Genomic DNA, 57671 nt, shown 5'->3' with positions numbered 1-57671 from the left:
AGAAAGCTGGTTTTCCACAAGGTGCAGTAAATTTACTGTGTGGTAAAGGGTCAGAAGTTGGAACCCATCTGGTTAAACACCAAGATACGAACCAGATTGTATTTACTGGCTCTGTACCAACAGGCCAACGCATTTTGAAAGATGCGGCTGAACGCGCGACACCTTCTGTAATGGAGTTAGGTGGTAAGTCTGCTGCAATCGCTTTTGCAGATGTTGATTTAGAGCAGTTACTACGTAGCGTTAAAGTTGGAATTTTTTATAACTCAGGGCAAGTCTGCTCAGCAATGTCTCGGTTATTAGTACATCGTAGTCGTTATGAAGAAGTTAAGGCTGCTGTCGTTAATCTGGCAGAAAGCCTGACGGTGGGTATTGGCGAAAATAATGCGGAACTTACACCTGTTGTCTCTAAAGATCAGCAGCAACAAATTCTTGCCATGATTGATAAAGCGCGTGAAGAAGGTGCAAAAGTTCTAACGGGCGGTAAAGCAGCAGATCTAGAAGGTTACTTCGTCCTGCCAACGATTATTGAAGCAAAAGATGGCATGTCGATTGCTCAAGAAGAAGTTTTTGGTCCTGTCATGGTGATCATGCCTTTTGATGATGAAGACCAAGCAGTTGCAATCGCAAATGGTACGGACTTTGGCCTTGTAGCTGGTGTATTTGGTGAAAATCTGAATCAAACACTTCGAGTAGCAAATCGTCTTATTGCAGGCCAAGTATTTGTTAATGAATGGTTTGCTGGCGGAATCGAAACACCATTTGGTGGTGTGGGCTTATCTGGTTTTGGTCGCGAAAAAGGGCAGGAAGCCATCTACAGTTATGTTCAAACTCGCAATATCGGTATTCGTTTGAAGCATAGCGTGTAATTTGTAAGAAATAAGGAAATAGACAAGATGAGAAAGTGGTTATGTATTGTCTGTGGCTGGATCTATGATGAAGCTAAAGGCTGGCCTGATGATGGGATAGCACCAGGAACGAAATGGGAAGATATCCCTGATGACTGGATGTGTCCAGAGTGTCAAGTGGGTAAAGCTGATTTTGAAATGCTCGATATCACAGATGTTGAAGAGGACGAAATTCCTCAAGTGGCAGTAGCTGCAGTGATTGAACCTGTTGTGATTATTGGTAGCGGTCATGCCGGCTATCAAGTGGCTTCAACTTTACGTGCACAATCTCCAGACTTGTCTATTACTGTATTTACTGCTGATGATGGTGCCTTATATAGCAAACCAGCTTTATCTAATGCTTTAGCATTAGGTAAAGACGGTGAAAGTTTAGTCCGTGAGACCGCTCTTAGTTGGGAACAACGCTTAAATATTCGTGTTTATCCACATACAAAAGTGACTCATATTGATCGGGCTAATAAAAAGCTTCAAACCACAATTGGTGATTATCCTTACGGTAGACTTGTACTTGCTACAGGCGCAACGCCAGTTATCATTCCTATTGATGGTGATTCTACGGCAACATTAAGCGTAAATGATCTAGCGGATTATCGCCGTTTCCGTCAGCAATTATCAGATAAACAACACGTCACAATTCTTGGGGATGGTCTCATTGGTTGTGAGTTCGCTAATGATTTAGCTGCACATGGCGTCAAAGTTACAGTTGTTGGGCTAGGTAAATGGGCGATGGAACGTCTTATTCCAGAACCTTTAGGACATGCTCTACAAAATGCGCTAAGTGAGTTAGGCGTAGAGTGGAAATTACAAAATAGTATCCGTTCTATTCAATCTGCAGATGGGCGTTACCAATTAACTCTCCAAGATGGTCAATCCGTTGAAACTGACTTGGTATTAAGTGCAGTCGGTTTGAGGCCAAATATTGCATTAGCTCAAGCAGCCGGTCTAGAGACAGCACGCGGTATCTGTACGGGACTTGATCATTGTAGTAGTGATCCTGCAATTTTTGCTTTGGGAGATTGTGCAGAGGTGAATGGTCAATGGGCACCTTATATCAATCCTATCACTCAAGCATTACCAGCTTTAGTTAATAATCTTTTAGGTCATTCAATTGCTGCGGATCTGAAATCAACACCAGTTTTAGTAAAAACACCAATTTTGCCATTATCAGTCTTACCTGCAATGGGGACCGGTGAATGGAGAGTGGAACAACATGACGGAGAGTTTGCTGCTGGTTTCTACAATGAACAAGGCAAGTTAACAGGCTTCGCGTTACTCGGGTGTCAATTACAACATCATCGTACTGAGTGGCTTGAAAAACTAAATTCGTGTCCAACCGCAGTTTAAGTTAAGGGAATAACAAAATGATTGCTTTACCAAATGATGATAGTACTTGCGGCTGGTATGCGGCATTGCCGCCAGCGGGTCCTGCTAAAAAGTTAATCGGTCCACAAAAAGCAGACTATGCCATTATTGGAGCGGGTTTCGCAGGATTAGCCGCAGCTCGTAGATTGGCAGAACTCAAGCCAAATGCCCGTATTATTCTAGTGGATGCTCAGCGTGTGGCTGAAGGTGCCTCAGGTCGTAATTCAGGGTTTGTAATTGATTTACCCCATAAATTTGCATTATCACATCCAGATCCTTCGCATAAGCAAAAGTTGTTAAGTCTAAACCGATCTGCAATTGCACAATTACAAGGTTTAGTAGAGCGCCATAATATTGATTGTCAGTGGTCGGCAGCAGGTAAATATCAAGGTGCAGTAGGTGAAAGAGGTGAAGCTCATCTCAATCATTTTGAACATCTGATGAAAGATTTAGGTGAACCATATCGTTGGGTTGAAAAGGCCGAGCTGAAAAAAATATTAGGGACAGATTTTTATAGTCGTGCAATTTTCACCCCAGGTTCTTACTTAATGCAACCAGCAGCCTTAGTAAGAGGTATGGGGGATAATCTACCAGCTAATGTTGAATTATTAGAGCAATCACCAATCCGTGATTTAAAAAGAAAGAATAATCAATGGGTATTAGAAGGTGATCAAGGCCTGATCACCACGCCTAAAGTACTTCTAGCAACAAGTATTTTTACGCGTGAATTTGGATATTTGAAAAATCGCTTATTACCCGTCATGACCTTCGCAAGTTGGACACGCCCTCTGACAGACCAAGAAATGAATATTTATCTTGGTGAGTTGGATTGGGGACTAACACCAGCAGATCATGCTGGAACTACATTACGTATGACGGCAGATCGTCGTATTTTGATCCGTAATACTTATAAACATGTACCGAAATACGGTGCCAATGTCAGCGATGATAATCGTCACTGGATACAGGCAGATCATCGTAAAGCCTTTTTAGCACGTTATCCAGAGTTAGCCGATGTGCCATTTACGCATACTTGGGGCGGTGTTTACGCGATTTCTCGTAACTTTACGAATTTCTTTGGTGAATTAGAAGATGGTGTTTATGCAAGTGCTTGTGACAATGGTGTTGGAGCAGCTTGGGGAACAATTTCAGGAACACTTTTAGCTGATTTGGTTGTAGGCGCAGACTCTCAAGCACTAAGTGATATTCAATTTGTGACGGGTATGCCAAGTCTAAATCCACCTGAACCATTTTTAGGTCTTGGAGTGAAGACTCGTATTCGATTTGAAAAGTGGCGTAGTCGTAGTGAATTGTAAGGTAAAAGATGATGAGTGAAGTTCGTTTAGTTGATAGTAAACAATTGATTTTCAACCTACGCGGTGAAACTCCTGATGGGATGGCATATGTTGCTAGAGCGTTAGGTGCAGATGTTTCACCGAATATGGGAATCGGATTTGCACGTTGGGAAGGGGCTGAAGTTAGCTGGAAATTACTTTATGACGAAGTCATTTTTGTAATTGAAGGCTGTTTTGAACTTACTGCTAATGGTCAAAAATATGAAGTTCGGCCGGGACAAATGTTATGGATTCCTGAGGGAACTGACTTAATTTATGGTGGTCATGCATTGTTTGGTTATGTAGTACATCCTGGCAATTGGAAAGAAATACACGGGATTGAATAAAACTATCCATCCACTTTTAAACAGAGCTCAAAGTGGATGGACTTTTTCATGAGTACTTAGGTTCAACGGCAATCTAAATAAAAGTTAATAAATTATTAATTTCAGGAACCTTTCTTGAATAGGAAATTGCGTCTGAAAAAAACAAGTAGAGAGTAGGATTAGCTCTTTGCAAATATTGATTTAACAAGGAATTGTATATGAGAAAAGTGTTTTTGAAGCTTGGATTGAGCTTAGCGTCTATAAGTTTGGCATGCCCTGCATTGGCAGGTTTAACTTTAGGAGATGCCAATAGTGAAACAGGGGCTTTAACTATTTCAGGTGCTTTACGCGCTAATTATCAAGATAAGAATTATGGTGAAGATGCATCTGATCATAAAATTCAATTTGATGCAGCAATTTTAAGATTAGGTTATGAATCACCAGACTGGTTCGGAAAAGTCGAATATCGCTGCTATCAATACGATACATTTTGCGACTTTTCAACTTTGGTATATGGATATGCGGGATATCATTTAAATTCAACGGATAATATCACTGTGGGTGTACAACCGATTCCATTTGGACCAGGTCGTTTTTGGGATACTAGCTTTTATGCTGGTATTAACAACACCATGGGTTTACAGGACGCTTCAAATTTAGGGGCAAATTATCACTTTGAATTACCGTCTGCCACTAAAATTGATTTAGCATATTTTGCAACTGATGGCGGTAATTATCATGGAGAAAGCAAAGATTCTGCTAGATATACTGCCAATGTAGTCAAATCTTCTGATCCATTAAAAACGAATCTTAATGAAAAAAATATGTGGATGGCAAGGGTAGATCAAGATCTTAAATTTCTAAGTACAGATGATCTGAAAATATCAGTAGGAGGAAGTTACTGGTACTCAGATATTGAAAATAAGAAAACCTCAGCTGATGGCTCAAGAAATACATGGGCACTATTTAATCGCATTAATTATAAAAATTTAAATGTTGTCGTCACTGGTGGAAGACAATCAATTAACAATAAGGATGCTTTAAGTCCAGATCGCTCTACTTTTGGATCTTTTGACGGAGAATATGATCTTGCTAACAAAGGTTATTTCTACACAGTCGATACAAGTTACGTATTTAAAAATGTACGTGATTCGCTGAATGTTACGCCGTACATCGTTTTTAGTGGTTTTAATAAGAAAGAAGATAGCTTTGATAACTCACAACGCAATATTGTTGGGGTCGCTTGGGACTATAAAAATGTTTCTTTATATACCGAATATTTAATGAGTAAAAATGATCCGTTTGTTGGAGGAACGGGTAGCTCCCTAGCAGCAGGTGATGATGGAAAGTGGAATAAGTTATTAAATCTAATGCTGGTTTATAACTTTTAAACGATATCAAAAAAACTTAATAATTTACAGTTCAGGAAGTTTTTTAACTTCCTGAACTTGTTAAGGATAACAAAAAATGTCTTCACCATACCTCAGTACTTTTATTCTATTTTTTTCGTTACTCAATCCTTTCCTCATGAGTATCTATATGATCGGTTTAATACGACATACAGAAACGAAAGTTTTTAATAAAGCTTTAATTCAAGGCAGTCTTATTGCGTATGTTGTTTTTCTACTCTTTGCTTGGGGTGGAGAAGCAATTTTTAATAAATATTTAAATGTAAGATTTGAATCATTTCTTATTTTTGGAGGGCTAATTTTTCTAGTAATAGGATATCGGTATGTATTCCAGGGGGCCGATACGATTGGAGAAATGAGAGGGGCTCCTGAACATTTGGCTGGAACTATTGCAATGCCATTTATGATTGGACCTGGCACGATTAGTGCTGCTGTAGTCACTGGAATGCATATGTCAATTTTAGAGGCAGCTGCAATTATAGCTTTAGTACTACTTTTAACGTGTAGTGTATTAATTCTTATGAAGTTTTCACATGATCACCTACGTTATAAACATGCAAAGTATATAGATCGTTATTTTGATATCGTAGGTCGTCTTGCTGCTTTAATAATTGGAACTATAGCAGTCGACATGATAGTAACTGGTGTTTTAAGACTAATTTAAAAAGAGAGATAAAGCCAAAGTTCATCTTTGGCTTATTTATTTTAGATTGCTAATTTCGGGTGGTGAATTTGTTTCTTACGAGTAGAGAGCCAACAAATTAATGAGCCAAATGTTACGGTAATTGCGCCATACCAAAAATTATTAGATAACGTGGAATGTAAGACTATGACTGAAAATGCAGAAGAGAGCATAGGAGAAAAATAAGATAGGATGACTAAAAGTGGCATATTCCCTTTGATGATTCCAACATTCCAAGCCAGATAGCCCATCGCAAAAAAGAATGCATTGATCAGGATAAAAGAATAGCTTGTGAAATGAGTGACATGAGGAAAATTAAACCCTTGTGTAAAAAAGGTCAGAATCCATAAAGCGATTGCTGTCAGAATAAAGTATAAAGAAACAGCATTAGTACCATTACTATGTTTTTTGGTATATATACAATAAAAAGCCCAAAGTATTGAAGCCAAAAAAATTAGAATATAGCTAAGTGGATTTTTATAAAAGTTATCAATAAAGTTAAGATTTGGATGATAGTTAATCATAACTATTCCTGAAAAACTAATTAATATACCAAAAATAGTTAAAAAGTTTACTTTTTCTTCTTTTAGTACCGCTAGCATTAAAATAATCAAGGTTGGCCATAAGCTAAAAATGATATTCATTTCAATCGACTTTTCAACTGATTTTGCTAATGTGATCGAAAAAGCAAAACATAATTCAAAGATTACAAAAAGTGAGCTAGAGATAATCAGAAATTTAGCAGACGTTTTTTTAAAGTCAGGTAAACCATAAGAAAAATATAAAAGAATGGCACTTAAAGTGTAGACATAAGTTACTGTATAAATTGGGCCAAAAATCTCTGTAGATAGCCTGAGTAGGCCAACTAAAGTTGACCAGAGTAATAAAGCTAAAATGCCCATACTGGTTGCAATCTGGCGGTTCATTTGTTTTGCCTGATTAAAATAATTTTAATATTAGTTTTTTAATAATTGTTTTTAAAGTTATATTCGCGTGATAATTTATCATGCAATAATGAGTTTTTATTATGGTTGGGTGAGTATTAGTTCTTGAGTCTATTTCTAGATAAAGTAATGACCATTACTCCAATAATGTTAAGAATACATCCAATCCATTGAATAGAATTTAAGTGTTCATCTAAAAACAAAATAGCTAGAAAAATAGTTAAAACAGGGCCAACTGATGAAATAATTGATGATTGAGCTGCACCTAAATGCTCAATACTAAACACAAGCAAAAGGGTCGGGAGGACCGTTGCAAAGATGCCTAGCCCAACGCCATACCAGATTATACTAAGTGGTAAGGAAGTTAAGTGCTGAAGGGGATGAGGATTTATAGAGATAAAATGGATGAAAATACAGAGACAAGCTGCGGACAGTGATAGCCCAGTTAAATTTAAGGAGCCAAATTTTTTTATTAGTGATGGCGTTAGTAACAGATAACATGCAAATGCAACAGCGCTTGCAAAGACAAGGCTAGCGCCAAGCCAAAAGTCATGCTGATCTGTTAAGTTCTTTTGTTCTTGCAGCATAACTAGAACAGTACCCCCATAACTTAAAATTAATGCAATGATGACTTTAATATTAAGTTTTTGTTTGAAGATGATACTGGAGGCGATAACAGTTAAAGTTGGATATAAGAAGAGAATAATCCTTTCCAAAGAAGCACTAATAAACATTAAGCCATAAAAGTCGAGCCAACTAGCGATGTAGTAACCAAGAGCACCAGTCAGAGTGAGTAGAAACCAATCTTTAAGCTTTACATTTTTAAGATGATGTCTACCAATCCAGCATATAAGTAAAAAGAATGGTAAAGCACTTGCCATTCTAATCACCATGAGTGTAGTTGCATCTAAAGTAGAGGTAATGGCATAAGCTTGTTTAATAAAAATAGCTTTAGTACTGAATAAAAAAGCTGATAAAAAGGCACTAACCGAACCTATCTGAAAGGATGAAAGTTTTAAGTTCATCAATTTTTTTCATTTGATTTTTGACATATTTGCTCATATTCAGCTTTTTTATAAGCTTCATAAGATGCTTTACTAATTACAACGGCAGACTCGCGCCCCCGACGTGTAATCTCAACTGGTTGTCCTGACACTGCTTGATCCATAATCATGGATAGTTGTGCTCTAGCATTAGAGTAATTCCAACTAATCATTTAAAAGTCCTTTTAGCTGTTTATTATCGGTTCAAAGATAAGAGAGACTATAGGATGAGTACAACGGATTTATTCTCAAGGTTTAATGATTTTTTATCATGGATCATTCGAACTTTTACCGCTATATCAATCAATAAACTACTTTCTAAATCTTGGGCTGCAAAGCAGTATTGCAAATAAAATAATACATATGCCAATAATGCTGAATAGATCGGGTAATTCATGCCAAAAAATAAATCCCCAAATCCCTGCAAAAATAATAGCAATATAATTCATTGGGCCAATTTGCCCTGCTGGCGCTAAGCTATAAGCATACGACATAAACAGTTGGCTAATGTTTGCTAAAAGTCCTGCGGCAATGAGCAGGCTTAATTCGTGCCAAGTGAAAATACGCCAGTGCCATAACATTGGAATAGATGAAATTAAACTACCAAAAATGCAGAAGTAAAATACAATACGTTCAGGCGGCTCTGTACTGGTTAAAGCTCTTACGGTAACAAAGGCCATGGCTGATAAAAAGCACGCACCTATGCCAATAAAAGACAATTCGTTAAATAAGCCTTGGTCGGGTTTGGCAACAAATAAAACTCCAACCAACCCAATAACAGCAGCAAAAATCATTGATTTAGTGATTTTTTCTTTTAAAAAAAGCCATGCAATCAGTGGAATAAAAATAGGAGAGGAATAACTGAAAACCATAGCATTTGAGAGTTTTAGGTTGGCAATGGCATAGAAAAAACCATACATTGCAGCAAGACCAACCAAACTTCGCCAAGTGTGCATCCAGAGTTTATCTGTTTTAACGAAGTCTAATCCTTGTTTAAACAGCATTGGGATAAAAATAAATAAACCCACTGCATTTCTAAAAAACACAACAGTGGCATTGTCTACGGTTTGAGACGCAAAACGAATGCACACTCCCATAATGGAAAACAAAAATGCTGATGTCAAAAGACAAAGCAAGGCTTTTCCAATTTGAGTCGAGGGCTGTGTCGGAGCAGACTGGTTTTGCATATACAAATGAGTTCTTGGTTTACAGGATTATTTTAGCAGCAGTGATTGGTTTGAGGGAAATGTGTCGTAATTAATATGGGAAATGTGAAAAAGATGAGGTGATATGCCTCATCTTTTAAACTTTATTAGGTCACGGGTGCTGGGTTGAATACAGCGAGTGAGTTATGAATACCCCAACGGTCTGACCATGTTTGTTGCTCGCCACTCGCCACTTGTAGAATTAGTTCAAAAAGTTCCCAACCTACTTCTTCAATGGTTTTCTTCCCAATGGCAATATCGCCAGCACTGATATCAATCAGGTCATACCAACGGTTTGCAATATTGTTTCGACTTGCCATTTTAATGACTGGCACGGCAGCCAACCCATAAGGTGTACCGCGGCCCGTTGTAAATACTTGAACTGTAATTCCAGAGGCCATTTGCTGCGTACCACAGATAAAGTCACTCGAAGGGGTTGCCGCAAAGATTAAACCTTTTTTAGTCGGTCTTTGACCCGGTGCGAGAACTTCTACAATCGGTGAGCGCCCCGATTTTGCGATCGATCCCATCGCCTTTTCTACAATGTTATTCAGCCCACCTTTTTTATTACCCGGTGTGGTATTGGCACTTCGGTCTACTTGGCCTGCTGCTAAATAGTCGTCGTACCATTTCATTTCCCGAATTAAATCTTTGGCAACTTGTTCACTTGCTGCACGTGGAGTGAGTAGATGAATACCATCACGGACTTCCGTAACTTCAGAGAACATAACGGTACCGCCACATTGCACAATCAGGTCAGCTGCGAAACCAACGGCAGGGTTAGAGGTGACTCCAGAAAATGCATCACTGCCGCCACATTGCATACCTACAACCAAATGAGATGCTGGAACTTCTTCTCGAGTACGTTGATTAAGCTTTTCAAGGTGTTGTTCTGCCACGGATAAAATATGGTTGACCATACTTTCAAAACCGTTGTGGCGTTCATCTTGCAACTGGATAATATCTTCGTTTGCTAGGGGAATATATTTGTTTTCTTTAGGAATATTTAAAAGCCGTTCGGGTTGCATTTTTTCGCAGCCCAGACTCACAACCATAATTTCTCCACCAAAATTAGGGTTGAGTGCAAGATTATGAATTGTGCGAATAGGAACACTTGCAGCAGGTGCATCAATTGCTACACCACAACCATATAAATGGTTTAATCCGACTACACCATCTACATTGGGATATTTAGGAAGTAAATCACGTTCAATAATTTTAACGACATAATCGACAATACCTTCTACACAATTCACACTGGTCGTAATACCTAAAATATTCTTTGTGCCGACGCTGCCATCCTTATTTTTATAACCTTTAAATGTATATCCGCTCAAGGCTGGAAGCTTTGGATCAGGACGCGTTGCTAACTCAAGGTCATCTAGCTCAGGTGCCTCAGGCATTTCGGTAACGGCTTCATTTACCCAAGAACCCGCGGGTAAATCTTTATTGGCATAGCCAATAATTTCCCCATAACGAACAATGGCTTCACCTTGCTTTAATGACTCTAATAAAACTTTATGTCCCTGTGGTACATGATCAACCAAGGTGAGTTGGTATTCTTCAATAGGTGTAGAGGTTGGTAACCCTCCGTCATTTACTACAATGGCTACATTATCAAGAGGACTAATTTTTATGAGGAGAGGCTTCAGCATGATCGTTCCTTGTATACATTTGAAGAGGGAGTCATAACGCTTAGTTTCTCTTTAAACGTTATGACCTAAAATTTTAAGAAGTAGGTTTTAACTCGAAGCGCTGGATTTTGCCGACCATAAACAGGTAGCAAATAATTGCGATGACCGCATGTACACCTACAAAAACAAGTGCACCATTGAAAGAACCTGTCGAATTGATGATATAGCCAATCGCAATAGGGATCACGATGCCTGCCGTATTGCCGAAGGTATTGAATAATCCACCTGACAAACCAACCATTTCTTTTGGTGCGACATCCGACATGACAGCCCAACCTAAGGCACCAAAACCTTTGCCAAAAAAGGCCAGTGACATGAAGAACAAGATGGCTGTTTGCGAATCAACATAGTTACAAACCACGATACTGGTTGATAGCAACATGCCAAAAATAATAGGGAATTTGCGAGAGAAGGTCAGAGATTTATTCATCTTGATGAGTTTGTCGGAAATCACACCGCCTAATACGCCACCAATAAATCCACAAAGCGCTGGTAATACAGCCGCAAAACCAGCTTCTAAAATTGACATTTGGCGTTCTTTTACAAGGTAAACAGGGAACCAAGTAATAAAGAAATAGGTTAAGCAGGTAATACAATATTGAGCAATAAAAATACCGAGAAGCATACGAGAAGAGAGTAGTTTCTTAATATTTTTAAAATTCATCTTGTTGTTTTCATCAGCAACTTTAAGCTGATTTTCACCCATGCTGGTAATGGCACCGCCTGCTTGTAAATATTTGAACTCATCTGAGTTAATCGTAGGGTGCTTTTCTGGGCTATAAATGACTTTTAACCAGATAAAAGCAATCACAATGCCTAGTCCACCCATAATCCAAAACACAGATTGCCAATGAATATGGGCAACCAACCATCCCATGAATGGTGCAAATATGACAGTGGCAAAATATTGAGCCGAGTTAAATATCGCTGCGGCAGTTCCGCGTTCTTTGGTTGGGAACCACGCTGCGACAATCTGGCTATTGCCCGGAAATGCAGGACTTTCAGATAATCCAACCAAGAAACGTAAGATAAATAATGAAGCAATAATAAGAGGGATAGAACCTAAAATATCGACAAAGCCTAAGAGAATCGTGAAAAATGACCAGAGCAGAATGCTCCAGAAATAAACTCTCCGTGCACCGAATTTGTCGAGTAACCATCCACCTGGAATTTGACCGATGACATATGCCCAGCCAAATGCAGAGAAAATATATCCCATGGTTACAGTGCTTAAACCAAGCTCTTGCGACATCGGGGCGGCAGCCATCGAAAGCGTCGCCCGATCACCGTAATTTAATGAAGTCACTAAAAAAATCATCGCTAAAATGTAATAGCGCGTTTTATTATGTTTTGCTCTTGGCTGACTTACAGCAGCAAGATTTGTTTGCAAATTATCCATATACAAACTCTTTTAATAATCGACCTATTTGCATATCCGTGAAATAGGTGACGTCATGTCAAATTCATCGATAGGATAAAGGAGAAATGAAATTTCTGTCTCTATCCTAAAGTCCTATTCTAAACCGCGCCTTAGATGTATGACATCATATGATTAAAAATATTATTTTGGCAAGTAGGCTGATAAAAATAATTTTTCGACGCATTATATTGACAAGTCATATGATGTCTTATAAGTTTTACAAATGAAAATAATCTCAATATGCCAAGGAGTATTTTAATGGCGACCTCTACACCTATCGTTAAATCAATTCGAGCAATTCCCGTTGCTGGACATGACAGTATGCTGCTCAATTTGAGTGGTGCTCATGGACCGTATTTCACTCGTAACATACTTATTATTGAGGATAATTCTGGAAATATTGGGGTAGGCGAAATTCCGGGCGGAGAAAAAATTTTAGCGACTTTAAATGATGCGAAAGCCTTGGTAGAAGGACAGCCGATTGGGGAATATAAAAATCTACTCAAGAAAATTCAGCAAACTTTTGCTGATCGTGACAGTGGTGGCCGAGGCAATCAAACCTTTGATTTACGAACTACGATTCATGTTGTAACGGCTTATGAGTCAGCACTACTTGATTTACTTGGTAAGCATTTAAATGTGAACGTTGCGAGCTTATTAGGCGAAGGTCAGCAACGTAGTGAAGTCGAAGTTCTCGGATATTTATTTTTTATCGGTGACCGAAAACAGACTTCATTAGACTATGCGACAACACCTCAGCATAACCATGATTGGTATAAAGTTCGTCATGAAAAAGCGTTAACACCTGAGGCTGTGCAGCGTTTAGCAGAAGCGTCTTATGATCGTTATGGATTTAAAGACTTTAAATTAAAAGGTGGCGTGTTACAGGGCGAACAAGAAGCTGAAGCTGTTACAGCTATCGCGCGCCGTTTTCCAGAAGCGCGTGTGACGCTTGATCCAAACGGGGCATGGTTTTTAGACGAAGCCATTGCTTTAGGCAAACATCTTAAAGGTGTGTTGGCCTATGCAGAAGACCCGTGCGGTGCAGAACAAGGTTATTCAAGCCGTGAAATTATGGCCGAGTTTAAACGTGCCACAGGTTTACCCACAGCGACCAATATGATTGCGACCGACTGGCGAGAAATGTCGCATAGTATTCAATTGCAAGCCGTTGATATTCCTTTGGCTGATCCACATTTCTGGACATTGGAAGGCTCGGTTCGAGTTTCACAGCTCTGCAATATGTATAACTTAACGTGGGGTTCACACTCTAATAATCACTTTGATATTTCACTTGCGATGTTTACCCATGTTGCAGCCGCGGCGGTAGGCAAGGTAACGGCAATTGATACGCACTGGATTTGGCAAGAAGGTACAGATCAGCTAACGAAAGAGCCGCTTGAAATTAAGGACGGTAAAATTCAGGTGCCAACCGCACCGGGACTTGGGGTTGAGCTGGACTGGGATCGAATTAATCAAGCCCATGAGCTGTATAAATTAAAAGGTTTAGGGGCTCGTAATGATGCTGATGCAATGCAATATTTAATTCCTAACTGGTCGTTTAATAATAAAAAGCCATGTCTGGTTCGTTAATTTTTAGCGATATGTCTAGATAATTCGCTTTTTTGATTGTTTTCAAACTTTGCTGCTCATACGAGCAGCTTTTTTATGTCTATTTATTCACTTTTACATTAAAAGTTTTTTTGAATATCTTATAAAACAAATGGTTGTGTTGTCGTGTTTTACCAAAACTTAATCTTTTTTAAAATTTTAAACTTTCATGGGAAAAAGATATTGATCAGAAGAAAACTTATGATGTAAGATGTCTGACAACATAAACACAGATGGATATTTTGTAATGGATGCTCTTGAGTTAAAAAACATTGTTTCTGACGGTCTTCTTTCTTTTCCAGTAACCGACTTTGACCAAAATGGGGACTTTAATAAATCTTCTTATGCAAAACGTCTTGAATGGTTAGCTCCTTATGGCGCAAGTGCATTATTTGCTGCGGGTGGTACAGGTGAGTTTTTCTCGTTAACTGGAAATGAATACGCTGACGTAATTAAAACTGCGGTTGATACTTGTAAAGGCAGTGTACCGATTATTGCTGGCGCAGGTGGTCCGACACGTCAAGCGATTGAACAGGCAAAAGAAGCAGAGCGCTTAGGTGCACACGGTATTCTGTTAATGCCGCATTATTTAACTGAAGCAAGTCAGGAAGGTTTGATCGAACATGTTAAGCAAGTCTGTAATTCAGTCGACTTTGGCGTAATTTTTTATAACCGTAGCGTTTCAAGACTCAATCTCGATTCAATCCAAAAGTTAGCCGAGATGTGCCCAAACTTAATTGGCTTTAAAGACAGCTCTGGTCAAATCGATATGATGACGGCAGTGACTCAAACGATGGGTGACCGTTTGTCATATTTAGGTGGCTTGCCAACAGCAGAGGTTTTTGCAGCGCCATATAAAGCCTTAGGTTGCCCAGTTTATTCATCAGCTGTATTTAACTTTATTCCAAAGACTGCAATGGAGTTTTATAACGCGCTTCGCAGTGATGACTTTGAAACAACCAATCGTTTGATTAAAGATTTCTTCTTGCCACTGATTAAAATTCGCGACCGTAAATCAGGTTATGCCGTCAGCATGATTAAGGCAGGCGCCAAAATTGTTGGACACGATGCTGGTCCAGTGCGTCCACCATTAAGTGATTTAACTCCAGCAGACTATGAAGATTTGGCTGCTCTCATTGCGACACTTGGTCCGCAATAATTTTAACTGTTTAGGCATTGGAGCTTTAAAATGAGTAAAAATAACGGTCGACAGTTTATTAATGGTCAACGCGTTGCTGCAAATACACCTGCTCTAGAAAGTGTGGGTGCAAAAGACTATCAACCAACTGGTTATATTTTTAGTCAGGCAACACTTGAAGAGGTGGATCAAGCTGCTCAAGCTGCGCATAACGCTTTTGCAGTGTATAGCCAAACATCTCAAGCGCAACGTGCCTCTTTTCTTGAAGAAGTTGCTCGTCAAATCGAGGCGTTAGGTGCGAATTTGCAAGAAGTCGCTTCACTTGAAACAGGCTTGCCGCTTGCTCGTCTTCAAGGGGAAACTGGTCGTGTTACAGGTCAGCTTCGACTATTTGCTGAACTTTTACGCCGCGGCGATTTTTATGGTGCTCGTATTGATGTGGCATTGCCAGAACGTAAACCTTTAGCACGTGTTGATTTGCGTCAATACAAAGTTGGAGTAGGGCCAGTTGCAGTGTTTGGTGCGAGTAATTTCCCTCTTGCATTTTCAACCGCAGGTGGAGATACCGTGGCAGCTTTAGCTGCAGGATGTCCAGTTGTGTTTAAGGCGCATTCTGGACATATGGCGACTGCCGAGCTTGTTGCAGAAGCCATTGAAAAAGCAATTGAAGTTTGCGATATGCCTAAAGGCACATTCAACATGATTTTTGGTGCTCGTATTGGTGCAAACTTGGTAGAACATCCACTGATTCAAGCTGCTGGTTTTACGGGTTCACTAGAAGGTGGCATGGCGCTTTATAACCTTGCGCAGAGCCGTCCTCAGCCAATTCCATTCTTTGCTGAAATGTCCAGTGTGAATCCTGTGGTGGTTTTATCTCAAGCGCTGAGTTCTCGTGGTGAACAAATCGCTCAGGACACGGTTGCCTCGTTTAATATGGGATGTGGTCAGTTCTGTACAAAACCAGGGTTAATTTTAGGCGTACAAGGTCCTGAATTTGACAAGTTCGTAGCAGCTTTAGCTGAAAGCACACAAAAAGCTGTGCCACAGGTCATGTTGAATGAAGGAACTTTAAAAAGCTACCGTCAAGGTATCGATGCTTTAAACAGTGAAGCTGGTTTTGAAGTGATTGCGACAGGGCAAGATGCTGAGCTCATTTCTCAAGCAAAAGCACATCTATTTAAAGCGGATCAATCTGTTTTATTGTCAGGTAATCCAAAACTACAGCATGAAGTTTTCGGGCCAATGTCAATCGTGATTGGCGTGGAAGATGAGGCGACTTTGTTAAAAGGGATTGAGGCTTTAGGCGGGCAGCTTACAGCAACGATTATTGGCGATGAAAATGAATTATCTGAAGCAGGTGAGCTTCTTCACTTGTTAACTGGTAAAGCGGGTCGTGTATTGTTTAATGGCTTCCCGACAGGAGTTGAGGTATCTGATGCGATGGTGCATGGTGGCCCTTTCCCTGCAACCAGTGATGCGCGTGGAACGTCGGTCGGTACGGGCGCAATTGAACGTTTCTTACGTCCAGTCTGTTTCCAGAATACGCCACAAGTATTGTTACCCGATGCGTTAAAAGATAGTAATCCGCTACAGATTAATCGTCTGGTGAATGGGCAGTTAAGTCAGGCTCAAATTTAAAGGATTGTGCAGCTCAAGCTAAAAGATTGAGCTGCATATTTCTCATTAAATCAGCTAATCATCACTATTTTACCAAGTGCAAGTGATCACATCTTTCTCGTTGAACGAAAATGCATGAGTAACATAAATGAATTAAATTTTAGGTATTTAGGGGAATAAAAAAGCAAATATGACTATCGGTTAAGATTATAGTAGAATGAATTTTCTAATTTTTTTAAATATTTCATGAGTTCTTCAGATTATGTCTAGCGCAATTAAACCTAGATCAACAAAAAAACTAAGCCAGATTATTGTAGAACAACTAATCGAAAAAATTCAGTCTGGAGAATTTAAAGTTGGAGAGAAGATTCCAACGGAACTGGAATTGATTGAAACATTTGAAGTCAGCCGTTCTGTCATTCGTGAAGCAATTACCGAGTTGCGCTCTTTAGGTTTTGTCGAGACTCGTCACGGAATTGGGACTTTTGTTAAAGAACAAACCATTGAACAGAATTTTTTGCTGTCGAATGCCAGCTTAGAAACCATTAACGATATTGTTTCTTTACTTGAGCTTAGGATGAGTCTTGAATCTGAAGCTGTGTTTTTAGCCTCAGAGCGCCGTAAGCAAATTCACATTGATAAAATGAAAGCTGCGCTTGAGGACTTTGAGCATCATATTTCTTCAGATGCAAATGATGGCACAGTAAAAGCGGATTATGATTTCCATATTGCGATTGCTGAAGCTTCGGAAAATCAATATTTCGTCGATTTTTTAAAGTATCTGGGGGAAAAAATTATTCCGCGTGCACGCTTAAAATCAATTGAGCAAAGTCCTGAAAATCGTGAAGAATATTTAAAAGCGGTTCACCATGATCATGTCAATATTTATAACGCAATTGTCGATCAAGATGGTTTGTTAGCTCGACAAATGATGCGAGCTCATCTTTCTAAAAGCATTAAAAAGTTTAAGCAATAAGCATCGATTTAATCTTGAATCTCGTGTGATAAAAAAAGAGAGCGTCTATCCGCTCTCTTTTTTAATATTTCTCATTGGAGTTTTTGGTTCTAAAACTAAAACTTCTCTCTCACCCAACCATAAGCTGCAGCAAATGGCAGCGCGGTTCTCGCCAAATAAGGAACATGCCATAACCCCCCATGATTCGCATTTTCCATAATCAGCTCGAAAGGATGTTCGAGTGGTCTTTCTGGATTGGTTGCACTCTCAGGATTATTTAAATCATGCACCCACAGCGCAGCCATAATGGCATTTGTGGTTTCAGGACTAAAGGTTTCGACTTTAAACAAATCAGCCCCTGAAAAAGCCGCCTTAAGAATTGGATTCTTAACAACCGAATGTGTGGTGGTTGATGGTGCAATATTGATAACCGTTTTTTGACCACGTGCGCGGGTACAAATGGCAAACCACTGTTGCAGGCGCTTCGCAAGGGCATAGTTAGGGCCTTGTTCAATCACCATACAATCCGAGATACCATATTTTTGGCCGTTATCTGATTCAATCAACTGTTCGATATTCGATTTAAAAAAATGACTTAACGAGATGTTATGAATCGATTTAGTCAGTAATTTCTCGACAAGTGGACGCTGTTTAATTTTCTGCTGGATCGACGCTACAACCGATTCTGGAATGGCATAAATGTCGGTTGGCGTTAGCATAAACATGATGCTGCTATCGGCTTTTTGACGGCTGACCTGTTCCATAATGCTGATCATGGCAATAGAAACACGAACATGTTTTTCACCATCCAGATATGCAATCCCAGCCAGATCTAAACGTTGCTCAAATGTATTTAACCAGTTTGCAATTTCTGGTGTTTGAGTCAGAAGATTTGCGCCCATCTGTTTTTCACCATTTTGCAAAGTGATTTGCGGTGCAATCAGTGTGGCATTGCCTTGTTGAATGGTGTTGGTAATTTTTTGCCAGATTTTTGGATTCGGTAAGTCAATCGCAACAATATTCGCACGCCATTTGGCTAACCAGCTTAAAGGCCCAGCTTCAGACGCTGCCCCGAAGAGCACCATAGTACGAGAGGACAAATCAAACCATTCTGGATGAGCCTGCAACAGACGTAACGCTTTGGCATGACTGGGTTCGATGATCTGTTGCTGTTCCCAGCGATCAATCTGCTTAAGTAAGGCTTCACCTTGCAGTTTTTGTCCTTTAAACGGAATATACCACGGCTCAATCGTCGGGCTGCCTGTACCTTTCAGCACAAAGTTTTCAAAAGGCTGTTCTTTAACATCAGCCATTGCCTGTTCTAAAGACGTTTGCTGTCCAGCACGATGAAAGTGAAATGACTTTTTAGCTGTATCCAAGCCTTGCTGAGCAATGAGGAGAGGATTCTGTACAGAACGAATGCCTGTTTTCACCAGCTCTTGAAAATAAACTGGATATTTCTTTCTCCAGTTTTTTTCAGCAGTTAATTGAGTGGCGTAGGGAGAATCGACACTTTTTAGTGCTGCGTATAAGATTTTCTTTGCGGTATCTGTCGTGCTGGGCTTGTTTCTGCCAGGCTGAATTGGAAACTGTATTCCATCCATATTCGATTGTGATCTATTACTCAATGCGCTGCTCCAATCTACTGAATGCTAAAATTCAAAAAAGTAGAGGGACTCTTTGTCTCATCCATATTTATGTTTCCAGCATAAGTCTAAATGATGAAATTAAAAATAGCGGAAATAGGGCAATTTATCACGATTTTGGGATAGGGTAAATTAGATCAAAAAGACCAGCTTGTTAGCTAAAAAATATTAATTACAGTGGTTTAGGAGAGAATTTGGTTTTTATTCTCTTTGGTTCGGATAGGTAAAATATTACTTTGGAGGTGTTACCGTAACTTGTAAGCACTGATTAGCAATGAAGATCCGAGTGGGAAATCAGGTTGATCTCATATCATCTGCTTGCAAAGACTGTTCATATGTTTAATAAATAAAAATACAGTTCATGATTTGAATATAGCGCTTTGTAATTTAGAGAAAACGTGAATAGAAAAAAACTCAACCACGATGGAAAATTTGTCAATTTTATAGTTTCGTACTTTTGTGTAGCTTTAATTTAACAAATAGATGCTAGGTCAGGAGAGACCATCATGCGTATAGAAAAGCACACGATTAATAGACGCTCATTTCTCGGATTATCTGCGGGTAACTTTCTGGAATGGCTTGATTTTACGTTATATGGATATTTCGCTCTCGCGATCGCACATAATTTTTTCCCTGCTGAAAATGAAATTTTATCGACTTTGGCTGCGATTACCACTTTTGCAGTGGGCTTTTTGGTCAGACCACTCGGTGCTTATTTCATTGGACGTTATGCTGATCGTAAAGGTCGTAAATCAGCAATGATTTTAACCGTCATGTTGATGGGGGTAGGTACTCTTTTAATTGCGGTGGCTCCGCCTTATTCGCAAAGTGGATATCTCGGCACAGCCATGGTGGTGTTGGGAAGATTGGTTGCTGGACTTGCTGCATCAGGAGAATTTGGCGCTGCTGTTTCTTTGGTAATGGAAAGTTGTCCTAAACAGCGTAGAGGATATTATGGCGCATTATTTAATAGTTCAACTTATCTTGCGCTTGCAACGGGTTCTGGTATCGCATTATCGATTTATGGGATTTTGGGGCAAGCAGCCACTTTAGACTGGGGATGGAGAATTGGCTTCTTCATTGGCCTTGCAGTTATACCTTTAGGTTTATATTTACGTCGCTATATGGAGGAAAGTGAGGTACTGGTTCAAGATCAAGCCAATAAAGTCGCGCCTAAATTAACATTCGGACAGATTTTTCAAAGAGTGATGCTGGTCGCTTCGCTTTCTGGTTTTGGTTCCGCTGTGGTTTATCTGGTGATTATCTTTATGCCATCTTTTGCTAAGCAAGGGATGGGGATTGAACCTGTTATTGGTACCGCAAGTTCAACATTGGCGACATTGTTCATCATTATATTTTCAATCATCGGCGGCATTTGGTCAGATAAATCAAACAGAATGGTAGTGATGTATACCGGTGTCATTCTCTGTGCGTTTATCGGTATTCCGCTTTATGAATATTTATTGGCAGTACCTTCTGCAAGTCGCTTGTTCTTGTTCCAGCTTGTGTGTGCCAGTGGCTTAGGCCTGATGATCGGTGGCTATTTCCCATTTATTTCAGATTATTTCCCAGCCAGACAACGTGCTTTGGGAATAGGACTTGGTTATAACGTGGGTGTTACTTTATTTGGTGCTTTATCCCCGATTGTATCAACCTATGCATTGAGTAAAGGCAATTTACAGGCGCCTGTGATTTATCTCTCGGTTGCAGCGATAATTTCAATTACCTCGCTTTTACTCTGTCATCGAGGTATCAAATTACGTGCATCACAACTGGTTATTTGAGTTGTTGATATGAATATTAAGCTTATTAGGCGAAGTTAAAATAAAGGATTAAATTTTAATTGAGCGTGACTTAATAATTTGGCTTAAAGTTTTGTGAATATTTTATTCAAACCTACTTTTTTAAAGTAGGTTTTTTATTTTTATAAGTTTTCCTAAAAATATTTGAGTAGAAAAATATTCAACTGCGATGGAAAAGATATCAATTTAAAAAAATAAAGAGTTTGTGTAATTTAAAGGAATAGAAAAATGTTGGTTCATGGAGTGAAATATAATGTTTAGATCTATTTTATGTTTAAGTATATGCGCATTACCAATAGCAGCTTTTGCAGATATTAGCGTTGGTGATGAAAACTCTCCCTTTAAAGTATATGGGGTACTGGATTACGGGATAAATTATTCTCATTCAGAAGTACAAGACTCACATGAGTTTCAAAGTGGAATGGATTATGCGAGCCGCTTAGGATTAAAACTGAATCTTAAATTAAATGACGACCTGTCTATTGTTGGAAATGCAGAGTCAATGATCGATTTACGCAAAATGGAATTTGTGCGGAAGACGACTTTTGCTCGTGCAGAGTACTTAGGTTTGCAGTCCAAACAGTATGGAACGCTGGTGTATGGACGAGTTATGCCTGCCGTTGCTGGTGCATTAGAAGAGTTATTTGCCGCTCCTTTTACCCCGACAGCGATTGCGATTCAGGCTTACGACCTTGGTGCTGGTGCACCTAATTATGATTTGAGGACCAGTCGGGCAGTCAGTTATACCACCCCAACATTTAAAAATACTTCGTTGACCATGCTCTATTCTCCAAACCAGATGGTTGGAGAGGGTTCGTATGTAACAGATGCGAAAAACTATGGCATTTTGGCGATTTATGATGATGGGGTAAATCGAGTAAGTGGATCCTATAATGAACTGATTAGCAATTTTTCAGTAAATTATAAAGGAGAGATTTTAAGCGATGTTAAAACCAAGGATTATCGTGCGCTTGTTCTAAGAAGAATGAATAAAAATTTAACTTTAATTGGTACGGCAGGATATTTTAAACCTGATAGTCCACATGCTGCTTCTGCTCAGGTTTATGGTGCAGCGATTAATTTTGAACAGCCGAAGTATAGTTTAAAAGCCTCTGTTTATTGGCGTGATGTTGATCAGCAGGATCGGACTGCGATGGTTTACTCGGCAGGTGCCAATTATCATATTAATAAACATTTGGATGCTTATATTCGTGCAGCCTATGTCGATAATAATGAAAATTCATTTTATACAATCAATGATATTGCATTAAGTGGTGCTGGAGATGATCCTTCAACTTATGGGGTGGGTTTAAAGTTTTCCTTCTAGTTTTTAAATATATCGTGAAATCAATTTAATTTCTTAAATTAACTCTATTTCACAAATCCATTTTTTTAAGGAGCAAAAAATGAATATTGAACCAATATTTTATCCACCATCTAAAAGTGAAATCCAGAATAGATTAATACGCGTTCAGGAACAGATGCAGAAGGAAGGTCTTGATCATTATGTATCCTTTTGTCCAGATAATATTTTTTATTTAACCAATTTTGCAAATGCAGTACATGAGCGGCCTTTTGTCTTGGTGATTCCTCAAAAGGGTGTACCAAAATTTATTGTCCCTCAACTGGAAATTCCGCATGTTCAATCTCGTGCTGTGAGTGAGATTGAACTTATTCCATATTTTGAATTTCCAGCGCCAGCAGGTCGGGCATGGAGTGATCGATTTAAAGAACTATTTGAGAACAATCCGCGTATTGGTGTTGAATCAATTTGTCCCTTACAGATTTATTCTGAAATTCCTGGCGAGCGTATCCGTACCGATATCATTGATGATCTACGTATGATCAAATCGGATTATGAAAAAGGACGTCTGGCTTATGCATGTCAGTTAGCGACAGAAGGACATAATCTATTACTGTCATCTGCGTATCCGGGTATGAACTTGATGGAAATGATTGGTCAGGTGAGAGAGCTTATTTTTACTCGGTTGCTGACCGATAGTAGAGAACTTAATCCGTTCGCTACCAGAATTTCGGCAGTATTTCAGCCGCCAAGTGTGTCTCATGATCCGCATAACTTTACCAATATTGATATGAGAATGGAGCCGGGCGGCCCACATGTATCGATTGTAAATGCAGTGATGAACGGTTACGGCGCTGAAGTTGAAAGAACCTTTTTTCTTGGTAAAGTGCCTGAAAATGCGAAAAAACCGTTTGAGATTATGCTGGAAGGTCGCCGTATTGCTTTCGAAATGGCAAAACCCGGTCAATTAATGAGTGAGGTTGATCGAACTGTGAATGACTATTTCCGAAAAGCTGGAATGGGGGATTATCTGCTACATCGTACTGGACATGGTATGGGCGTTACTGGGCATGAGGCGCCGTTCTTTGCGGAAGGGTATGATCGCCCGATTCAGGAAGGGATGTGTTTTACCATTGAACCAGGACTTTATATTGAAGGTGTGGGCGGTTTTCGCCATTCCGATACGGTCTTGATCGGCTCTGAGGGTCCTGTGATGTTGACCGATGGGCCAATTGAAATGGCTGAGTTGACCTTTCCGATCTAAGTTTAAATAAGTCAATAAAGGCCTATCTTGATTTTAGCTAGGCCTTTAATTGTGAGTCTGTTTAAATAACTTTATCTGGATTCATAACAAATCAGATCACGTAATTTTCTAACATTGCTGTTGAGCGGAATTCGACTATTCCAGATGATGATTTGAGGCTTGATGGTGAAACTTAATTCACGATTTAAAATCTGAAGATTATTATTTTTATGAAGCAGCCTCGCGAGATTGCTGGACGTGATGGTGATTGAAGGATATTTCTCCATGATATTTAGAATCAGATGTGGTGGGTTATCTACTTCAATTAGATTTTTAGGCTGTTTTAGTCCTCTGGCCACCAGGTTCGCGTCAAAACATTGACGTACAGGGCAGCTTGGAGCGGTCAGACACCACGGGTAATCTAACAAATCTTTTAAATCTTTATGTTCGGCAGGAATGTTTAGATGATGACTGGCAATCAATATCAACTGATGTTCATGTAATAAAATTGCACGTAAATCATGTTCGAGGTCATCGACTTCGGCCCGACAAATCGCCAAATCAATTTCACCTGCCCGTAAATAAGAGAGTAAAGACGTTTTATCGCCAGCTTTAATACTGATTTCTGTTTCAGGAGAAATCTGTTTAAAACGTACAATTGCATTGGCAAGTGCATTTTCCAATGACGGTGCATGTATACCGATTGAGATTTTACTGGCACGTGCACCTCTGAGTGAGGCAATTCTGTCGTGACCTTCGCGAAGTTGTGCTTCTATTTTTAAATAGGAGTCGATCAGGATTAAACATTCGGGCAGGGCAACCAGTTGCCCAACTTCTCTTCTAAAGAGTTGTTCACCATAGTTGGCTTCAATTTCTGCAAGAGCTTTGGAAACGGCAGATGTAGTCATATGCATCATCTGCGCGACTTTGGTCAGAGATTTATGCTGCTCTAACAAAGAAAGAATTTTTAGGTTCTTAAACTTCACCCGAGAACTAAAAAACGAATCTAAATCATCCATGATATGCTGTTTTAAAAATATTTCTAACTCGATTCTATAATCTTTCAGTGAGTGAATACTAATCTTATTTTCATGTGATGATGCATTCACTTTTACGCTGTCAATCCGCTAGGGTTATTTTTAAGATTTCTTGGCAAGCGTGCACGATCTCTATTTGATTCATCAAGAGAATAACCCTTAATATTCAGCCAAAAATCGAGCTGTTAATGTTTTAAGCAGCCCCAGAAAAAGCTCCAGTAAGCTGAGGAAAAAATGAATCGAAAGTACGTCTCATTTTTTCCAACAAACTTAAATTTCACACAGCAAATGAATATCTTCTGGCTCGAGTTGCCATAATTGATGATCGGGTTTGTCCAATACTTGAGCGCCATGTTTCATATAAAAATCAACAGTTCGCTTGCTAGGTGTGGCAGAAATATAAAGATATTTTGCGCCTAGCTTTATTGCAGATATTTTCGCTGCCTGCATGAGTTGTGCACCAATCCCTTGACCTTGCTGATCGGCATCGACATAAAAATAGTGTAAAAGTTTGGCATCTGGATAATCTTGAATGATCTGATTGGATACCACGGAAATGCCGGCCATTTTTTCTTGCTGATTAAAGGCCCCGATGAATTCTGCTTGTTCGTGGTAGAGCTGTTTTAATTTAGGCGGATCATTTTGCAGATGATAAGTATCCCAATGCTGAACATCATAAAAACAGTCAACGAGTTGCAAACACTGTTGTTTGACATAATTTTGAGTAATCAGTTCACGTCGATGAATGTGTTGCCAGATCAAATCAATTTCTGAATATTGAAGTGGTCTTAAAATAATATTGATGCTGTTTTCCTTCTCTTTGTATTTGTTTATATTTTAACGGCTAAGGCAGGTTTTAAACAGTTTATTTACATTAGAGACAATCTGTTAATCAAATCAGCTATACCTCATGTATAGATCGAATTATGCTGTCTGGAGTCATTAAAATAACAAGGAAAATTCCTGATGTCTTTACGGTTGTTATTCTCCCTGACTGGAAGCAGTCTTATTTTAATATTTACAGGTTGTACGCCATCTTCTCAATATTCAATTAGCGATAGTTTTGGTCCACAGCCCGTTTTACCTGAACCGCAGTCGAGATTGATCCCGACTGTCAATATTGCACCCGCTAAAGGCTGGCCAAAGGGCAAGATGCCTACTACTGTTGAAGGTCTGAAAGTTCAGGCATTTGCCAGTGGATTAGATCATCCGAGATGGTTGTATGTATTGCCGAATGGGGATGTGTTGGTTGCTGAAACAGATGCACCGCCAAAACCAGAGGATAGCAAGGGCATTCGCGGCAAGATCATGAAAATGGTAATGAATCGTGCAGGCTCTTCATTGCCAAGTGCTAATCGAATTCGTTTATTACGAGATAGCAATGGCGATGGCATCGCAGATCAGAATACGGTTTTTCTACAAAATTTAAATTCTCCGTTTGGTATGGCCTTGGTGGGTAACATGCTTTATGTCGCCAATACGGATTCGCTGATGCGTTATCCCTATCAGGAGGATGCAACCCAAATAACAGCGAAAGGGACCAAGGTGCTGGATTTACCCGCTGGGCCGCTCAATCATCATTGGACTAAAAATGTGATAGCCAATCCAGAAGGAACCAAACTTTATATCACGGTAGGTTCAAATAGTAATGTCGGGGAAAATGGGCTGGATCAGGAACAAGGTCGAGCACAGATTCTGGAATATGATATTGCCACAGCAAAGGTCAGACCCTATGCAACGGGACTGCGTAATCCAAATGGCATAGGCTGGCAACCACAGGGTGGACAACTCTGGACGGTCGTTAATGAACGCGATGAACTCGGCAGTGATCTGGTTCCCGATTATATGACCTCTGTTAAAGACGGTGCCTTTTATGGTTGGCCGTATAGCTATTATGGTCAACATGTCGATAAACGGGTAAAACCACAAAATCCTGAGCTGGTTGCACGTGCACTAAAACCTGATTATGCCTTAGGTAACCATACTGCTTCTTTGGGCTTGGCCTTCTATGCGACAGAGCTTATGCCGCAGTATCGTGGAGGTGCATTCATTGGACAACATGGTTCATGGAACCGCAAACCACATAGTGGTTATAAAGTGATTTTCGTGCCTTTTCGAAATGGACAGCCTTATGGTCAACCGCAAGATGTGCTCACAGGTTTCTTAAATGAGAAAGGTGAAGCTTTGGGACGTCCAGTTGGCGTTGCAATTGATTTTTCAGGTGCGCTCTTAGTGGCTGACGATGTGGGTAATACAGTCTGGCGTGTCTCACCTGTGGCACAAACGACCTATGAAAGCCCAACGCAAAAGTATCAGCAGAAAAATTAGATATATCATCTAATTTTGCGCTATCCAAAATGTCGTTATTCATATAATGTTTGTAGAAAATACATCTTTATCGTAAAACATTACAAATCTACTAAATTTTTAGTTCCATACTCAATGGGACATAACAACATGAGGATAGCGTCATGCCACAGTATTTGCGTATCGCTGATAATATTTACAGGCATTTTGAAGAGGAAAAAAAGTTTAACGTTCCACTTCAAGATTGTCTCAATTTCATTGTTAAACAGTTACGTGAAGAACTTAAAGATACCGACTTAAAATTATTGTATAACTACATCGATTTCGTGGAAGGCTTTCAGGATAGGCCGACCAAAGACCATATTAGTATTGATGTTAGTTTAGTCCCCAACTATAAGAATAAAGATGAATTTGTATTGTGGTTAGCTGGCTTTATTGAACGCATCACAGAAGGGGGCGTGAAGAGGCTTCCGCCGATTCATGAGGAAATACCAGCAGAGTTTACATTTGAACGTGATCTGAGCATTATTCTGGCTAAGTTGAAAACCAGTTCTGCTGAGCAGATCCAATCGTATTTTGAAAGTGATGAATATAAGAATAATTAAATTAAAAAAATCATTGCGCTACAACGCTTTTCCATTCCATTGAATTATTTTTTAAAAAAGGCTTTTTTATAGAAGCCTTTTTTATTGTGTCTGTCATTTAAGAAAATCTTCGAAACAAAGCTTCAGTGTCGACGGTGAGAGGACTGTCATTCATTTTTTAGATTTTTATTATTTAATTGTTCTGAAAGATTAATTTAATGTCCTTTAATGATTGAAATCAGAACAGATAGACAGTTATGTATAGTTTGTGTGACACATTATGTATTTATAAAATAAAGCGTGATATAAATAGCGCACTAACGATGAACTTCTTGATGAATGTGTATATCGTAATCCCATTCTCTTCCCCAAGAGCTTGGGATTTTTTTTATTTGAACCTTAGCTTTTTAAAAAATGAGAAGGAGAAATATAAGACAGCAGAGGAGATAAAATTAGAATTGAAATAATGAGAGACGATTTTCAATGTGAATGAAAGCATCTGGAGAATTGGTCTAACAACGCATCCTCCAAACTCAAGAACATGAACGATGTATTACTTTTTTTGCTTAAAACGATATTTGCATTTCAGACAGCGATAGTCCTGAAAAATATTCTTGTCGACCAGAACACCTGCTTTTTTGCCGAAAATATTTCCAATTACTCCACCTGTGATACCTGCACCAATTGCACCGACAAACGTTCCTACCGTACCGCCGACAATCACACCTAAAGGGCCTGCAACTGTACCAATTGCTGCGCCTATTGATGCTCCACTTGCAGCACCACCAACTGTACCCGCCGTGGTTCCTGCGGCCGTGAGTAATACGCCGCCTGTAGTTCTCAATAACTTGTCATGATTACGTGTTTCAATTTCTGTAGAACCACATTTGGGGCATAGTATAGGTTTATCCATAAAACTATCCTGTTTTCTCTATTGATGACTTTGACGTTGCCAAATCAGAAGGGGCGAAATAACTTGCTCACTTTGGAAAAAGTATATGTCTATCTTACGCGATCAGTTGTATACATAACGCATTATGGTTGATTCTAGCGGATACATGAAATAAGTATTTATAGTTCATGTAAATACTTTTACTCTCACCCAGCGCTCTAAGAGCTGGAACTTTTAAGCGTATTGTTGCCCCAGATAAATGAGTATCGCTTCTGCAAGAATAAGGCTGGGAATGGTCGCCTTATTCTTCACTAAAAATAATATGTTGTGTGGCTTAAGCAAAACTAAGGTATTGCTACAGCTTTGGGTTCGTTCAGATGATTTAATTCATGACTGAGCGCGATCGCAAGCTGTTCTGCTTTAGCATAGGCATGTTCTACGGATTGTCGATGACGATCATCCGCAAATTCCTGATATTCAGAAGCAATTTCATAGATTTTATCTACTCCTAAATATTTGCTCACCGTATGCAAGTGTGGAACGAGATGACTCATCTGTTCTCTGATTCCTCCTTTTTCAAAACCAAATTCACCGCTTGAGCTAATAATCACCAACGTTTTGCCAGACAATGTCGGTTGCAAAGGAAAGTCACCGCGTGAAAGATCAAAATCAAAAGTTTTGTTCACGCGAGCGATTTGATCAAACCAGGCTTTGAGCTGAGCTGGCATGCCATAGTTGTACATGGGTGATGAAATGATGATGAGTTCAGCTGCCACAATCTCCGCAATCAATTGATCTGAAAGACCAAGTATTTGTTGTTGTTCAGCGCTTCTTTTTTGTTCTGGTGTAAATGCTGCACCCATCCATTCCTGAGTAATAAAAGGCGGTGGGTTCATGCCTACATCACGATAAATATATTCATCTATAGCGAACTGTTTTTTCCAGCTTTGTATAAAGTGATGGGCAATGTTTTTGGAGATAGAGTTATGGTTTGGGTTAGGATTGTTGGCAGCGCGAATACTGGCATCGATATGTAAGATTGTACTCATTTGATCCGTCTCTGATTGATTGAATATACAGCCATTTTGGAATGAAGTAGAGCACTAGACAAACGAGTAAATCAAAGCTATAGATGATTTTAAGTCATCTATTATTTTTATAGGAGCGTGGCATGCACGTTTCTTTACAGGCATTAAAAGCATTCGAGTCAGCCGCGCGCTTAGGTAGCTTTAAACTGGCCGCTGAGGAACTTTCGCTGACACCTACTGCGATTTCGCATCATGTTGCCAAGCTTGAGCATCGGTTAAGTGTTGATTTATTCCATCGCGAAGTTAGAAAAATTGTCCTCACCGAGATCGGAGAAAAATTAGCGAAGCAGATTTCGCAAGGATTTAGAACAATTGAGAATGCTGTAGAAGAAGTTAGGCTGACGAGCAATGTGGTGAAAGTAACGACGACTTCATCCTTAGCGGCTTTGATTTTAATCCCAGCATTGCATGAATTTTCTTTGATCTATCCCGATATTTCTGTAGAGGTTTCAACAGGAGAGACCCTAGACCAGCAACTCTATAATTTGCCTGTACGTTTGGGCAATATTGCGACGGTGCCTGCCTCAGAGATTATTCGCTACGAAACATTTAATCTGTTTGGCCGACAACAGATTGATCCGCTTGCTGCTGGCGATGAACCTATTGTGATTTTTACTACAGTGTGGAAAAACAAGACATTGGCTGCACCCCCTTTAGAAAAATGGTGTGCGCTAAATGGCATAGCGTCGTCAAATATTATCGTGAAAACTTTTGATCAGGAACTGTTTGGCATTCAGGAAGCACTGGCTGGCAATGGATTTGTATTTGCCTCTACCACGTTAATGAGTCGGTTGCTAAAAATGCAGCAGATCCAGCAATGTCAGACTCAGTCGATTCAGTCAGAACTGTGTTATTACATTCCAGATAAAGACAAGCTCAGCAATCGTAAGACACACGATTTAATTGAATGGCTGGAGCGAAAATTAAATGAATGATTTCGGTTCAAACCCAATATTTCATGATTACTCATGAATGACTGCGTTTGAACCAGTCACCGTGTTGATTTAAGGCAAGAACGTTTCTTGCAAATAGCTCCACAACATTTTGCCATCAATTTCTTCAATCAATGCACAAGAACGGCGGATCAGAATGCCAGACGCTTTGGTATGTTTTTCGGTATAAGTGAGCACAATGGCATCTGGTTTTTGCATTAAAATCTGCTCATCATAGATTTCAATCTGGATATCAGGCATTTTTCCCTGATTATTCGCAAATAAACCTTTAACTTCTTCTAATGAAATACGTTTGCCTGCTGCACCGACCATTTCAAAGTGATCGGCAAAATAGTCAATCAGTAGGGGAAGGTCTTGTTCTGAGTGTTTTCCGCTAAAAATCTTCTCGATCAGGACGTGCATGCTATGGATGCTTTCGATTGCCTGTTCTTTGATAAGAGCCATGTTCATTTCCATTGAAAATTGATTATCTCGCTTTATTTTAAAACAAAAATAAATGTAAAATTCAATATCATTTTAAAATAAATTTGAATTTCCTCTGTTGAGGTCGACTCCAATTTTAACCTTTTTTCTGAAATAAGAGCTAATTTATCAATTGCTTAGTGTTATTAAAACCATTTTTTAATCTTTACTCCACCGCAAAATGATAAATATTGCGTGCTGAATTGGTAAAAAAGGTATAACTTTATACCTGAAATATTATGGAAAATTCCATGTAAAAATAATAATTATAGAGGGAGGAAATTTACCTTATTGAAGGTTTGCCAGAAAAGGAGATGAGTTCTGGTCAACGGAGCCTTTAATAAGAAGACGCATTAGAAAAATACATTGACAAGGAAGCAAGATGGATACGCATTCAACTGAGCCAACACGTGCTCACTCAAATATATATGCATGGTATGTGGTATTACTTTGCATGTTGGCTTACATATTTTCATTTATCGACCGGCAAATACTGGCGCTGATGATTGAGCCAATCAAAGCCGATCTTGGTCTTTCCGATACACAGTTCAGCTTATTACATGGTTTGGCCTTTTCATTGTTTTATGCCTTTATGGGCTTGCCACTGGCTTATCTGGCAGACCGTTTTTCACGTCCAAAAATTATTGCTATCGGGGTGGTGTTCTGGAGTATTGCAACGGCATTTTGTGGTCTAAGTAAAAACTTTATTCAACTGTTTTTGAGTCGTATGGGTGTTGGTGTGGGCGAAGCTGCTTTGTCACCTGCCGCTTATTCGATGTTTAGCGATATGTTTAGTAAGGACAAGCTAGGCCGTGCTGTGGCGGTATATTCGATAGGTTCCTTTGTTGGTGGCGGTATTGCTTTTCTGGTGGGTGGTTATGTGATTGGTTTACTGAAAAATATGGATACCATCATGGTTCCAGTTTTTGGTGCACTCAAGGCATGGCAAGCTGCATTTATTATTGTCGGTCTACCTGGGGTATTTATTGGTTTACTGGTTTTATTGACGGTAAGAGAGCCGCAGCGTAAAGGCCAACGTTTAAATGCACAGGGGCAGGTTGAAAAGACCAGCATGAAAGATGCGTTTAAGTTTATCAAAAAGCATGGCCGTACTTTTAAATGTCATTATTTAGGCTTTACCTTCTACGCAATGGCTTTGTATTGCCTGATCAGCTGGTCGCCCGCATTTTATATGCGTAAGTTTGGTTTAACGCCGACTGAAGCGGGTTACATGCTCGGCAGTGTGCTCTTGGTTGCCAATATTCTAGGCGTATTCTGTGCGGGTTGGTTGAATGACTGGTTTATTCAGAAGGGTCGTAAGGATGCCCCAATGATTACGGGCGTGATTGGTATTGTCGGTTTAATTATCCCGATGATGGTGTTTACGCAAGTGAATGAGTTGTGGTTGTCGGTGGTGTTTCTGGTGCCTGCGATGTTCTTTGCTTCCTTCCCGATGCCGATCTCAACCACCGCTATGCAAATGCTGGCGCCGAATCAGTTACGTGCACAAATTTCAGCAGTCTTCTTGTTGATTAGTAATCTGGTTGCGGTCGGGATAGGGACCACATTGGTGGCATTAATTACCGATAAAATCTTTGAAAATCCACTCATGGTCGGGATGTCACTATCGATTGTCGGAACGATCTCTTGTGTATTGGCCTTCATTTTATTGAAAAAAGGCTGTCAGGCATTTAGTGACAGTATGCAACAGGAGCATGCTTCTTGATCTGATCAAAGTGCAAGCGTTAAGAGCCCATTCTTTTGCAATGGGCTTTGTGCTTTGCCCGTGACATTCATAACAAGGGAGTGAAGTGATGCAAGCGACGTTTAAACTAGATCATTTGCATTATCTGGATGAATTTTTATTATTTCAGTCCAATGATTACCAGACCATTAAAGATCAAATCAGTCATTATCTCTGTCCGCATCGTTTTGATGTTGAAGCCCAAGCGCCGCTGAACACGCGCTTGAATGGTTTTAGTTTTGGCAATGGGGCGCTGTATGATCTGAAATATAGTGCACCCGTGGTGATCTGTATTGATGACAGTTCGAGTTTTTACCTGTTCAGGATTACGCTGGAAGGGCAATGTCAGGTCGGGGCGGCAAACCAGCAACTGCTACAATCCGTAGGTATTATGTCGGTCACGCATCCGCATACCCGACAGCAGATTGTCACCAATCAGCATTGCCGTAATATTATTTTGAAATTGTCTAAACAGGAGATCGAAACCCAGCTGTTTAAAATGCTGGGCCATACCAGTCAGGCGCCTGTCTGGTTTGATAGCGGTTTATCTTGTACTGCGGAAGGGATCAGCTCAATTGTAGAAACGCTGAATTATCTCTGTCATGCCTATTACAATATTCAGAACTGGAGCTTTATCTCAGCCAGTTTTACTCAATATCTGATTGAGCTGATTTTGCTTAAAATCCCCAATAATTATAGTGAGCAATTGAATGCACAGCGTCAGCAGCTTGTGCCAGGCTATATCAAAAAAGCGCAGCAGTATATTCAGGACAATCTGCATCAAGCGATTTCATTGGCAACGTTGAGTCAATATTGTGAGGTATCGATCCGAAGCCTACAAAAGGGCTTTAGCCAATATCTACAGCAGACACCCGTCGAATATATCCGTGAGCAACGTCTGGAACGGGTACATTCCGCTTTACAGCAAGCAGTGGAACATCAAACTGTGACCGATATTTTACTGGATCATGGCATTCAAAGTTTTGGTCATTTCTCTACCTTGTATAAAAAGCGCTTCGGCTGTCTGCCTTCACACACTTTAAAAATGACTCCTGTGCAACTGGGTGAAACACTGTCGTAAATGGAATAATCACTGCGCATTTGGATAAGCCCGTTTACGTTGACCGTTCTATGCTGAATGACAAATCAAGCAGCAGGAACGCACATGAAAATTACAGTACTCGGTGGTGGACACGGATGTTATGCAGCAGCGGCGGAAATGGCAGAAAAAGGTCATGAGGTGAAATTATGGCGCCGTGACCGCGATGCATTGCAACAGCTGGCGGCAACAGGCGAACTTAAGATTAAAGATTATCAGGGAGATCGTGTTGTCACTGTCGGTTTTGAGCAGAGTCAGATTAATCTGACCGATGATTTACAACATGCCATTCAGCATGCTGAGCTGATTATTATTCCTTTACCTGCAACGACACATCTGGATTTGGCTCAGCAGGCTGCACCTTTCTTTCAAGCGGGCCAAGTGGTGTATTTACCGCCAGCAACTTTCGGTACTTTTATTTTTGCCAAAGCCATGCGCGAGGCTGGTAACACAGCTCAAGTGGCTTTTGCCGAAACAGGAACCTTACCGTATTTGGTGCGTAAGCACGGCGTGAATCAGATCGTGGTAAGTGGCTATGCGACCCGTCTACCAACGGGGGTATTCCCAAGCAGCTTGTCCGAACATGCATTCCAAATTTTGAAACAGGCGTATCCAAGTGTTGAGCCAATTGAAGATAGCTTGAGTGGTGCATTAATGAATGCTGGACCGATTATTCATCCACCGTTGATTTTGATGAACGCGGGGCCACTGGAACATTTTGAGGCTTGGGATATTCATAATGAAGGGACACAACCGTCGATTCGCCGTGTCACCAATCAGCTTGACGCAGAGCGTATGCGTGTACGGGAAGCATTGGGTTATTCTGCACCGCATTTTCCGCTGGCAGACCACTACAATAAAGCGGGTGAAGGGGATGAATGGATGTATGGCCGTGGGGCTCATGGCAAATTAACCGATAGTGGTGACTGGCGTGAGGACATCAACTTACAGACACATCGTTACATGCTGGAAGATACGCGTCTGGGGCTATCCTTTCTGGTATCAGTGGGATGTTGGGCGGGTGTCGCTACCCCAGTGGCAGAAGGACTACTGAATATTGCTTCTGCGGTGACAGGCAAGGATTTGTATCAGGACGGACGGACGTTTGAGAATCTGGGGCTGGCAGATAAAAGCAAAGCTGAGTTGCAAGCGACTTTGCAGCAAGGAGTCTAGGATGAACCCAATTCAACAGGTTGCTGTACTTGGCGCTGGGCGAATGGGCAAAGCCATTGCCATTGCCTTTGCCTATGCGGGATTAAACGTGGCCTTAATTGATGCCCGACAACGCACGGAGGCTGAGTTTGAGCAATATCAGGCTCAGATCCAAACCGACTTAAAACAAGAATTGCAGTTGCTGGAAAATATCCAGTTTATTCAATCTGAACAAACCGTATTTATTCTGGATCAGATTAAGATTTTAAGTCGCGAGGCTTCAATATCGGTCTTAGCGCACTGTGATCTGGTGATGGAAGGTGTACCCGAGGTCAGGCAAGCCAAAGAAGATATTTTTACTTGGCTAGATCATTATATTACGCCGACTTGTATTGTTGCATCGACGACGTCAACCTTTCTGGTCACTGATATTGCGCACATGATTTCTCATCCAGAACGGGTGGTGAATGCGCATTGGCTCAATCCTGCCTATCTGATTCCGCTGGTTGAGTTAAGTCGTTCTAAGCAAACTTCAGATGAGGCGGTAAATACCTTGAAAAGCTTCTTGCAGGCAATTGGTAAAGTACCTGTGGTCTGTAATGCTCGAGCAGGTTATATCGTGCCGCGGATTCAGGCGCTGGCAATGAATGAAGCGGCGCGAATGGTGGAAGAAGGTGTGGCTTCGGCAGAAGATATTGATATCGCTATTCGAACAGGATTCGGCCTGCGCTTTTCTGTACTGGGCTTACTGGAATTTATTGACTGGGGAGGTGGCGATATTTTGTATTATGCTTCGCAATATTTGCAGCAGGAACTTGGGGAGCGTTATCGAACGCCTGAGATTATTGCCGAGAATATGCGACAGCAACGTAATGGCTTGAGAGAAAAGCAGGGTTTTTATAATTATCAGCAAGTTGATATTGCAGCTTATAAACAGCAAGTACTGCATACTTTTTCAGACCGAATCGCCGCAAATCAGCTCAAACCGCCGTTTAATATTTTCAATCAGCAATAGATTTGATTGAAACCTAAGCCCATCTCTGAATAGACATGGGCTTTTTGCTGTTTTAGCTGGATGGCATCAAATCAAACAGTTTTTTCAATTGACCATTCAGCTGATGCAGTTCAGCATCATCAAAAGCATTCAGAATCCCGGATAACGTCACCTGACTGATCTGATTAATTTGTTCGACCAGCTCTTTACCTTTGTCGGTAAGTTTGACCATTGAGATGCGTTCATCTGCTTCTGATGAAAAAACTTGCACAATATCATCTTCAACCAGACGATAAATGGCTTTAGTTGCCGTCGTTAGTTTGAGCGTAGAAAGGTTGGCAATCTCGGTAATGCTCGCTTGTTGCAGGACATTGGTACTTAAAATAATTTTACGACGTGTATTATCGATTCCTAATTTTTTTATTGATTTTTCAATAAGCTGTGTGTATTTACCATTCACCTGCGAGATCCAGAAAAAAGGATAGCTTTGTAAGCTGCTCGGTTCATTGTTAGGTAGAAATTGTTCTAAATGAGTAAGCATAGCCAAGTCGTAACTTTATAAAAATGGACGATGATCATTATACAAAAATTAGAAACATTTTCTTTGTTCTTCATCATGAAAAATACTTGACAATTACATTACTTTTTCCGATATTTGTATTAATTATAAAAATACATGGAAAAGTGAATGAATATTGTTGTACAAGAGGTACACAAAGGTACAGGTGCACTGAAGGTCATGGTGAAAGATTCCATTGATATTCAAGGTATGAAAACCATGGCGGGCAGTAAAGCCTTGATGCAGAGTCAAGCCGCAACTGCCAATGCCGAAGTCGTCGAGCGTATTTTGGCAGCAGATTGTCAAATTACGGCGAAAACCAATTTGCATGAACTGGCTTTCGGGATCACAGGGATTAACCATACCTTTGGTACGGCGATTAACCCGAAATATCCTGAATTGATTCCAGGTGGATCATCTAGCGGTTCTGCGGCGGCAGTTGCAGCGGGTCTGGCAGATTTCACATTAGGCACGGATACAGGTGGTTCGATTCGTATGCCTGCGGCATGTTGTGGAGTGTATGGGTTAAAACCAACCTTTGGGCGAGTCAGCCGTCAAGGTGTCCATCCAGCAAGCAGTTCACTGGATTGTGTTGGCCCTTTTGCAAATTCAGTCGAAATGATTGAAAGCGCCATGCAAATCATTGATCCAACGTTTCATGCACAGGTTGAATTAGCACAGGCACCGAAATTGGCGTGGCTCAATGTCCCTGCTGATTCAGACGTCATTGAGACGATCCAGCATTATCTGACCCAAGCCAACCTGACAGCATCAGCTGTGACGCTGGAAGGCTTTGAAGCCGCCTTCAATGCGGGCATGCAGATCATTAATTATGAAAATTGGCAGGCTTACGGTGAGTTGACCCAAACAGGCTTGCTGGGTGCAGACGTCAATGGGCGTTTATTGAAAGCAGCCGACACCACATTGGCCCAAGTCAAACAGGCAGAACAGGTTAAAGCAGATTTTACCGCTGAGATTGATGCTTTGCTGACCCAATACGATGCCTTGATTTTACCGACTTTGCCGCAGCTGCCGCCTAAGGTTGCTGATGCTGAAAATACCGTGGCTTTTTTAAATCTTACTGGTCTGGTTCGACCATTTAATCTTTCTGGGCATCCTGCGATTTCAGTACCACTGGAAACTAAACAAGGTCTGCCAGTAGGTTTGCAAATTGTGGTGAAACGGAATGCAGATGAATATTTGTGTGCGATTGCGAAATATATCGTGAAAGCTGCGCAATAAATGACAAGGAATTAGGGAATGAATCATTTAGCGACAAAGGAATTTGTAATGGACAGCAATACAACGCAATTAGATGCCTTATGTCAGGAAATTCGTGAACGTGCCTGCACAGGGGAGTTCGATAATCAGGCCTATGTCAGTCAGGACATCATCGACAAACTAAAACAGATTGGCGTTTACCGTGCTTTGGTTCCAAAACGTTTTGGCGGCAATGAATGGTCTCCAAAACAGTTTTGTGAATTGATCGAACAATTGTCAAAGGCCGATGGCTCAGTTGGTTGGGTCGCAAGTTTTGGTATGAGTCCTGCCTATTTGGGCAGTTTGCCAGAAGCAACGCTTGAGCAGTTGTATAAAGATAGCCCTGACATTGTGTTTGCAGGTGGTATTTTTCCACCACAACCCGCTGAAATTACCGATGCAGGTGTGGTGGTGAGTGGGCGCTGGAAATTTTCCAGTGGCTGTATGGGCGCGGATATTGTCGGTGTTGGCATTTCTCCACAAAAGGACAACGAAGCCCAAGGTCTACCGCGTATGGCGGTAATGCCAGCCAATAAAGCTCAAATCGATATGACGTGGGACACGGTCGGTCTGAAAGGTACAGGCAGCCATGATTTGGTGGTGAAAGATGTGCTGGTGGCGAAGGAGTGGACTTTTATCCGTGGTGAACCTTCAAAACTTCCTGAGCCATTTTTTAAATATCCATCTTTATCTTTAGCCACTCAGGTCTTAACCGTGGTGGGGATCGGCGTTGCTGCTGCAGCGATCGAAGAATTTCAAAAACTGGCACCCGGTAAATCTTCGATTACTGGTGGGGCCGAAATTGCCAATCGTCCAGTGACTCAATATGAGTTTGCCCAAGCTGAAGCTGAGTTTAAGGCTGCACGCGTCTGGTTCTACGACACTATGCAAATCGTCTGGAATGAAGTGCTGGCAGGACGTATCCCAAGCGCAGAACAGATCAGTGATATGCGTTTGTCTTGCACCCATGTGGCCCGTGTTTGTGCCCGTGTAACGCGCAAAATCCAGATGCTGGCAGGGATGACAGCCATTTATACCCATAACCCATTTAGCCGCTTTGTGAATGATACCAATGTGGTGACCCAGCATGCCTTTATGGGCGATGCCACTTTACAGAATGCAGGTTTGGTCAGCTTTGGCATGAAACCAGCACCCGGTTATTTATAAGCCTAATTGGATTAAAGATTGTAATGGCAAGGATGAATGACATGAATGCGCAAGTGGATTTAACGGCGATATTACAACGTCTACAACAGCTTGAAGCCCAAAATGCGATCCGTAACTGTATTAACCGTTATATGGAAATTTGTGATGCCTTGAATGCTGATACCAACCTGAATGAATTGATGGATTTATTTGATCAGGACAGCATTTGGGAAGGCATAGGCGAAAAATATGCGCAGTCTTTTGGTCGTTACGCTTCATGGCAAGCCATTTATGACATGTTCAAAAGCTACACCCAAAAGCAGTCGCATTTTGTCATGAATGCGCATTTTGTTAGCTCAGAGCAAATGTATATCGAAGCAGATCAGGCCAATGCCAGCTGGTTGATGTTGCAAACCTCAACCTTCCGTGATGGTCGTAGCCATTTAAATGCCGCCAAACTCACCGTGCAATTTAAACAGCAAAGCGATGGTCGCTGGAAGATCAAACATTTTCAGACTGAAAACATTTTTAGTCGCCCTGTATCGCACTGGGACAGTACAGCCACATTGCCAGTACCGTCTCAGCAATAAATTGATGGATAGATCGAAAAGGATAGTTGATATGAACAGTATTATTCCAATGCGTAACATTGAAATGGATTACAACGAGTTAGTTCAAAGTGATCGTGCCCACACATCTTTATATAAAGATGAACGCATCTTTGAAGAAGAGATGGAAAAGATTTATTACAGCACTTGGGTGTGGGTGGCACATGCCAGCGAGATTCCTGATGCAGGCAGTTATAAGACCATCAATATTGGCAAGCAACCTGTTGTGGTGGTGCGTGACCGTAAGAAAAAAGTGCATGTTCTGCTGAACCGTTGTCGTCATCGTGCTGCAACCGTTTGCGAACATAAAAAAGGTAAAACCAACAGTTTTGTTTGTCCATATCATGGCTGGAGTTATGCACTGGATGGTTCATTACGCGGCGTGCCTTCACCTGAAAGCTATGGCGAATGTCTGGATAAATCTGAATTTCCATTAATCAGCCTGCGTGTTGAAGAATACAACGGCATGATTTTCGCGACCTTTAAACAGGATATTGAACCTTTAGAAGATTTCCTCGGCGCTGCGAAAAAGTGGATCGACTTATTCATGAAACAAGGCGCAGGTTATCCGATCAAAGTGTTAGGTGAACATCGTTTCCGTTTTCCGGGTAACTGGAAAATCCAGCTGGAAAATACTACAGATGCTTACCACTTCCCATTGGTACACAAGTCATTCTTAAGTTCAGTCGATGAAAAAACCGAAGAACTGTTTAACTTTGAAAATCAACCGGGCTATGTCGAAGACTTAGGCAATGGTCACAGTGTGATGGTGATGATTCCTGAACTGGTTGATCTGGATGAAGAATTGATGGAGCGTCCGATTCAGGAACGTTTTGAAGACCTCGCTCAAGCCTTACGTGATGAAGGACACGAAGAACTGGAAGTACGCCGTATTGTGCGTGCGGTGGGTGGTTCTGGATTTAACCTGAACCTGTTCCCGAATATTGCCTGCTCAATGGCGTTCTTCCGTGTCATGCAACCGATTTCTGTCAATGAAACTGAAATTCATCATTCCGTCATTACCATGGATGGTGGCCCACAAATTGCCAACCAGTATCGTTTACGTCTACACGAACATTTCCAAGGGCCGTTTGGCTTCGGTACACCAGATGATTCAGAAGCATGGGAGCGGGTACAACATGGTGCCAATGCTGGTAATGATTTATGGATCATGCTGAATCGCGGTCTGCCAGGTGAAGTCAAAACTGAAGATGGCTTAAAGAGCGATGTGAGTGCTGAAACAGGGATGCGTGCTGCTTATCAGCAGTGGAAAAAGTTGATGACGGCTTAAGGAGAGTGCCATGAAAACCGATTTAAATTTACTCAATGAAGTGACTGCATTTGTTTGGGCAGAAGCGGATATGCTGGATCATTCTGAGCATGATAGCTGGCTGGATCTCTGGAATGAAAAAGGTGTGTACATTATCCCGATCGATCCAAAACTGACGGATTATGAAAATAATCTGAACTATGCTTATGACGATCATCACATGCGTAAATTACGCGTTGCCCGTCTGGAAAATGGCGAGGCGATTTCAGCATCTCCAAAAGCAAATACGGTACGTAGTGTGTCACGTGTTCGTATTCTCAAAGATGAAGATGGTGAAATTGTCTTACGTTGCGCACAAAACTTGCGTGAGTTCCGCAAAGAAAATCTTAAACATTATACCGCTGACGTGACTTTCCATTTGGTTCGTGATGCAGAACAAGGGTTTAAGATCAACCGCAAAATTATCAATTTAGTTAACTCGACCGATACCTTGGCGGGTATCAGTTACATTCTCTAGGAGCAAAAAATGAAACAGGTTGTTTTAGTCACAGGTGCCGCTTCTGGTTTAGGGAATGTCATTGCCGAATATTTTGCAGCGCAAGGGCATCAGGTGATCCTGTCCGCCAGTACTTTAGAGAAAGCAAAGCAAGCCAAAGCACGTAGCCCACATGCAGAGAATCTATTTCCACTGAAACTGGATATTTCCGTTGAGGCTGATTTTCATGCAGCTGTGCAGTGGATTCAGCAGACATTCTCAAAACTGGATGTGTTAATCAACAATGCCACCATGACCAAAGCAACGCCTGTTTTAGAAATTAGCGCGGCGGATTTTGACATGATCACGCAAGTGAATCAGCGTGGTACGTTCCAGTCTTGCCAGATCATTGGCAAATATATGGCAGCGCAAGGTTATGGTCGTATCGTCAATATGGCATCTCTAGCCGGACAAAATGGCGGTACTGCCACTGGTGCGCATTATGCAGCAACCAAAGGTGCCATTATTACCCTGACCAAAATCTTTGCCAAAGAGTTTGCAGCCCAAGGCGTTACGGTGAATGCGATTGCGCCTGGGCCAATGGAATCACCGATTGTACATAGCGTCGTGTCTGACGAAAAAATGGCGCAATTTATTCAAAATATTCCCGTCAAGGCATTAGGCAGCATGGAGTTTATTGCCGAGACCTGTGCGCTATTGGCAAGTCCAAGTGCAGCTTTTGTGACAGGGGCAACATGGGATATTAACGGTGGATTATTTATGCGTTAAGCCTTAGGCAAGATGCATATCAGGGAGAGAAATCATGACGATACTGTATAACGTGGTGGTAAAAAACCGTCATGTCGAAGGTGGGAATGTTGCAGTCATGGAATTTGAATCTGCAAATTCGACCGTATTACCCAAAATTGAAGCGGGTGCGCATATTGATGTGCACCTCCCGAATGGCATGGTGCGTCAGTACTCATTATGTCAAAACCCGAATGATGTCGGTAAGTTTAGACTTGGGATTTTACGCGATCCAGAATCACGTGGCGGTTCAGTGTCGGCCTTTGATGATTTAAAGGATGGCATGCAGATTCAGGTCAGTGAACCCAAAAACCTGTTTCCTTTAGTGAAATCTAAACATGCTGTGTTGGTGGGAGGTGGTATAGGGATTACCCCACTGATTACGATGGCTTATCAGTTGGCACAGGAAGGCACTTCTTTTGAACTGCATTACTGCGGTGCAAGCCCAGAACGCTGTGCTTTTGTCGATGAAATTAAAAATGGCATCTTGGCACCTTTTACGACCTTTCACTTTAAATCGGAAGGGGCGAGTCACCGTGAGTTTTTTCAGTCAGCCATTCAAGACATTGATAAAGACAGCCATATCTATACTTGTGGCCCGAATGGATTTATGGATTGGGTGATTAATTTAGCCCTGACACAGAATTTCCCTGAAAAGCAAATCCATAAGGAATATTTTCAGGTTGAAGTAGAAACAGGTGGTGATGCATTTGAAGTCGTGGCGCAGCAAAGTGGCAAGATCATTATGGTCAATGCAGAAGAAACCATTTTGCAGGCGTTGGCGCGTGAAGGCATCGAGATTGAAATGTCATGTGAACAAGGCGTTTGCGGTACCTGTATGTGCGATGTGATCGAAGGTGAACCTGATCATCGCGACGTGTATTTTACCGATGAAGAAAAAGCCAGTAACGAGCAGATATTGGTGTGCTGTTCACGTTCTAAGTCAGCACGGTTGGTACTGGATATTTAAGCGATTTAATCAGGATAAATTGGTATCAAATATCGGCCAGAAACAGGATAAAAGATTCAGGAGAGAATAATGAATTCACTAAAATCAATGGATGAAATAACAATAGATCCAATGCGATTCAGACGTGCTTTGGGAAATTTTGCGACAGGTGTCACTATCATGACCGCGCAAAATGAACAAGGTGAAAAGGTGGGCGTGACTGCTAATAGTTTTAATTCAGTGTCTTTAGATCCACCGCTAATTTTATGGAGTATTGATAAAAACTCATCTAGTTTCCCGGTATTTGAACAGGCTTCACATTTTGCCGTGAATATTCTATCGGGCTCGCAGATCGAGTTATCCAATAAATTTTCACGCCGTAATATCGATAAATATGAAGGCACCAGTTATCAGACTGGGGCAGGTCAGGCCCCCATTCTGGATCACTGTTCTGCGGTGTTTGAATGTGAGCGTCATGACATTATTGAAGGTGGTGATCACTGGATTATTATTGGCAAAGTGGTACGTTTCCGTGATGAGGGACGTAGTCCGCTGGTTTATCATCAAGGGGCTTACTCGGGTGTGATTCCTCATCCTTTACTTCAGTTAAAAGAGACGGTTGAAGCTGAAGACATTGGTGAAATGCATCAAGGCCATTTATATAGCAATGTTTGCTATCTGATGAGCCGTGCATTCAAGTTTTATCAGACCGATTATATTCCCAAGCAACTGGTAACTGGTTTCCGTACTAGTGAAGCGCGTTTATTATTGGTGCTCGGTAGCGGGACTGCGTCGAATAAGGCAGATTTGCCACGTGATATTGCCATGCCGATGCGAGAAGTGGAGCAGGCTGCATCGATTTTACAAAAGGACGGTTTGCTGATTGAGAGCGACGGATTTTTTAAACTGACCGAAAAAGGCAAAAAAACTGCACACTATCTATTTGATATTGCAGATAGCCATCAAAATGAGGTGTTTGAAAAATATTCAGATGAGCAAAAAGATATTTTTATTACCATGTTAAGAGACTTTGCTGGTGTAGCATAAGCAGGATGAGGCTGATAAGTTGAAACGATTTATCAGCTTTCTTATATTAATTCTCTAAGCAATCAATAAAAAGAATGTGCAAGGACGTATATTTGACAGAAAAATTTAACGCGTGAATACCGTAGCAACAAGGACGTGAGCGGATGAACCAATATGTAAGTGATGCACTGTTAAGCTGGACGCATCATATTAAAAATGTATGCGGCAATTTTGAAACGGATTTTGATGGTACCCGTAATTTATTTATTGGTGAGGTGCAGTGTTTTTTATTGGGTGATACAGAGATTGCTTTTATCAAAAATAACGCTAATAAAATTGTCCGAAAAGCGGATGAGGTCGATCGGGTCAATAATCGGTTTTGTTTTTTGATTTTGCAGTATTCGGGAAAAATGCTGCTGAATTATAAAGATGAAACCTTAACCTTGAATGAGGGTGATATCGTTTTACTTGATCCTGTTGAAACCATTTCGATGTTTCCACAAGGTTTGGTGAGTCAAATTTCGGTGCATCTGTCGCGGGAAAAGCTACTGAAAGAGCATATTAGTTCAGAGTATTTTGGCAAACTCATTACCCAAAATATGAGCGGTTTTTTACTTAAGAATATTCTGAAAAATATGTCGCCTGAAAATATTAAACTTTGGTATGCGACTGAGGATGGTAATGCATTTGAAGATGCACTGATTGCCCTAATCAAGCCGACCATTAATTATAAAAATATGAATCATGCCGATAATCTTTTAGAAAAAGCCGAGCGCTATATTATTGAGAATTTAGCTAAACCTGATCTTTCTCCCAAGCTAATTGCCGCACATATTGGTGTATCGCTACGGCATCTTTATCGATTATTTGTCCAAGAAAACCTATCGATTAACAAATATATACAGCTCAAACGATTGGAAAGAGTCAAAACAGATCTGCTGGATAAAAGAAATAAACAAAGTTCGATTACCCAGCTTGCCTTGAAATGGGGCTTTTGGGATGGCGCTCATTTCTCAAAAATCTTTAAAAAAACCTATGGCATCTCTCCGAAAGAATTTAGGGAAACGATGTTGGCTTAAGCATTTTTGATGTCATTTTTAGACAAGTTCGAGGTCATTCCTGAACAAGCTAGACCGATGCAACTGTGTTGAAATTAAATCAATAAGGAAAGGTTAGAACAACCGGAGAAAACCAAAATCTTAGGTTGATCTTACCTGTTTCACACATTGGAAAGTGCATTTTAACGGTCCATAAAAGATCGTTCAGGGATAGACAGAAAAGGATGAAGATGATGCTTAAACAACAATTATTCAAAGATATACAAAAAATATTAGCGCTTAACCTATCCATCGCTGTGAGCTGTTGGGGCTTGACTACGCAGGCTTATGCGCATGGTGGACATGCCGAAATGGTACCACTTTATCAAAACATGAGTGAGCAGGGCGCCAAAGTTGTTAAAGATGATTTTACCAATAGCTACACCATCACCAAAGGTTCCATGCAGGTCAGAGCCAAACCTAATTCAGATCAGGTTTTGGTCAATGGAAAACCCTTAAAGCTGAGCGTACCGTTATTAATTAAAGATGGCAAACCCGTTATTGGTAAAGACTTTTTCAATGAAGTGTTTCAGTCGGGTTTAGATCAAACTTTTAAAGTTGAAAATACCTTTCATCCTCTCAATAGCCTAAATACAGATGAAATCAAAAAGACTTTTGATGTGATTAATCGCTCAAAATATGCCTATAAAAATATGCGTTTTGCCGAGTTAAAACTGAAAGAACCTGAAAAAGCCAAAGTTTGGGATTTCTTTATCAATCATAAAGAATATAAAGATGATCGCATGGCCTCTTTTATTTTATTAAAAGGCAACCAAGCGATTGAAGGTGAAGTGAACCTGAATACACAGCAAGTCACGAAATGGAATGTGCTTAAAGATACACACGGTATGGTGTTACTGGATAACTTCGAGACCGTACAACGTGTGATTGAAGCAAGCAAAGAATATCAGGATGCTTTACGCAAACGTGGCATCACAGATGTCAAGAAAGTGATTACCAACCCATTAACTGTCGGCTATTTTGGCGGTAAAGATGGCTTGGATAAACAGCTTAATGTTTTAAAAGTTGTGTCTTATCTCGATACAGGAGATGGTAACTATTGGGCGCATCCGATTGAAAATCTGGTCGCTGTGGTGGATCTGGATAAAGAAAAAATTATTAAAATCGAAGAAGGGGCGATGATTCCTGTTCCAATGGTAGACCGTCCTTATGCCACCAAAAATACCAAACCACCTAAAATTAAGCCGCTGAATATTAGTGAACCTGAAGGTAAAAACTTTACCATTACAGGACAAACCATACATTGGGGGAACTGGTGTTTCCATGTCGCACTAGACTCTCGTGTTGGCCTGCAACTTTCAACCGTGACATACAAAGATAAAGGCGTAAAACGCAAGGTTATGTATGAAGGTAATCTGGGCGGGATGGTGGTTCCATATGGTGACCCTGACATGGGATGGTACTTTAAATCTTATCTGGACTCAGGTGAGTATGGGATGGGAACACTCACATCAGCCATTCAACTGGGGACTGATGCACCAGAAAATGCAGTTTTACTGGATGCGGTCATTGCTGACTATAAAGGCCAGCCACAAGTGATTCCAAATGCAATCGCTATCTTTGAGCGCTATGCAGGGCCTGAATACAAACACCAAGAAATTTTTGGTGATCAAGACGCAAGTGAAGCACGCCGTGAACTTGTCGTGCGCTGGATTAGCACAGTGGGTAATTACGATTATATGTTTGACTGGGTCTTTGCCCAAAATGGTGTAATTGGCATTAATGCGGGTGCAACGGGTATTGAAGCGGTGAAAGGGGTTAAATCACGCACTATGCATGACAGTACCGCCAAAGAAGATACTAAATATGGCACTCTGATTGACCATAATATTGTGGGTACAACCCATCAGCACATCTATAACTTCCGCTTAGATATGGATGTAGATGGTGAGAACAACAGCTTTATGCACATGGACCCTGTGGTGAAGGCCAATGACAGAGGTGGTGTGCGTACAAGCACGATGCAAATTGACAGTAAAGTGATTAGCAATGAGCAAAATGCGGCTGAAAAATTTGATCCATCTACCATTCGTTTACTCACGAATTTCAACAAGGAAAATAAATTAGGTAATCCTGTTTCTTACCAATTGATTCCATTTGCAGGTGGAACACACCCTGTGGCGAAAGGAGCCAATTTTTCCAAAGATGAATGGTTATTTAAACGTTTGAACTTTATGGATAAGCAAATTTGGGTGACGCAGTACAATCCAGATGAACGCTATCCTGAAGGCAAATATTCCAACCGTTCGACTCATGACACAGGCTTAGGTCAATTCATTAGCAACAATGACAATATTGAAAACAAAGACCTCGTGGTCTGGATGACCACAGGAACCACCCATGTTGCGCGTGCTGAAGAATGGCCGATCATGCCAACAGAGTGGGTTTATACCTTGATCAAACCGTGGAATTTCTTTGATAGTACCCCGACGTTGAATTTGGGTGAAGAAGAGCAAAATACGCAGCACGACCATCACTAAAAGTGCAAATGAGCCAGAAAGGGTAACGTGAGCTTACCCTAAGCTGAGCGTCCAGCAGTCCGCTGACAAAAAAGGAATTTTGTATGAAAACGCTACTTTCTCAAGTTATGAGAGGGACTCTCTTTGTCTCATTTTTTTCAACTGTGCATGCAAGTGAGTTAGAAATTAAACCGACTTTTGAAGCAACTTTCGGGGCTTTTAGTAGCGGTAAAAGCTATAACGGCGAAAACCTAGAGGATGAAAGAGTCAATTGGCAAGAAGGCCACCTTAAATATGGTGCGAAAGGACAATATACATTTAACAACAACCAGCTCTATGCAAGTTTGAGCGGGATTAGTTCGGCAACCTTTGGGGATGGTGACGCAGGCCAAAATAGTAATGGCAAAGAACTTAAAACAGATGTGAATGAATGGATCATTGGTTTTAAAGATGGTACCAATAAAGATGAGTTAACGACCTATGATTTAAGTATTGGTCGGCAAAATATCATGATTGGTGACGGTTTTTTCATTGCGGGGGATGCATTAAACCTCGGTAAAACACCTGCGGATGGCACACTCGATCGGGGCGGCGCCTATTATCTGGCGGCACGTCGAAGCTTTGATTTTACCAGTTTGCTTCAATACAAACTGCAAGAGAATACGACGCTAAAGCTGGCTTATTTAAAGTCGGACAATAAAGCACAATTTTCCCCAGAACTCTTTGTAACTGATCTGATGTATCAGCTTCAAGATAAAGGCGTTGGATTCACTTACTTAAATGTATTAGACCTTGAAGATGCTGATCAAGTTTCAGGGCGCGAAGATCTTAAAAACTATGCTTTACGTTTGAATTATCAACCTTTACCAGAGCTGCAAGTTAAAACTGAGTTTGTTGTACAAGATAAAAAAGAGGGTCAAGAAAATGCTGGCTATTTAGCACTGAACTATAACTTTTTATCTTCAAAATATACGCCCTCATTAGGCTACCGTTTTAGTCACTTTTCAGACCAATACGATCCAATGTTTTACGGGAATACGGTCGGGTTTGGTACATGGTTTCAAGGTGAAGCTGCTGGAAACTATGCTGGTCCATTCAATAAAAATGCAGATATTCATCAAGTCTCTTACAGCATGAATCTAAAAGAAAACTTTATGTTGGGTGCTTTGGCCTATAAGTTCAAAACAGTCAATAAGTCTTTTACCAATGTGGATGGACATGAGCTGGATGTGTTTTCGGTTTGGTCGGTTAATAAAAAATTCAACGTTATTCCTTTAGTCGGGCTCTATAAACCAAAACAGGATATCCATAGTGGTGGTACTCAGAACTACGATGACAAAACCAATGTCTATGCGCAGTTGATTCTGCAATACATCTATTAAATCAGAGCGAAGGAGACCGTGTTTATTGGCGGTGCATTCATAGAAATAAAGTGAGGGTGAAATCAGATGAATACACAATATGACTATATCGTGATTGGTGCTGGCTCGGCAGGCTGTGTGGTTGCAGCACGGCTATTAGAAGCCAAGGCTGGGCGTGTTCTTGTTCTAGAGGCAGGAAGCCGAGATAACAGTATGTTTCATACTATACCTGCGACGGTGGTTAAAGTATTCCAGCAGAAATCATGGCAATACATGACCGTTCCGCAGAAATATTGTAATCATCGTGAAATGATCCTTGCACAAGGAAAAGTGTTGGGAGGCGGAAGCTCGGTTAATGGCATGATCTATTGCCGAGGCCAACGACAGGATTATGATTTATGGGCCTCGGAATGGGGATGCAATCAGTGGTCTTATCAACATGTGCTGCCTTTTTTTAAGAAAGCAGAAAAAAATGAAAGTCTTGCTGATGAATATCACGGACAAGCTGGCATTTTACCTGTTAGTGAAAACCGATATCGCCATCCTTTGACGCTTGCTTGTATTAAAGCAGGTCAACAAATGGGGATGAATTACGTCAATGATATTAATGGCTGGGATCAGGCGGGCGTAGGATTTTATCAAACTACTACTCAAAACGGTTCTCGGGCAAGTACCTCAAAAACCTATTTAAAGTCAGTCGAAAACCACCCAGACCTCACGGTGATTACTGATGCCTTAGTCCATAAAATTGAAACTCAAGGTGATCAGGTTACAGGGGTGACTTATAGTGTTGGCGGAAAATCACCAATTACGGTACAGGCTCAAAAAGAAGTCATTCTGAGTGCTGGTGCAATTGGCAGTCCGAAGGTTCTATTACTTTCGGGAATTGGTCCAAAACAGCATTTAGATGAACTCGGCATTGAATGTATACGTGACTTACCTGTGGGTGAAAATTTTCACGACCATTTGCATATGTCGGTCAATGCAACTGTAACAACCAAGAATAGTCTGCTTGGTGAAGACCAAGGTTTAACTGCGGTACGTCACTTTTTACAGTGGTGTTTTACACGTTCAGGATTGTTGACCACCAATATTCTAGAAGGTGGTGGTTTTATTGACACCAACAACAACGGTCGACCTGATGTTCAGTTTCATTTTTTACCTGTGCTGGATAATTTCGATAATACCCCTGGTGAAAAAGCGGTTGCTCAGGCACATGGCCTTACTATTAAAGTCGGACATGTACAGCCAAAAGCACGTGGGACTTTACGTTTAAGTAGTAAAGATCCCAAAGATTTACCTGTTATTGACCCTAATTATTTAGGCCATCAAGAAGATATTGACGCCAATATCCGTGCGGTACAGGCCGGACTTCGCCTATTACAGCAACCAGCATTAAAAGCAATTGTCAAAGAAGTGATTGAGCCTGCAAATGTCGATCCTGATGATATTGAAGCGATTGATCGATGGATGCGCCAAAACATTAAAACGGTCTATCACCCCGCGGGTAGCTGCAAAATGGGCAATGCCCCGCAAGATTCGGTCATAGATCAGACCCTTAAAGTACATGGTTTTAAAAATTTACGTGTCGTTGACTGTTCTATTTGCCCACAAGTTCCAAGCGGTAATACCAACGCAATTGCCATCATGATTGGTGAACGTGGTGCAGACTTTATTTTGAATCAGGTCGCGTAGTTGCTGTCATATCAATATTTAGAAATGAAAAGAGGAAAAGAAAATGAGTGAAGTTCAGATTTTACAAAGCGTACAGCAATTTATGGCACGTCAACATGGACATTTTATTGATGGAAAACTAGTTGCTGCCGAGCTTTTAGATAAAGTGGATATTGTAAATCCATCGACTGAACAAGTGGTTGCTCAAATTAGCATAGGTAGTCAACAAGATGTCGAAAATGCGGTGAAAAGTGCTGAACATGCTTTTCAAAATGCTTGGGCTGAAACGACGCCGTATGAACGTGGCGTTAAACTGAACAAGTTAGCCGATTTAATTGAGCAACATGGTGAAGAACTTGCACAGCTCGAATCGTTGTCTACTGGAAAACTTATCAATATTTCAAGACACCTTGAAGTCGCACAATCTGTTATTTTCTTAAGATATTTTGCGGGTTGGGCAACTAAGATTAATGGTCAAACCATGCAACCTTCTATTCCTTCTATGCAGGGTGAGAAATATACGGCCTTTACTTTAAGACAACCGATTGGTGTGGTTGCAGGGATTGTGCCTTGGAATTTTTCACTGATGATTGGCGTTTGGAAAATCGGTTCAGCTTTAACAACTGGCTGTACCATTGTGCTTAAACCAAGTGAGTTTGCTAGCTTATCTTTATTACGATTAGCTGAACTTGCCATTGAAGCAGGTATTCCAGCCGGTGTAATTAATGTGGTTACAGGTAAGGGGGAGACGGGACAATATTTAATTGAATCGCCGCTGGTTAAGAAAGTCTCATTTACAGGTTCAGTTCCAACTGGCATTGCCATTGGTAAACTCGCAATGAGCAGTGATTTAACCCGTGTAAGTCTGGAGCTGGGTGGTAAAAATGCCATAGCGGTTTTGGCCGATGCAAATATCGATGAGATTTTACCGACTTTGCTGCAAGTAACTTTTGTACATCAAGGTCAAGTTTGCGCATCCCCAGAACGGTTTTTTGTACACCATACAAAATACGATGAATTAGTCGAGAAACTTTCTAACGCACTCTCGAGTTTCAAAATTGGATCGGCTATGGATGAAGGAAGTATGTTTGGTCCGCTCTCTAATCAGCCTCATTTTCATAAAGTAAAACACTATTTAGATATGGCTAAAGCCAACAAGCAGATTATTGCTGGAGGTGAGGCTTTAGATCAAACAGGATATTTTGTACAGCCGACTTTAATTTCCTTTAAAAATACGGATGATCCTTTATTTTCAGAGGAAACTTTTGGTCCAGTGGTTGGGGTAATGCCATTCGACACTGATGAAGAACTCATTCAACTGATGAATCAGTCGCGCTTTGGTTTAACCGCAAGTATCTGGACAAATGACTTATCTAAAGCCTTACGTTTAATTCCTAAAATTGAAGCAGGGACCTTGTGGGTCAATATGCATACGTTCTTAGACCCCTCCGTTCCATTTGGCGGGGTAAAAGCTTCAGGAATTGGTAGAGAGTTTTCGGATGCATTTATTGAAGATTACACCGAATTAAAATCGGTCATGATTCGCTATTAAGCTAATAAAGAGATTTGTCATTTTAGAAATAACAAACCTCAGTCTTTAAAATGAAAATTGGACTAAAAAGTTAGTAGTTTAAAGTGATGCTTTGTTGAGTTGCTTGGTCGATTTCCTTTTGACTCACTGCATCATCTTTACATTTATAACTTTCAAATAAAGGCAGCTGATCTGCAAAATGGGCATCAGTTTTTCCATTTTGATTGATAAAGCCACTTTGTCCTGGGGCTAAAATCGAACACATGGTGACCGGATTTGGATTTAAGACCACTCTAAACGTAGCACTACCTGTATTTCCATAAGTACTGAGCTGTTGTTCATGTGATGGATCAGCCCATGGAATACCGACTGAATTTTTGCTGGAAAAGCCCATTGTCGCCACTGGAATTTTCCAGTCATTCGGATCAGTAGAGTGATACTGTTTTGAAAGTTCAGTCAGCGCATTTTCTAAAGCTTTTAAGACAACCTCATCTGCTGTTTGTCCTTTTAAGAAGTCAACCTGTTGAGGAACGCTTGCCTGTTTTCCTTGCAATGCATTCCAGATTAATTTTGAGGCGCTGGCTGGCTGGGCACTACGTGGATCATTATTGACTGGATAAAGCGTATCGGTATAACGCTGATAAATACTTTCTGATAAGTTCGGTTTTAACACCAAGACAATCATCTGATTCAGCCATGCACGCATAATCGCTGGCGCTGCACCCTGATAATACTTCCCTTCACGATCTGGGCGTAATTTTAGATTCCATTCTGCCAATAGCGGTGCGACTTTTTTAGCCTGTGTCGAGGCTTTGTCACTTTGTGCGGCTTTGATCATAGAGGGGATAAAATAGCGCGCATTTAGATCCGACCAAGCACCTATTTTATTAATGTCCCAAATCTCTTGCTGGCTTAACTTTGGTTTACTTTCCAAAGGCTCGATCAGTTCATTGACACGATCAACATAAGAGAAATTTGATGAGTCAGAACGTAAACCTGCATATGCTTTATTATTCCAACTGCTGATATAACCTTTTTCAGGATTATATTGTTTTGGATTATGCGAGAAATCGTAGAAACCCTGCCATTCCATTGAACCATCGCCAAGTGCAGGAAGTTGAATATGCTGGTTTTCGGGCCGAATCGGTAAACGTCCCAACGCAGCGACCCCGATATTGTTTTTGGTATCGGCATAGAACCAAGTAATAGAGGCTGCGACACGTTTGGCTTGAGCAAGAAACTCATTCCAGTTGGTGGCCTTGGCTGCATTGGCCCAGCCTAATAAGGTTTCAATTTCTACACCTTCCCAGCTACGTTTTTGAGCATAGGCGGTGTGATTTTTTTCATCCCATGTGCTGACAAAGCCTTGTTTGCTCTTATAAACATCTAAAATACGGTCGGCCTGATTCTTAACTTTTATTTTTACTTGTTTGTGCTCAAATGGAATATAAGCGCCTTTGTATAAATATTCTTTTGAATTGCTTGGATTTAGCGTGAGTTGGTAAACATCGTTAGTATCGAGTGAGCCTACCGTAGAACCCCATGCGATTTTGCCATTGGTGCCAAATAAAATTGCAGGTAAACCGACAGGGGTAATACCTGTTAGGTCATAGCCAGCGCCGTGTAGTCCAATTGCATAGGTAATCGCAGGGGTATACCAGCCTTGTTGCGGGCCATTATATAAAACAGTCTGACCCTCAATGGTCTTATCTCCCTTTACTACCCAAGCATTGCTAGCTGTTGGAACACCATCAATCACGCTTTTACCCAGCGCAATACGTGCTTGTGCTAAATATTTTTCTGCTGCCTGATTGGAGATAGGCAAAACCTTTTTCGGGATAGTTTGCTGTTGTGCTGAAAACTGTGGTGCTTGTTCGGACTGAATAATTGTTGGCGCTTTGGGATCATCTAGCCAGCGTAATTGTTGATAGACTTTCAGACCCTCAGCTTGCCCTTTTTCTTTTTGTAGTTGGGTGAGCAAGTCTAAGTTTGAAACTTCTGAACTGGCTGAAAAGAAGCGATTGAGAATGAGGCCGACCCAAACCATTGCTATGTCTTCTGTTTCCCAGCTTGAGGGTTTAAAGCCATAATCAACAAATTCTTTTGGCATGAGTGCTGGATTGGCTAAAACTTCTTTGACGCGTTTATTGAAACCTGCCGCATAACCCTCAAAAATTGCACGATCTTCAGGAGAGAGTCGCGCAATTTGTTGTCTGATATTTTCAGGGTTAAAGCGACTATGGGTTGCAATATCATATTGCACATAATCGGGACCCAATACTTCAGCGACCGTGCCTAAACCTGTACGTTTTGACATTTCCATCTGAAATAAACGATCCGTTGCGACGGCATAGCCATAACCATAAAAAAGCCCATAACTATCTTTTGCATAGACATGGGGCGTACCAAAACTATCTCTTTTAATGGTGATCTGTTTTGAGAGAGGGGGAGTTTCTATACTAGAAGATGAATTACATCCTACCAGCAAAGTACAACCTAACGCTAACATTCCATTTTTAAGCAAAGTAGCGCTATAGAGGGGGCTATGATTGATCAATTTTAAATATCCTTATTGTCGTTATCGTTTCAAAGACATGATTTGAAAATCTTCTGTTGAAGGAAGTGAAATACACCGCTGAACATACCTTGTTCATTGAATAAAATTATGATGATTTATCTATGTAATTTTCCATTACCTTGTGGGTATATCTTTATACTTTATGAGACAAGGTTTTATCGGTTTCGAGAAATTCATTTAAGAAAAATAATAGATCAAACAATCATCTGCTTTTTGCTCGGGGCATTAAGATGATTGTTTGACGAATGAGCAGAACTAACGCATCAATTTTTTAGCTAACCGATCTGGATTCAGTAATACGATATTGAGAATCCCCACCACAACCAGATACAAGCCAATAGAGCTAAATCCCTGATTCATGCCTATCGTTAAATTTTCTAACATCTGTGGACTGAGTGGAACGCCTTTTCCTGGGTTGATATAACCTGCATGGTCCATCAAATATCCAATCATGGTTGGGGAAATGATTCCGCCTATAGAGGCGGTTGCCACCAGTGTTGCCATGACTGCGGCACGTTGTTGCGGGCAAACACTATAACTGACCGTCATGGTCGCCAGCGGAAAACACATGGAAAATCCTGCTGCAACCGTGATCAGGATCAGATTGAGACTTCCCGTTGAGAAAGGGAGCAAATAAAAGGCACCCCCCGAACATAGAAGCAGTAAGCCAAAAACAATACCAAAAGCAATATGAACACTTTGTCCTTTTTGTAGAAGTACTTTTGAAATGTAGCCAGCAAGTGCCAAGGTGAGGGCGCCTAAAATCCACGGAAAGCTGGAAATAAAGGCAATCATTTCAGGCGAGAATTGGTGGATGGATGCAATATATTTAACTGCCCAAGTGGTTAAAAATCCTAAAGACCAAAAGCAGCCCAAGCCAGCGAGGAAGGCCGCAATAAACATTTGAGAAAAAAAGACTTTGAAAATTGGAACGGGTTTTAATTGATCTACAAAATCTATGATGCTTTGGCGACTGATCTCAGCTTCTTTGCTTTCTGTCATAGAAGAAGTCGCTGAATTTTGGGCTTGATGAAAATGACTATAAGGGCCTTCTTTACAGATACAACGCCAGAAAAGACTCCAGATGATGCCGATAATACCCAGAAAGCCAAAGGCCCAACGCCAGCCCCAATCTGGATGCGCAATGATATAGGCCAAAATAGGTGCCGCAATAATTGGCCCAAGCATGGTTCCTGAAGCGACAAGGCTACTTGGGAAACCACGGGCACTGGGTTCAAACCAACCCTGTACATGGGTTAATGAAATGGATGAAGCAGGGCCTTCTGCTGCACCGAGTACTATTCGTGTGATCAATAAGGTTGTTAAACCACCACCGAATAGCATAGGGAACTGTAACAGTGCCCAACTTATACCCATGATTAAAAGTAACCAGCGGGTTTGAACTTTTTCTGCAATAAAGCCAACGGCGATACCTGAGATTGCGAACAAAAAGAAAAAGGCACTGCCAATAAAACCAAACTGGGTCGCCGTGAGCCCTAATTCAGCCATGACGGGTTCGGCAACAAGACCTAAAACAGCTTTATCCGCAAAATTAATCATCTGAAACAGCACTAAAAGTGCCGTAATTAGCCAAGCTCGTTTCAGATTTGAAGAGAAAAATGAAGGTGCTGAAACCGTATGGTGTTGTGAGTTGTTATTATGCATTGCATGATCCTTATGCAGCGACCAAGGCACATCGGTCAAAAAATAATGGCTTACTATTGATTTAAATAAATATATTTCTATGGCAAAGCTTATTCAGGTGGAACGTGTTTTTAGTGCTACGATCTTGCGCTGCTTATGAAGCAGCGCTTTGTTTTAATTAAGTTGTAGTAATAAAATCGAACACTGCCTGATTGAATGCATCGACCTGTTCAATATTCGAAATATGCGAGGCATTGATTTCTACTAACTGGGCTTTTGGAATCTGCTGTTGCATAAATTGCCCATCAGCAACTGTAGTGACAGGGTCTTGTGTTCCAGCAATAATTAAAACAGGAATAGGGATCGCTTTGAGTTGATCACGAACATCCGCCTTAGCCAAAGCCTCACAACAATTGGCATAACCCATTGCGCTGCCAGCACTTAAGTCGTTACACAAGTTATTGACAATCGCCGTTTGGCTTTGGATAAAGGGATCTGTAAACCATCGAGATGCGGCAGTCGCTGCGATGGGTTGTAAACCTTGTTCTCTAACTAATTTTGCACGATCCAGCCATGCTTGTTCCTGACCAATTTTTGCCGCAGTATTGGCAATCACCACATGACTAAATCGATGTGGATAATGAATCGCAAGCCATTGACCCGTTAAGCCACCCATGGAAATTCCACAAAAACTGGCTTTTTCAACCTTCAAATGATCCAGTAAATGAATGACATCTTCACCCAGTTGTTGCAGGGTATAAGGACCTTGTGGTGTTGAAGATGCACCATGACCACGGCTGTCATAACAAATCACATAAAAGCGTTCTTTAAAATAATTGAACTGCTGTTGCCACATCCCGTAGTTGGTCCCCAAAGAATTGGAAAATACCAGTGCAGGGGAGTTGGGATCTCCAAAAGTTTGATAATTGATCTGTGCATCGGCAGACTGAAAAACTGACATTACTCTTCCTTAATTTTAATCAACACGTTGAATAATCAATGCAATGCCTTGACCGACACCGATACACATCGAACATAAGGCATATTCACCCTTGATCTGTTCAAGCTGGTTTAGAGCTGTGGTCACCAGACGTGCACCTGAAGCACCCAATGGATGACCTAGGGCAATTGCACCACCATTTGGATTAACGCGTGCATCATCATCTGCCAAACCTAAATCACGGGTGACTGCCAAAGCTTGTGCAGCAAAGGCTTCGTTTAACTCAATCACATCCATCTGATCTAAGGAGAGATT

Annotated in this window: 49 protein-coding genes and 2 pseudogenes (1 of these 51 running past the window's edge); 34 read left to right on the top strand and 17 right to left on the bottom strand. The window is 40.9% G+C overall.

All coding sequences use genetic code 11. The features are described 5' to 3' along the window. The 7 genes and pseudogenes from IEV36_RS16105 to IEV36_RS16080 all read left to right on the top strand — a co-directional run. Positions 1 to 866, top strand: partial view of an aldehyde dehydrogenase family protein gene (locus IEV36_RS16105; RefSeq protein WP_005256448.1) — the 3' portion only. It extends 565 nt beyond the left edge of the window; 866 of the gene's 1431 nt are visible here — the last part of the coding sequence; the start codon falls outside the window, past its left edge; it ends in the stop codon at positions 864 to 866. Between the two features lie 27 nt (positions 867 to 893). After that, a pseudogene (locus IEV36_RS18855) lies at positions 894 to 1055 on the top strand (rubredoxin); the annotation flags it as partial. Further along, positions 1044 to 2249, top strand: a complete 1206-nt coding sequence (locus IEV36_RS16100) for an NAD(P)/FAD-dependent oxidoreductase (RefSeq protein WP_227591699.1) — start codon at positions 1044 to 1046, stop codon at positions 2247 to 2249. The pseudogene IEV36_RS18855 and the gene IEV36_RS16100, both read left to right, overlap by 12 nt. A gap of 17 nt (positions 2250 to 2266) precedes the next feature. Then, positions 2267 to 3583: an NAD(P)/FAD-dependent oxidoreductase gene (locus IEV36_RS16095; RefSeq protein ID WP_005256452.1), complete on the top strand. Its 1317-nt coding sequence runs from the start codon at positions 2267 to 2269 to the stop codon at positions 3581 to 3583. Between the two features lie 11 nt (positions 3584 to 3594). Then, on the top strand, positions 3595 to 3948 hold the full coding sequence (locus IEV36_RS16090; protein WP_005256454.1) for a EutQ-related cupin domain-containing protein: 354 nt from the start codon (positions 3595 to 3597) through the stop codon (positions 3946 to 3948). 197 nt (positions 3949 to 4145) lie between these two features. Then, positions 4146 to 5318 carry a hypothetical protein gene (locus IEV36_RS16085; protein ID WP_005256455.1) on the top strand — a complete coding sequence of 391 codons (1173 nt, stop codon included), beginning with the start codon at positions 4146 to 4148 and terminating at the stop codon, positions 5316 to 5318. A gap of 76 nt (positions 5319 to 5394) precedes the next feature. Continuing rightward, positions 5395 to 6000, top strand: coding sequence for a MarC family protein (locus IEV36_RS16080; protein ID WP_005256456.1), 606 nt, complete (start codon positions 5395 to 5397; stop codon positions 5998 to 6000). Between the two features lie 41 nt (positions 6001 to 6041). Here IEV36_RS16080 and yddG read toward each other — a convergent pair whose 3' ends face one another. From yddG to IEV36_RS16050, 6 genes are all read right to left on the bottom strand, one after another. Then, positions 6042 to 6944 (bottom strand): aromatic amino acid DMT transporter YddG, encoded by a 903-nt coding sequence (gene yddG, locus IEV36_RS16075; RefSeq protein ID WP_005256457.1) that lies wholly within the window; start codon positions 6942 to 6944, stop codon positions 6042 to 6044. Between the two features lie 116 nt (positions 6945 to 7060). Next, complete coding sequence (locus IEV36_RS16070) at positions 7061 to 7987, bottom strand: DMT family transporter (RefSeq protein ID WP_005256458.1); 927 nt, start codon at positions 7985 to 7987, stop codon at positions 7061 to 7063. Next, positions 7987 to 8178 carry a type II toxin-antitoxin system Phd/YefM family antitoxin gene (locus IEV36_RS16065; RefSeq protein ID WP_005256459.1) on the bottom strand — a complete coding sequence of 64 codons (192 nt, stop codon included), beginning with the start codon at positions 8176 to 8178 and terminating at the stop codon, positions 7987 to 7989. Before IEV36_RS16065 ends, IEV36_RS16070 begins: the two co-directional genes overlap by 1 nt. Positions 8179 to 8316: 138 nt before the next feature. Beyond that, positions 8317 to 9192, bottom strand: coding sequence for a DMT family transporter (locus IEV36_RS16060; protein ID WP_005256460.1), 876 nt, complete (start codon positions 9190 to 9192; stop codon positions 8317 to 8319). A gap of 125 nt (positions 9193 to 9317) precedes the next feature. Then, positions 9318 to 10865, bottom strand: a complete 1548-nt coding sequence (gene garD / locus IEV36_RS16055; protein WP_005256461.1) for a galactarate dehydratase — start codon at positions 10863 to 10865, stop codon at positions 9318 to 9320. A gap of 73 nt (positions 10866 to 10938) precedes the next feature. Further along, complete coding sequence (locus IEV36_RS16050) at positions 10939 to 12303, bottom strand: MFS transporter (protein WP_005256463.1); 1365 nt, start codon at positions 12301 to 12303, stop codon at positions 10939 to 10941. Between the two features lie 279 nt (positions 12304 to 12582). Between IEV36_RS16050 and gudD the strand changes: the two genes are divergently transcribed. From gudD to IEV36_RS16030, 4 genes are all read left to right on the top strand, one after another. After that, positions 12583 to 13917 carry a glucarate dehydratase gene (gene gudD / locus IEV36_RS16045; protein WP_005256465.1) on the top strand — a complete coding sequence of 445 codons (1335 nt, stop codon included), beginning with the start codon at positions 12583 to 12585 and terminating at the stop codon, positions 13915 to 13917. A 265-nt stretch (positions 13918 to 14182) separates the two neighbouring features. Beyond that, on the top strand, positions 14183 to 15094 hold the full coding sequence (kdgD, locus tag IEV36_RS16040) for a 5-dehydro-4-deoxyglucarate dehydratase (protein WP_005256467.1): 912 nt from the start codon (positions 14183 to 14185) through the stop codon (positions 15092 to 15094). A gap of 30 nt (positions 15095 to 15124) precedes the next feature. After that, positions 15125 to 16711, top strand: a complete 1587-nt coding sequence (locus IEV36_RS16035) for an aldehyde dehydrogenase (NADP(+)) (protein ID WP_005256468.1) — start codon at positions 15125 to 15127, stop codon at positions 16709 to 16711. A gap of 241 nt (positions 16712 to 16952) precedes the next feature. Then, on the top strand, positions 16953 to 17666 hold the full coding sequence (locus IEV36_RS16030; RefSeq protein ID WP_005256470.1) for a FadR/GntR family transcriptional regulator: 714 nt from the start codon (positions 16953 to 16955) through the stop codon (positions 17664 to 17666). A 95-nt stretch (positions 17667 to 17761) separates the two neighbouring features. Here the strand turns inward: IEV36_RS16030 and IEV36_RS16025 are convergent, their stop codons facing one another. Beyond that, positions 17762 to 19273, bottom strand: coding sequence for a hypothetical protein (locus IEV36_RS16025; protein WP_005256472.1), 1512 nt, complete (start codon positions 19271 to 19273; stop codon positions 17762 to 17764). Positions 19274 to 19797: 524 nt separating this feature from the next. Between IEV36_RS16025 and IEV36_RS16020 the strand changes: the two genes are divergently transcribed. From IEV36_RS16020 to IEV36_RS16010, 3 genes are all read left to right on the top strand, one after another. Continuing rightward, complete coding sequence (locus IEV36_RS16020) at positions 19798 to 21075, top strand: MFS transporter (RefSeq protein WP_005256473.1); 1278 nt, start codon at positions 19798 to 19800, stop codon at positions 21073 to 21075. A gap of 271 nt (positions 21076 to 21346) precedes the next feature. Then, positions 21347 to 22420, top strand: a complete 1074-nt coding sequence (locus IEV36_RS16015) for a porin (protein WP_005256476.1) — start codon at positions 21347 to 21349, stop codon at positions 22418 to 22420. 79 nt (positions 22421 to 22499) lie between these two features. Next, positions 22500 to 23660, top strand: a complete 1161-nt coding sequence (locus IEV36_RS16010) for a M24 family metallopeptidase (protein ID WP_005256478.1) — start codon at positions 22500 to 22502, stop codon at positions 23658 to 23660. A 71-nt stretch (positions 23661 to 23731) separates the two neighbouring features. Here the strand turns inward: IEV36_RS16010 and IEV36_RS16005 are convergent, their stop codons facing one another. Beyond that, complete coding sequence (locus IEV36_RS16005) at positions 23732 to 24658, bottom strand: LysR family transcriptional regulator (protein ID WP_032864013.1); 927 nt, start codon at positions 24656 to 24658, stop codon at positions 23732 to 23734. A gap of 288 nt (positions 24659 to 24946) precedes the next feature. Beyond that, on the bottom strand, positions 24947 to 25474 hold the full coding sequence (locus IEV36_RS16000; RefSeq protein ID WP_081402407.1) for a GNAT family N-acetyltransferase: 528 nt from the start codon (positions 25472 to 25474) through the stop codon (positions 24947 to 24949). 168 nt (positions 25475 to 25642) lie between these two features. Between IEV36_RS16000 and IEV36_RS15995 the strand changes: the two genes are divergently transcribed. Together IEV36_RS15995 and IEV36_RS15990 are read left to right on the top strand one after the other, a co-directional pair. Further along, on the top strand, positions 25643 to 27004 hold the full coding sequence (locus tag IEV36_RS15995) for a PQQ-dependent sugar dehydrogenase (RefSeq protein ID WP_005256485.1): 1362 nt from the start codon (positions 25643 to 25645) through the stop codon (positions 27002 to 27004). A gap of 143 nt (positions 27005 to 27147) precedes the next feature. Further along, on the top strand, positions 27148 to 27588 hold the full coding sequence (locus tag IEV36_RS15990; protein WP_004771085.1) for a hypothetical protein: 441 nt from the start codon (positions 27148 to 27150) through the stop codon (positions 27586 to 27588). Between the two features lie 532 nt (positions 27589 to 28120). On the opposite strand, the gene IEV36_RS15985 is transcribed toward IEV36_RS15990, so the two are convergent. Both IEV36_RS15985 and IEV36_RS15980 read right to left on the bottom strand, forming a co-directional pair. Continuing rightward, positions 28121 to 28480, bottom strand: coding sequence for a hypothetical protein (locus IEV36_RS15985; RefSeq protein ID WP_005256487.1), 360 nt, complete (start codon positions 28478 to 28480; stop codon positions 28121 to 28123). A 323-nt stretch (positions 28481 to 28803) separates the two neighbouring features. Further along, the gene (locus IEV36_RS15980) at positions 28804 to 29508 is read right to left on the bottom strand and encodes an FMN-dependent NADH-azoreductase (protein WP_005256489.1); all 705 of its coding nucleotides are present in this window, start codon (positions 29506 to 29508) and stop codon (positions 28804 to 28806) included. 122 nt (positions 29509 to 29630) lie between these two features. Between IEV36_RS15980 and IEV36_RS15975 the strand changes: the two genes are divergently transcribed. Then, positions 29631 to 30482, top strand: coding sequence for a LysR family transcriptional regulator (locus tag IEV36_RS15975; protein WP_005256491.1), 852 nt, complete (start codon positions 29631 to 29633; stop codon positions 30480 to 30482). 69 nt (positions 30483 to 30551) lie between these two features. Here IEV36_RS15975 and IEV36_RS15970 read toward each other — a convergent pair whose 3' ends face one another. Continuing rightward, complete coding sequence (locus IEV36_RS15970) at positions 30552 to 30944, bottom strand: hypothetical protein (RefSeq protein ID WP_005256493.1); 393 nt, start codon at positions 30942 to 30944, stop codon at positions 30552 to 30554. A gap of 400 nt (positions 30945 to 31344) precedes the next feature. Between IEV36_RS15970 and IEV36_RS15965 the strand changes: the two genes are divergently transcribed. From IEV36_RS15965 to IEV36_RS15950, 4 genes are all read left to right on the top strand, one after another. Beyond that, a complete protein-coding gene (locus IEV36_RS15965) occupies positions 31345 to 32688 on the top strand; it encodes a spinster family MFS transporter (RefSeq protein WP_004771091.1) in 1344 nt (447 codons plus the stop codon). A gap of 88 nt (positions 32689 to 32776) precedes the next feature. Beyond that, complete coding sequence (locus tag IEV36_RS15960) at positions 32777 to 33787, top strand: AraC-like ligand-binding domain-containing protein (protein WP_005256494.1); 1011 nt, start codon at positions 32777 to 32779, stop codon at positions 33785 to 33787. Positions 33788 to 33871: 84 nt separating this feature from the next. Continuing rightward, on the top strand, positions 33872 to 34978 hold the full coding sequence (locus IEV36_RS15955; protein ID WP_005256497.1) for an NAD/NADP-dependent octopine/nopaline dehydrogenase family protein: 1107 nt from the start codon (positions 33872 to 33874) through the stop codon (positions 34976 to 34978). A gap of 1 nt (position 34979) precedes the next feature. Further along, positions 34980 to 35972, top strand: a complete 993-nt coding sequence (locus tag IEV36_RS15950; RefSeq protein WP_005256499.1) for a 3-hydroxybutyryl-CoA dehydrogenase — start codon at positions 34980 to 34982, stop codon at positions 35970 to 35972. Between the two features lie 52 nt (positions 35973 to 36024). Here IEV36_RS15950 and IEV36_RS15945 read toward each other — a convergent pair whose 3' ends face one another. Next, entirely contained in the window at positions 36025 to 36492 is a 468-nt protein-coding gene (locus IEV36_RS15945; RefSeq protein ID WP_005256500.1) for a MarR family winged helix-turn-helix transcriptional regulator, read from the bottom strand. 147 nt (positions 36493 to 36639) lie between these two features. Between IEV36_RS15945 and IEV36_RS15940 the strand changes: the two genes are divergently transcribed. From IEV36_RS15940 to IEV36_RS15880, 13 genes are all read left to right on the top strand, one after another. Continuing rightward, positions 36640 to 37752: an amidase gene (locus IEV36_RS15940; protein WP_005256503.1), complete on the top strand. Its 1113-nt coding sequence runs from the start codon at positions 36640 to 36642 to the stop codon at positions 37750 to 37752. A gap of 18 nt (positions 37753 to 37770) precedes the next feature. Continuing rightward, the gene (locus tag IEV36_RS15935; RefSeq protein WP_005256504.1) at positions 37771 to 38937 is read left to right on the top strand and encodes an acyl-CoA dehydrogenase family protein; all 1167 of its coding nucleotides are present in this window, start codon (positions 37771 to 37773) and stop codon (positions 38935 to 38937) included. Between the two features lie 41 nt (positions 38938 to 38978). After that, a complete protein-coding gene (locus IEV36_RS15930; RefSeq protein WP_005256506.1) occupies positions 38979 to 39506 on the top strand; it encodes a nuclear transport factor 2 family protein in 528 nt (175 codons plus the stop codon). 31 nt (positions 39507 to 39537) lie between these two features. Continuing rightward, on the top strand, positions 39538 to 40815 hold the full coding sequence (locus IEV36_RS15925; RefSeq protein WP_005256508.1) for an aromatic ring-hydroxylating oxygenase subunit alpha: 1278 nt from the start codon (positions 39538 to 39540) through the stop codon (positions 40813 to 40815). A gap of 10 nt (positions 40816 to 40825) precedes the next feature. Next, positions 40826 to 41311: an aromatic-ring-hydroxylating dioxygenase subunit beta gene (locus IEV36_RS15920; RefSeq protein WP_005256510.1), complete on the top strand. Its 486-nt coding sequence runs from the start codon at positions 40826 to 40828 to the stop codon at positions 41309 to 41311. Positions 41312 to 41320: 9 nt separating this feature from the next. Continuing rightward, entirely contained in the window at positions 41321 to 42058 is a 738-nt protein-coding gene (locus IEV36_RS15915) for an SDR family NAD(P)-dependent oxidoreductase (RefSeq protein ID WP_005256512.1), read from the top strand. A 34-nt stretch (positions 42059 to 42092) separates the two neighbouring features. Next, positions 42093 to 43046, top strand: a complete 954-nt coding sequence (locus IEV36_RS15910; RefSeq protein ID WP_005256514.1) for a PDR/VanB family oxidoreductase — start codon at positions 42093 to 42095, stop codon at positions 43044 to 43046. Positions 43047 to 43112: 66 nt separating this feature from the next. Next, positions 43113 to 44072 (top strand): p-hydroxyphenylacetate 3-hydroxylase reductase component, encoded by a 960-nt coding sequence (locus tag IEV36_RS15905; protein WP_171067002.1) that lies wholly within the window; start codon positions 43113 to 43115, stop codon positions 44070 to 44072. 143 nt (positions 44073 to 44215) lie between these two features. After that, a complete protein-coding gene (gene feaR, locus IEV36_RS15900) occupies positions 44216 to 45130 on the top strand; it encodes a transcriptional regulator FeaR (protein WP_004771104.1) in 915 nt (304 codons plus the stop codon). Between the two features lie 203 nt (positions 45131 to 45333). After that, entirely contained in the window at positions 45334 to 47649 is a 2316-nt protein-coding gene (tynA, locus tag IEV36_RS15895) for a primary-amine oxidase (RefSeq protein WP_171067980.1), read from the top strand. 143 nt (positions 47650 to 47792) lie between these two features. Beyond that, positions 47793 to 49010, top strand: a complete 1218-nt coding sequence (locus IEV36_RS15890) for a hypothetical protein (RefSeq protein WP_155757697.1) — start codon at positions 47793 to 47795, stop codon at positions 49008 to 49010. Positions 49011 to 49076: 66 nt separating this feature from the next. Continuing rightward, positions 49077 to 50684, top strand: coding sequence for a GMC family oxidoreductase (locus IEV36_RS15885; protein ID WP_005256519.1), 1608 nt, complete (start codon positions 49077 to 49079; stop codon positions 50682 to 50684). A gap of 43 nt (positions 50685 to 50727) precedes the next feature. Further along, positions 50728 to 52215 carry an NAD-dependent phenylacetaldehyde dehydrogenase gene (locus IEV36_RS15880; RefSeq protein WP_005256521.1) on the top strand — a complete coding sequence of 496 codons (1488 nt, stop codon included), beginning with the start codon at positions 50728 to 50730 and terminating at the stop codon, positions 52213 to 52215. A 70-nt stretch (positions 52216 to 52285) separates the two neighbouring features. On the opposite strand, the gene IEV36_RS15875 is transcribed toward IEV36_RS15880, so the two are convergent. The 4 genes and pseudogenes from IEV36_RS15875 to IEV36_RS15860 all read right to left on the bottom strand — a co-directional run. After that, positions 52286 to 54703, bottom strand: a complete 2418-nt coding sequence (locus tag IEV36_RS15875; protein ID WP_155757698.1) for a penicillin acylase family protein — start codon at positions 54701 to 54703, stop codon at positions 52286 to 52288. Between the two features lie 324 nt (positions 54704 to 55027). Then, a complete protein-coding gene (locus tag IEV36_RS15870; RefSeq protein ID WP_005256525.1) occupies positions 55028 to 56437 on the bottom strand; it encodes an MFS transporter in 1410 nt (469 codons plus the stop codon). Positions 56438 to 56594: 157 nt separating this feature from the next. After that, positions 56595 to 57377 (bottom strand): 3-oxoadipate enol-lactonase, encoded by a 783-nt coding sequence (pcaD, locus tag IEV36_RS15865; protein ID WP_005256527.1) that lies wholly within the window; start codon positions 57375 to 57377, stop codon positions 56595 to 56597. Positions 57378 to 57392: 15 nt separating this feature from the next. Next, positions 57393 to 57671 (bottom strand): annotated as a pseudogene (locus IEV36_RS15860) (acetyl-CoA C-acyltransferase); the annotation flags it as partial.

It is taken from the genome of Acinetobacter vivianii, assembly GCF_014635885.1.
Lineage (GTDB): Bacteria > Pseudomonadota > Gammaproteobacteria > Pseudomonadales > Moraxellaceae > Acinetobacter > Acinetobacter vivianii.
Note: the sequence above shows the minus strand (reverse complement) of the source record. Positions and strands in the feature narration are given on the sequence as shown.

Coding starts and splice junctions, on each gene's coding strand:
- IEV36_RS16035 (WP_005256468.1), top strand. CDS start 15,125: ATGAGTAAAAATAACGGTCGACAGTTTATTAATGGTCAACGCGTTGCT.
- IEV36_RS16020 (WP_005256473.1), top strand. CDS start 19,798: ATGCGTATAGAAAAGCACACGATTAATAGACGCTCATTTCTCGGATTA.
- IEV36_RS16015 (WP_005256476.1), top strand. CDS start 21,347: ATGTTTAGATCTATTTTATGTTTAAGTATATGCGCATTACCAATAGCA.
- IEV36_RS15870 (WP_005256525.1), bottom strand. CDS start 56,437: ATGCATAATAACAACTCACAACACCATACGGTTTCAGCACCTTCATTT.
- IEV36_RS16085 (WP_005256455.1), top strand. CDS start 4,146: ATGAGAAAAGTGTTTTTGAAGCTTGGATTGAGCTTAGCGTCTATAAGT.
- IEV36_RS15940 (WP_005256503.1), top strand. CDS start 36,640: ATGAATATTGTTGTACAAGAGGTACACAAAGGTACAGGTGCACTGAAG.
- kdgD (WP_005256467.1), top strand. CDS start 14,183: ATGGATGCTCTTGAGTTAAAAAACATTGTTTCTGACGGTCTTCTTTCT.
- IEV36_RS15985 (WP_005256487.1), bottom strand. CDS start 28,480: ATGGATAAACCTATACTATGCCCCAAATGTGGTTCTACAGAAATTGAA.
- IEV36_RS16030 (WP_005256470.1), top strand. CDS start 16,953: ATGTCTAGCGCAATTAAACCTAGATCAACAAAAAAACTAAGCCAGATT.
- IEV36_RS15920 (WP_005256510.1), top strand. CDS start 40,826: ATGAAAACCGATTTAAATTTACTCAATGAAGTGACTGCATTTGTTTGG.
- IEV36_RS15995 (WP_005256485.1), top strand. CDS start 25,643: ATGTCTTTACGGTTGTTATTCTCCCTGACTGGAAGCAGTCTTATTTTA.
- IEV36_RS16090 (WP_005256454.1), top strand. CDS start 3,595: ATGAGTGAAGTTCGTTTAGTTGATAGTAAACAATTGATTTTCAACCTA.
- feaR (WP_004771104.1), top strand. CDS start 44,216: ATGAACCAATATGTAAGTGATGCACTGTTAAGCTGGACGCATCATATT.
- IEV36_RS15945 (WP_005256500.1), bottom strand. CDS start 36,492: ATGCTTACTCATTTAGAACAATTTCTACCTAACAATGAACCGAGCAGC.
- IEV36_RS15935 (WP_005256504.1), top strand. CDS start 37,771: ATGAATCATTTAGCGACAAAGGAATTTGTAATGGACAGCAATACAACG.
- IEV36_RS15960 (WP_005256494.1), top strand. CDS start 32,777: ATGCAAGCGACGTTTAAACTAGATCATTTGCATTATCTGGATGAATTT.
- IEV36_RS15910 (WP_005256514.1), top strand. CDS start 42,093: ATGACGATACTGTATAACGTGGTGGTAAAAAACCGTCATGTCGAAGGT.
- IEV36_RS16005 (WP_032864013.1), bottom strand. CDS start 24,658: ATGGATGATTTAGATTCGTTTTTTAGTTCTCGGGTGAAGTTTAAGAAC.
- IEV36_RS16050 (WP_005256463.1), bottom strand. CDS start 12,303: ATGGATAATTTGCAAACAAATCTTGCTGCTGTAAGTCAGCCAAGAGCA.
- IEV36_RS16065 (WP_005256459.1), bottom strand. CDS start 8,178: ATGATTAGTTGGAATTACTCTAATGCTAGAGCACAACTATCCATGATT.
- IEV36_RS16070 (WP_005256458.1), bottom strand. CDS start 7,987: ATGAACTTAAAACTTTCATCCTTTCAGATAGGTTCGGTTAGTGCCTTT.
- IEV36_RS15970 (WP_005256493.1), bottom strand. CDS start 30,944: ATGGCTCTTATCAAAGAACAGGCAATCGAAAGCATCCATAGCATGCAC.
- IEV36_RS15980 (WP_005256489.1), bottom strand. CDS start 29,508: ATGAGTACAATCTTACATATCGATGCCAGTATTCGCGCTGCCAACAAT.
- IEV36_RS16010 (WP_005256478.1), top strand. CDS start 22,500: ATGAATATTGAACCAATATTTTATCCACCATCTAAAAGTGAAATCCAG.
- IEV36_RS15875 (WP_155757698.1), bottom strand. CDS start 54,703: ATGTTAGCGTTAGGTTGTACTTTGCTGGTAGGATGTAATTCATCTTCT.
- IEV36_RS15880 (WP_005256521.1), top strand. CDS start 50,728: ATGAGTGAAGTTCAGATTTTACAAAGCGTACAGCAATTTATGGCACGT.
- tynA (WP_171067980.1), top strand. CDS start 45,334: ATGAAGATGATGCTTAAACAACAATTATTCAAAGATATACAAAAAATA.
- IEV36_RS15925 (WP_005256508.1), top strand. CDS start 39,538: ATGAACAGTATTATTCCAATGCGTAACATTGAAATGGATTACAACGAG.
- IEV36_RS15975 (WP_005256491.1), top strand. CDS start 29,631: ATGCACGTTTCTTTACAGGCATTAAAAGCATTCGAGTCAGCCGCGCGC.
- pcaD (WP_005256527.1), bottom strand. CDS start 57,377: ATGTCAGTTTTTCAGTCTGCCGATGCACAGATCAATTATCAAACTTTT.
- yddG (WP_005256457.1), bottom strand. CDS start 6,944: ATGAACCGCCAGATTGCAACCAGTATGGGCATTTTAGCTTTATTACTC.
- IEV36_RS15950 (WP_005256499.1), top strand. CDS start 34,980: ATGAACCCAATTCAACAGGTTGCTGTACTTGGCGCTGGGCGAATGGGC.
- IEV36_RS15885 (WP_005256519.1), top strand. CDS start 49,077: ATGAATACACAATATGACTATATCGTGATTGGTGCTGGCTCGGCAGGC.
- IEV36_RS15915 (WP_005256512.1), top strand. CDS start 41,321: ATGAAACAGGTTGTTTTAGTCACAGGTGCCGCTTCTGGTTTAGGGAAT.
- garD (WP_005256461.1), bottom strand. CDS start 10,865: ATGCTGAAGCCTCTCCTCATAAAAATTAGTCCTCTTGATAATGTAGCC.
- IEV36_RS15955 (WP_005256497.1), top strand. CDS start 33,872: ATGAAAATTACAGTACTCGGTGGTGGACACGGATGTTATGCAGCAGCG.
- IEV36_RS15990 (WP_004771085.1), top strand. CDS start 27,148: ATGCCACAGTATTTGCGTATCGCTGATAATATTTACAGGCATTTTGAA.
- IEV36_RS16060 (WP_005256460.1), bottom strand. CDS start 9,192: ATGCAAAACCAGTCTGCTCCGACACAGCCCTCGACTCAAATTGGAAAA.
- IEV36_RS15965 (WP_004771091.1), top strand. CDS start 31,345: ATGGATACGCATTCAACTGAGCCAACACGTGCTCACTCAAATATATAT.
- IEV36_RS16080 (WP_005256456.1), top strand. CDS start 5,395: ATGTCTTCACCATACCTCAGTACTTTTATTCTATTTTTTTCGTTACTC.
- IEV36_RS16100 (WP_227591699.1), top strand. CDS start 1,044: ATGCTCGATATCACAGATGTTGAAGAGGACGAAATTCCTCAAGTGGCA.
- gudD (WP_005256465.1), top strand. CDS start 12,583: ATGGCGACCTCTACACCTATCGTTAAATCAATTCGAGCAATTCCCGTT.
- IEV36_RS15930 (WP_005256506.1), top strand. CDS start 38,979: ATGAATGCGCAAGTGGATTTAACGGCGATATTACAACGTCTACAACAG.
- IEV36_RS16095 (WP_005256452.1), top strand. CDS start 2,267: ATGATTGCTTTACCAAATGATGATAGTACTTGCGGCTGGTATGCGGCA.